The organism is Lonsdalea quercina (genome assembly GCF_900107885.1).
Lineage (GTDB): Bacteria > Pseudomonadota > Gammaproteobacteria > Enterobacterales > Enterobacteriaceae > Lonsdalea > Lonsdalea quercina.
In genome coordinates this window covers 57,672-114,169 of the sequence record NZ_FNQS01000004.1, presented here as the reverse complement: position 1 = coordinate 114,169, position 56,498 = coordinate 57,672, and the positions used below count along the sequence as shown (strand labels likewise).

Sequence of the window (56,498 nt, the reverse complement as noted above, 5' to 3'; positions counted from 1 at the left end):
TCGGGCATCATGAAGGAGCCGGTATCCTGGCTAGCGGTGGCTTGTTTCAACTGCCGATCGTTAATTCGCTCGCCTAACGGTTCTTTATTTTGGTAGTGATAAATAATATTGCCTTCATTATCAATGATATAAACCATTGATCGGTCATTATTCAGCGGCGTAAATTCATCCATGATACGTAATTTGGTTAGGTGAATAGCGCTGCGAATATCCCCCAGGTGTACACCTTGTTCATTGGTTATCGGCGCTGACAATGCAATCGCATAGTCGTTTTCATCGGTTTTATAGGGAAGGCTGGCGGCGACGTTGTCGGGCGACTGGGGGGTGTGACCGGTATCGGCGACCAGCTTATTGACTTCCACCACGTTACTTTCTGGAGAGAACGCAACCAGATTGTTATTATCGTCGACAATAATAACGGAATTGAAATTCTGGCTTAATTGATAAATACGATCGGTCTCGGCCTGAATCTGACTGGTATCAGGAAAGTATTTAGAAATGAAGCTAGCACTGTAAGTCATCTGTTTTTTAGAGGCAGATAATGTGTTTTCGATGCTAGCGGCCAAGCGTGAAGAATAATCTATATTGATTTTGGATAACTGATTAGCGAACAACTCTTTATAAACGTTATAGATAGAGAGGTAACCATTTGTCAGAGTGACCAGCATGCTTGCTATTGAGATAGATAGAATGAGTCCCCGCAAATTGATCTGAAATATCTTCTTTATTTTCATCCAGTTCCAACCAGTTTTTAAAGCTATATCGTGGTGGAGGTAGTCACAGTGTTATTGCGTTAGCGTGCGAATTATTTTTATAGTATTTAAATTTTTTGTTGTTACTTTTCATTAAAACTTATTGCGTAAAAATAGCAAAAAAATATCAAAAAGGTTAGTGGTAACAATACTTTTTATTATTTATGTATAGGTGGACTCATTAATTATTATAGGAGTGAAAGAAGTATCTCTTCTTTTATTATAAAGAAAATCATTAAATGAAGTTCATTACCTAACTGGTAATCGGTTTCTCTTTTGTTCGCAATCCAGAATAGTGGCGGCGCAACGGTATGATGAGATGCGAGTCGTTTTTATACTCATTATTGGGTGTATTTGTGTAATATCAATTTGTATAAATAGTAGTCTTTTCAGGGGTTGTAATCACTGTAATGTGTAAAGATATGATTAATATGTAAAGTTGTGGCATTTATGGCCGATGAAGAGCACGCACGACCGTGTTGTTGGCAGAGCGCTTCAAAGGTCATTGGGATAATAAAGGCGACGATAATGGTTGTCATTTATCCCAAATTTCCTCTGGCATTTTCCACTCTGTTTTAGATTTAGCACGGTTAATTCGGCTCTCTCCCGTTTTGTCGGTAGCGCGATATTGGGGGAATTATCCCATTGCTGGGTGGAGGCCATGAAAATTTAGCATGAAGATGCTGTCGGCGCTGCGTTGTCGCGGCGCGCTGTGTTAAATGGCGTCACTGCTGAATAAATGTCTGGTCATCAACCGCTGGGCTTAGAGCCTATCCTCTAAGATCGAATTAATTGGCTGTTTGGGCTTGAAGAAACGTTCGACATTCCTGGTGTTTCTCCCATGTGCCGGTTGAATATTTGTGCTCGCGCATAGTGACCGGATGTCGTCGGTATAAAGCGCCTGACGTTTTGCTCTGCACTGGCCGTGTCAGAGATCGCCTCGTTAATAACGTCTACTGGGATAGGCTCTTTGTTTTTCCCCGTTCTGTCATCTCGCCTGCATACCCGTCATTCGTGTGAAGCGCTGATTTTGCGCCTTGAAAATGGACATCTCCCAATGTCTTCAATGCTGTCATTGCGCAATATGATTTATGTTGGTGATTATTTGATTGAATGATATTCACTCTGATTTTTACCGTTATGGTTTTTTTATTTTTGTATAAAAAAGGGAACAAGATTATGCGTTTATCTGATTGGAAAATAGGCTATCGGCTAGCCGCCGGGTTTGCCGTTTTAGTACTGATGATTTGTATCGTCAGCTTCGTTTCTATTTCCAGATTGTCGGATTTTCACGAAGATGCGCGCGGCATCGTGACGGATGTTTATCCGCAGACGGTACAGTCGAATAACTTGATTGATAACGTCAATGCCGTCGTCCTCGCCTATCAGAAACTGCTTTTGGTACAGGATGCAGAGAAAACTCGTGTCATCATGAATGAGATTGCGGAACAGGCGAAGAAAATCACCGCGTTGATGCAGGAAATCGACAAAAGCGCCGAACAGCTGAACGATGAGAAATCAATGCGCATTATGGATAATATCCATTCGATCCGCGGCGAATTCCTGATCTCGGGAAGAAATATTATCGACCGCGTCAAAGCGGGGGATATTGATGGCGCAACCACTGAATTCAACACGCATTTGGATGTTGTTCAAGGGAAATACCGTGCTGCCGTGGCCTCGCTCATCGACCATCAGGACGATGCAATGGGCGACACGATGCACAAAATGGAAAGCACCTATAACTTTACCCGCTGGCTGCTGCTGGGTATTTTGGCCGCCTGTGTGGTGATGGTGGTGGTGATCGCTCGCGTACTGACGGGCAGTATTACTTCGCCGATCCGTCAGGCGCTGGGCTTGGCCGAAAGCGTGGCCAAAGGCGACCTCACCGCGGAAGTTCCATCTTCGGGTAAAGATGAAATGGGTCAGCTGCTGCGTTCGTTGGAATATATGAACGTTAGCCTAAGCCAGATCGTCGGCCAGGTGCGCGACGGCGCGGAGAGCATTTCTTCTGCTGCGTCGCAGATCGCGGCTGGAAACCAGGATCTTTCCGCTCGTACGGAAGAGCAGGCCAGCTCTCTGGAACAGACGGCTTCTTCGATGGAAGAGCTGACCTCGACCATCACTAACACCGCAGAAAATACACGCCATGCAACTAGCATTGCCGATCAGGCGTCGGTAGCGGCGAAGCAGAGCAGTGACGTCATGCTGTCAGTGACGCACAAAATGCGTGGTATTCGCGATTCATCCCAGCGTATGGCAGAAATCATCGGGGTGATTGACGGCATCGCGTTCCAGACTAACATTCTGGCGCTGAATGCCGCGGTGGAAGCGGCCCGGGCCGGTGAGCAGGGCAGAGGTTTTGCCGTGGTTGCAGGTGAAGTTCGCTCTCTGGCGCAACGTAGTGCTACGGCGGCGAAAGAGATCAAAGAACTGATTGACGACTCGGTCAGTAAGATCCAGGAAGGAATGCAGCTCGTTGATTCTGCTGAAGACAACATGTCCAACCTGACTACACATGTGCAGGACGTGAACGAGATTATCAGCGAGATCTCTCAGGCCAGCGGCGAACAGAGTGACGGCATCAACCAGATCAACATCGCGGTCGGCCAGATTGACTCTACGACGCAGCAGAACGCCGCGCTGGTGGAAGAGTCCGCGTCTGCGGCGCTGTCTTTACAGTCTCAGGCAACCATGCTGACCGATGCGGTGAGCACCTTCAAGTTGAGTCACAGCTTCGTTGCAACGAGCGGCCGTCAGCAGCCGCAGTCGTCCGCAGAGAGCGCATTGCCAGCAGCGAAGGCTGTTAAGCAGGAAAAAACGCAGCCGGCAGCGGCTTCTGCAAGTTCTGAGGATTGGACGTCCTTCTAAAACGCAATGGCTGGCGGCAATTTCCTCTATTGAGGCGAACTCCTGCCTGCTCTTGATCTCCGCCGCGGCGGAGATCAGCGTATCACTCAGGCGGTCGCAAAGTTAGCGACCGCTTTCCCGCCGGAAAAAATTCAAAAAAAAAAGCCTGCCGCTTGATGCTGGCAGGCAGTATGAGCAAAACGATGCTATTGCACGGCTGCGAACGCCGCGGCAACCTTTTGTACGTTACTGTGATTAAGTCCGGCTATGCAGACTCGCCCGCTGGCGATGAGGTATACGCCAAACTCCTCGCGCAGCCGATCAACTTGTTCAGGGCTAAAACCAGTGTAGCTGAACATTCCGCGTTGCGTCAGCAGGTAGCCGAAATTGCGATCGGGCAAGGCTTGCTTCAGCGCATCCACCAGCGTTTGACGCATCTCAGAGATGCGTTGACGCATCGCCGCCACTTCCGCATGCCACTCAGCGTTGAGCGCTTCGTCGTTGAGCACGTGAGAAACCAGCTGTCCGCCAAAGTTCGGCGGGCTGGAGTAGTTACGGCGGACCGCTGCCTTTAACTGACCCAGGACGCGCTCTGCCGCGTGGCTGTCTTCGCAAATGACGGAAAGCCCGCCCACGCGTTCGCTGTACAGCGAGAAGATTTTCGAAAACGAATTGCTGACCAGCGCAGGCAGACCGGAGCCTGCGATGGCGCGGAGGGCATAGGCGTCATCGTCCATGCCTGCGCCAAATCCCTGATAGGCGATATCGAGAAAAGGGATCAGATTGCGTGACAGCAGCACTTCAATAACCTGATCCCATTGCGCGTGGGTCAGATCCGCGCCGGTCGGATTATGGCAGCAGGGGTGCAACAGGACGATGCTCTTGGCCGGCAACTGCTTCAGCGCGTTGAGCATGCCCTGGAAATTCACACCGCGGCTGGCGTCGTCGAAATAGGGGTAGGTATGCACCTTGAAACCGGCGCCGGCGAAGATGGCGATATGGTTTTCCCAAGTGGGATCGCTGACCCAGACTTCCGAGTCGGGAAAATAGCGTTTGAGGAAATCCGCGCCGACTTTCAGCGCGCCTGAGCCGCCCACGGTCTGGATCGTGGCGATACGCCCGGCACTCAGCGCGGGGTGGTGCTCGCCAAACAGCAGCCGTTGAATGGCGCTGCGGTAAGACGCCAATCCTTCCATCGGCAGGTAGCTGCTCGCCTGTTTGAACTGGTTCGTCAGTTGAGCCTGTGCGGTGCTGACCGCTTTCAACTGGGGGATCACCGCGTGCTCGTCGTAGTATAGCCCGATGCTGAGGTTAACTTTGTCGGCTCGGGGGTCCTGTTTAAATTGCTCCATCAACGACAGGATGGGATCGCCCGCATAGGCGTCAACATGTTGAAACACGGTCAATTACTCCAGGGTTAATCGATATCTTGCGTAGTGATCTTGCGCATGGTCATACGACTTTACACCGCGTATCGTCCCGGACGGTGATTCATGGCAATAATCAGATTCAGGATGGTTGCCCCGACAACAGAGGCAACCAGCATGGGTATGCTTACCACGAACAGCGATGCCAGCACAATAATCACATCCACTACCATTTGAAATTTTCCCGCCCGGATGACGTTTTTATCCTGCAGATAAAGCGCGAGGATATTGATGCCTCCCAGACTGGCTTTGTGGCGAAACAAGACAATAAATCCCAGCCCCATGATCACATTGCCGAAGAGTGTCGCGTAAAAAGGATCGAGCCGGTCGATGTGGATGAAGTGCCCGTGAAGGTCGGAAAACACGGATACCAGCGCAACGGCGCAGAAGGTTTTGAGTGTAAAACGCCATCCCATACGGCGGATAGCCAGATAATAAAACGGCAGATTAATCAGGAAGAACGCGACGCCGAACGAGATGTGAAGGACATAGTGCAGCAAAAAGGCCATCCCCGCCGTCCCGCCGGTCAGGGCGCCGGACTGGCGCAGCAAAACTATGCCGAAAGACACCATTAGCGTACCGATGAGGAGCGCGATGGTATCTTCGATGGGGGTATGCGACAGATCGTCGTGGCTGATGACATTATCCATAAGAACAGTACGTTAGTTGATGGAAGGATAAGGGATAGCAAGCAAAAAACGCACCAGACCATGCCGACCCAGATCGGTTTGGGTGATCTTCGAACAGTTTTAAGGCTAACGTATTGATATCCCGAAGGGATGATTTTGCACGGAATGTGCGTAATGAGGGGGTTTTTAGGCTGTGATGTGCAACATATTTTCGTTTTATGCGAGATTTAACCGCATGGTGTGCACCATCATAAAGCCTTATGCCCCGAATTGGGGCAATCAGGCCGTCGCCGCTATCAGTCCATTTTCCTTGAGACGGTTGAGAACCACCGAAGTTTTCAGGTGCGCTACGCTCTTGTTCTGCGACAGTATATGGCTGATCAGTTCGCTGAGTCCGGGTAGGTCCGCCACCGCGACCTTCAGCAAATAGTCGGCGTCGCCGGTGGTTTTGTAAGCGTCGATAATGGCGTCCACTTCGCCCAGCATCTGGTGGAAGCTGTCCACGCATTCCGGGGTGTGATTGATAAGACGTACTTCAATCAACCCCAGCGTTTCCAGCCCGATCGCGTCCGGCGCCAACCGGGCGTGATATCCCAAAATCAGCTGTGCGTGTTCAAGGGCAATGCGGCGACGTGAGCACTGCGATGCGGACAGCCCGACGAGCTCGCTTAGCTCCTGATTGGTCAGTCGGCCGTTAGATTGCAGCAGCGTCAGGATTTTCAGGTCAAAGTCATCAATGTTGTACATAGTGATGTTCACCGGGCAAAAAACGAGCTTACAGACTAACAGGTTTTTGCCGCACGGAAACCCTGCCCGTGGTCCCGGCAAAACGGCGCTGGATGGCGACGAGTTCTAGGCGCTGCGGAAAACGGCATAAGAATAGGAATGCCGCGAGCGGATTTCGGGCGAAAATCTGGAGCATTATGCCAAAGACGATGAGTTTGGAAGCGCAGAATAGCGGATGGCTCGCTGAGGGTTGGTGTGCATGTCGGGATGTGTCATAAAGAGTGAAAAATCATCATGTCGGCGCAAGCACGACGTCGTTCAACGACAATGCTAAGGGTTAAATGAAATGAAGAAATGGTTCCCGCTGACTCTGTTGCTGGCTTCCGGCGCCGCAAGCGCGGCATCGCACCTGGATAGCGTGCAGCAGCAGGGCGTGCTGAGAGTCTGTACTACCGGAGATTACAAGCCTTACAGCCTGCTGCGGGGAGATGGCGAATACGAAGGCATCGATATCGACATGGCGCACTCGCTGGCCGCCAGCCTGGGCGTGAAGGTCGCCTGGGTGAAAACGACCTGGAAAACGCTGATGCCCGACTTTCTGGCTGGGCGTTGCGATATTGCCGTCGGCGGAATTTCCGTGACGTTGGAGCGACAGAAAAAAGCATTCTTTACGAACAGAATCGATGTGGATGGAAAAATCCCGTTGGTGCGTTGTGAAGACCAAGAGAAGTATCAGACGATCGACCAGATCAATCGCTCGTCCGTGCGTTTGATTGAACCCGCCGGCGGCACGAATGAAGCATTTGCGCACGCCCATTTGCCCAATGCGCAGCTGATGCTGCATGACAACGCGGCGATCTTCCAGCAGCTCGCGGACGGCAAAGCGGACGTCATGATCACCGAGGCGTCGGAGGCGTTGTACCAACAGAAACATTATCCGTCGCTGTGCGCGGTCAATCCGGCGCATCCGTTGCAGTATGGCGAAAAAGCGTTTTTGTTGCCGCGGGACGACGCGAGCTGGAAGCAGTACGTTGACCAATGGCTGCACTTGACAAAAGCCACAGGAGAATACCAGAGGATTATGGGGAAATGGCTTTCGATAACAAAATGATAAGCTGAATATGGTTGGGTGTCAGGTTTATTGGACTAATGTAAGGCTGTTACACCATATTTAATGCGATCGCATCGATAGCTAAATAGAATAATTTTTTATCTATCGGTGCTTTTTTTGTTCATATTTTTTGAATGTGGTCAGCAAATTAACCCAATTTTAACAGCGTTGTAACTGGACTATCATTATTCACATCGAAGACAGACATCGTCTTCCCAACAATCATGTGAAGGATATCGTTTATGAAAACCCTTAGTACTGTTATTGCCGCTGTCGTACTTTCTACCGCTTCATTCGCAACGCTTGCCGCGACCGAAGTCAACAAAACTCAGGGCACGTCCATTGGTAGCGTTTCCGCCAGTGCGAAAAACCTGGGCGACCTACAGTCCAATCTCTCTTCTGCGGCAGATGCATCGGGTGCGAAGTCATTCCGCATTATTTCCACGATGGACACCACCAATCATGTCCGTGGCGTCGCTGAACTCTATAACTAATTTTTCGGTAGGATATCTTCATAAGGTGGGTAAATCATGAAACCTATCGATGACAAGACTCCAGATAAGCAGGCCCGCGATTAAACTGCGGGCCTCTTTTTACGTCTGTGTCGAGACGGTGGCGATTCAGAACGGCTCGTCCGTATAAATGATTTGGGTACGGGACGTCAGGCGCGTCAACAGTTCATAGGCGCTGACGTTATTCATGGCCGCCACGCTTTCGACCGGCAAATGTTTGCCCCACAGCTCGACTTCATCGCCGACCCGATCCTGCGACTCCGGCCCCAGATCCACCGTGATCATATCCATTGATACCCGACCCGCCAGTGGGACTGTGCGTCCATTGACCCACACCGGCGTACCGCTTTTCGCACAACGAGGATAGCCATCCCCATAGCCCATAGCGACCACGCCAAGTCGTGTGTCGCGCGGGCTGGTCCAGCTGCTGCCATAGCCGACGGGTTCGCCGCACTGATGTTCGCGTACGGCAATCAGATGGGACGTCAACCGCATCGCGGGCTGTAACCCCCAGCGGGCGGCGTTGTCGCCGTCGAGCGGCGAGACGCCGTAGAGCACGATGCCGGGACGAATCTGGTCGCGGTGCGACTGCGGCCACAGCAGAATACCGCCGGACGCGGCGATGGACTGCGCTCCCGGCTTGCCTGCGGCAACGGCGTCGAACGTCGCCAGCTGGTGCTGGGTGACATCCACTTCCGGCTCATCCGCACGGCAGAAATGACTCATGATGTTCACCGGTTGCACCACATTGGGGCAACGGGACAGGCGTTGCCAGAACGCGTCGGCCTGATCCGGCCGCACGCCGAGGCGATGCATGCCCGTGTCCAGCTTCATCCAGACCGTGAGCGGTTGGGATAGCGTTGCCTGTTCCAGCGCTTCCAGTTGCTCGAGGCTATGGACCGCGGTTTCCAGTCCATTGGCCGCCAGCAGCGGCAGTTCCTCCGCAGAGAAAAAACCTTCCAGTAGCAGGATAGGGTGGGTGATGCCCCCGGCGCGCAGGGCCAGGGCTTCGCTGAGGCGGGCGACGCCGAAGGCATCGGCGTCGCTTAAGGTACGGGCGGTTTCCAACGCGCCGTGCCCGTACGCGTTGGCTTTGACTATCGCGACCAGACGGCTGTTGGGCGCACGCTGGCGGATGACTTGCAGATTGTGTCGCAGAGCGCGGCGATTAATGACGGCGGTTGCCGTTTGCATGCTCGTTCCCTTATCACATTATTCATCATCGTACTGCGGCCCGGCGTAGTTATCGAACCGCGACCACTGTCCGTTAAAGGTCAGGCGTACCGAGCCAATGGGGCCATTACGCTGTTTCCCTATAATAATTTCAGCGATGCCTTTCAGGTCGCTGTTCTCGTGATAAACCTCGTCACGATAGATAAACATGATCAAGTCGGCATCCTGTTCGATGGAGCCGGACTCACGCAGGTCGGAGTTGACCGGACGTTTATCGGCGCGCTGTTCCAGACTACGGTTAAGCTGAGACAGCGCGATAACGGGCACTTGCAATTCTTTCGCCAATGCTTTGAGCGAGCGGGAAATTTCTGCGATTTCCAGCGTACGGTTTTCCGACAGCGACGGCACCCGCATCAGCTGCAGGTAGTCGATCATAATCAGGCTGAGGCCGTCATGTTCGCGGAACACGCGACGCGCGCGGGAGCGGACTTCCGTCGGCGTCAGGCCGGAGGAGTCATCGATGTACATGTTGCGCTTTTCAAGCAGCAGCCCCATGGTGCTGGAGATGCGAGCCCAGTCCTCGTCGTCTAGCTGACCGGTACGGATTCGCGTCTGGTCGACGCGCGATAGCGACGCCAGCATACGCATCATGATCTGCTCGCCGGGCATTTCCAAACTGAAAATCAGCACCGGTTTTTCCTGCGTCATGGCGGCGTTTTCGCACAGGTTCATGGCGAAGGTGGTTTTCCCCATGGACGGTCGGGCGGCCACGATAATCAGGTCGGATTTCTGCAACCCGGCCGTTTTCTTATCCAGATCCTGATAACCGCTGGACACCCCGGTGACCCCGTCGTGCGGGCGCTGATAAAGCTGCTCGATACGGGAGACGGTGTCTTCCAGAATACGGTCGATGCTTTTCGGGCCTTCATCCTTGCTGGCGCGATTCTCCGCGATCTGAAAGACGCGGGACTCCGCCAGATCCAGCAGATCTTCACTGCTGCGCCCCTGCGGATCGTAACCGGCATCGGCGATCTCGTTGGCGACGGCGATCATCTCACGCACGACGGCGCGTTCACGCACGATATCGGCGTACGCGCCGATGTTCGCGGCGCTGGGGGTATTCTTGGCCAGCTCGGCCAGATAGGCGAAGCCGCCGGCGGATTCCAGCTCGCCTTTCTGCTCCAGCGACTCTGACAGGGTAATCAGGTCGATGGGTTTGCTCATCTCCAGCAAACGCTGCATTTCGCTGAAAATCAGCCGATGAGCGCGATTGAAGAAGTCATTGGTGACAACGCGTTCTGCTACGTTGTCCCAGCGCTCGTTGTCGAGCATCAGTCCACCCAACACAGACTGTTCCGCTTCCAATGAATGTGGGGGGAGCTTTAGCCCTTCGACCTGACGGTCGCGAGGTTCTGCGGATTTATTGGTGGATCTTTTCTTCTCAGCCATGAAGCGCGTTCTTACGGGTTGATTTACAAGAATGGAAGGGGGCATTGTATCTCTGAAAAGCGGGAATGGCACCCGCTGTCACCGTAAACCCTTAAATTGAGAAAGAACCTGGAGAGCCTATGGCTAAGCGCATTCAATTCAGCCGGCCCGGCGGACCGGAAGTGCTGGAGCTGGTGGATGACCTTCCCGCCGAACCGGACCGGGATGAGGTACAGATCGAGAACCGCGCCATCGGCGTCAACTTCATCGATACCTATTTCCGCTCGGGGCTGTATCCTGCCCCCTCTTTGCCTTCCGGGCTAGGGAGCGAAGCGGCGGGCGTGGTGGTCAATGTCGGCGCCGACGTCTCGGCATTACAGGTGGGCGACCGCGTGGTCTATGCGCAGGGCGGGCTGGGTGCTTACAGTCAGGTGCACAATGTGTCGGCGGACAAGGTGGCGAAGCTGCCGGACGCCATCAGTTTCGAGCAGGCGGCGGCCAGTTTCCTGAAAGGGCTGACGGTTTACTATCTGCTGCGTAAAACCTACGACGTGCAGCCGGGGGAAACCATTCTGTTTCATGCGGCGGCGGGCGGCGTTGGACTGATCGCCTGTCAGTGGGCGAAAGCGCTGGGCGCCCGCCTGATTGGGACGGTGGGTTCCGCGCAGAAAGCCGAGCTGGCGCAACAGGCCGGCGCATGGGCGACCATTAACTATCAGCAGGAAGACATCGCGCAGCGCGTATTGGCGTTGACTGAGGGTAAGAAGGTCGGCGTGGTGTACGACTCCGTCGGGAAAGCCACCTGGGAAGCGTCGTTGGACTGCCTGCAACGTCGGGGACTGATGGTGAGTTTCGGCAATGCGTCCGGACCGGTAACGGGCATAGATCTCGGCATCCTCAACCAAAAAGGCTCGCTGTACGTCACGCGGCCGTCGCTGTTCGGCTACATCACCCATCGCGAAGAGCTGGAGGAAGCCAGCAACGCGCTGTTCTCCCTGCTTGCCAGCGGTGCGATTTCAGTAGACGTACCGGAGGCACAAAAATTCGCGTTGGCCGATGCCCGTCAGGCGCATCTGGCTTTGGAAGGTCGTCGCACTCAAGGTTCCTGCCTGCTGATCCCGTGATACTCAGCGGGATGTGAGCCGGAGTCGTCAGCCACGCCCGCTTTGCGGGCGTTTTTGTGGGTGCAATGGGATGGTTCCCCCGGCTTGCGCCGGGGGAGGCGGCGAGGAACTCACCTGCGGTTTGGCGTGGATGGACGCGCTCTACCGCCGGTAACGGGCGAGAGAAGCGCTGCGGTTTTTCATCGCGCTGTCTTGTAGGGTACAGCGGTCCGTCGGGGGAAGTGCCTCTACGGCGTTGTTGTTTTCTGTCCGACGTTGATGAAAACGGAGGGCCTGAGCGCGGCGTGCAGGCGGTGCTCAGACTGACGAGTCAGAAGCGTATCAGCCTGACGATGAAAAAACGCATCGCCGACGCACAATTTTGACGATGGGTTTTACTCTCCTCCTCACGCAGGGCGACGGCTACCGGTAATAGCGTTGACGCTGTTTCTGCTGATAGCAGCGCCACATCCAGACTGCGGCGACGGCCAGCAGCAGCCACGGCAGCATTTTGAATGCCATGACGAACAAACCGCCGAGCAGCATAAAGACCGTGGCCGCCAGCAGCGCGGCGAGCACGCCCAGCAGCGATATTCCCGTCAATAACAGCATGACGAAGAAACCGACGACGAAGAAAATTTCAAACATGGCGTACTCCTGTCAGGGTGAGGCCGGGCGTCACCCGGCGAGCGTGGCGTACAACGCCTGACAAGAGCTATTACAAGAAGCATGCCAACGCGATATTTAGCTAACCCGTTGACTTTATTAGCTGGGAGAGAGAGGGCAGGCCCCGCGCCCCGGCGAAAACCGCTAACTGTTAGCGAATCCCGCCGCATCACGCGGCACCAGCGAGAGCGCCCTCTCGACGACGGACACATCCGCGCCGGGACGATGAGCATTTTCGCTCAGGTAGCGACGCCAGCGTCTGGCGCCCGGCACGCCCTGGAACAGCCCCAGAATATGACGCGTGATATGGCCGAGATAAGCGCCCTGCGACAGCTCGCGTTCAATATAGGGATAGAGCGACTCCACCACGCTAAACGGATCGGGCGCACGGTCCGCGCCGAACAGCTCGCGGTCGACCTGCGCCAGCAGGCCGGGGTTCTGATACGCCTCGCGGCCTACCATCACGCCATCCAGATGTGTCAGATGTTCGCGGGCTTCCGCCAGCGTTTTAATCCCGCCGTTGAGGGCGAGGGTCAGCGCGGGAAAGTCCTGCTTGAGCTGATAGACGCGCGGGTAATCCAGCGGCGGGATTTCGCGGTTTTCCTTCGGGCTGAGGCCCGACAGCCACGCTTTACGGGCATGGACGATAAAGTTGTCGCAGCCGCCGCGCGTCGCCACCGTGTCGATAAAATCGCACAGAAACGGATAGCTGTCCTGCTCATCAATGCCGATGCGGGTTTTCACCGTGACGGGAATGCTCACCACGTCGCGCATCGCCTTGACGCAGTCGGCCACCAGCGCCGCGTCCGCCATCAGGCACGCGCCGAAGCGGCCGTTTTGCACGCGGTCGGACGGACAGCCGACATTCAGGTTGATCTCGTCATAGCCGCGGGCCTCGGCCAGCTTCGCGCACTGCGCCAGCGCGGCGGGATCGCTGCCGCCGAGTTGCAAGGCCACCGGATGCTCTTCCTCGTTATACGCCAGATAGTCCCCTTTGCCGTGAATGATGGCGCCGGTCGTCACCATTTCCGTATACAACAATGCCTGACGGCTTAGCAGCCGGTGAAAGTAGCGGCAGTGGCGATCCGTCCAGTCCAGCATCGGCGCGACGGAAAAACGGCACAGCGGATAGGCGGTCTGCGCGTTGGAGGAAGTACGGGGATCTAACGTGTTTTCAGCTTTATTGTCTGGGTGCATGTCTAAACTTTCTGGCGTATGGAGGCGGACTCAGCGCGTCGGTAAACGGCGTCCGACCGGGGTCGAACGTGTGTTGCATTAATATAACATAAGGTCGCATAAACTCGCGGATGCCGTGCATCGAGAACCTGTAGGATGGCGGGAAGTCTCGGCGCGATATCACATAAACGCGACGCGGCGGAGCGCGAAACGCTCTGTGCGTTGCTACACTTGCTGCGCCGGAGTCATGCAGGCAATAAGCGTTTTCTGAACGGTTTTTCATGCACTTGGGGGAGTTATGCAGTGTGATTTAATCCTGGACGACGGGTTCTACCGCCCGCTCTCGACCTACGTCGACGGCCTGTCTTTTCATCTGTTGCAACAGAATTTCACTTACGGCGTCTTTTCACGTCGGCAGGACGAGGCGTCTGTCGCCGCTGGCTACGAAGTCTATCCCTATAAAGATCTGTCTCAGGAACGCGCGGCGCTGCATCGTCAGCTGACGGCCATCCTCGGGGACGAAGCGATTTCCACGCTCGTTTTGTGGGTCAATCTGGGCGTCGCCCGACAGGAAATTCTGCTGTATGAAATGCTGGTCTGGCTTGCCGAGACGCGCTGGGGCGATAAGGTCGCGGTGCGCTGTGTGGATCTCGTCGAGCTGCCTCAGCCCGCTTTTCAGGAAGGGACGGAGCTCTACTATCAGCGGATTTACCATGATTTATCGCTGCCGCAAAATAACAATCCTATTACTCCCGAGTTGACCGCAGGTGCGCGAAATACGTTGTCGTCGCTCTATCACGCCGGTCACCTGATCGTCAGGCACCACGATGTGCTGGCGGCGCTGCCGACCAATTTCTTCGACGAGGTGATCGTCTCCGTGGTGAGCGCGCACTATCAGCCGGTCAAGGTCCTGACCGCGAAGGTGATGCTGTCGCTGTGGGCGAAAGGTTACGCCGAGGTGGAGGATGTCGTGATTATGTCGCGCATTTTGTTCCTGGCCAGCCACGATACACGGTTACAGGTACGCAAAAACATCTTCGACCAGAACCTCGTTTCCACCGTCTATATCAAGCGAACGTGACGGCCGCGACCGGCGGACTTAACGCGAAAGCCGGACGCATCGCGCATTAATTTCCCGCATTATCCGTCATCTTGCCGTCGATGAGTTGCTGCAAGCGCGCCGGAAATGCCTGCGCGAACCGTTGCAGATGTTCAGTCACGACATCGACCAGCGCGGAGGCGGGGCGGTGCAGCGGGCGTATCAGGCTGACGGTGAAGGGCACGTCGATGCTGAAATGGCGGACGACTACGCCGTGGCGAGAGGCGGCATAGTCCGCGGCGGTCAGCGGATTGACGATGGACAGCCCCACGCCGGCGCGCACCATCGCGCAGACCGAGGCGGCGCTGTGCGTTTCCATCACCATACTGCGCTCTACGCCCGCTTCCTGAAACAGATGATCGAGCCACTGTCGGTAGCTGTCCGCGCTGGACAGGCTGATGAACGGCTGATGGCGAAAATCTTGCGGCGTCAGCACCGGCTTGCTCGCGAGCGGGTGGCGGGACGGCAGCACGCAGACTTCGCTGAGCTGCATCAGCGTCTGACGCTCGGTGCCCGCGGGCGTCGTATTGTTTTCGGTCAGCCCCAGGTCGTGGCGCTGCGCGGAGAGCCACTCTTCGAGCAGCGGCGACTCCTGAGGAATGATGTGCAGATTAAGCGTCGGGTAGTCGGCCAGCAGCGGCTGACACACCTCCGGCAGCAGCGACTGGGAAAACACCGGCAGGCAGGCGATGGACAGCTGCGCCTGTTGAAAGCGCCGGATATCGTCGGCCGCGCTGACGATCCGTTCCAGCCCGTAGTAAGAGCGCTGAACCTCTTCAAACAGCCGTAGCCCCTGCGCGGTCGGATGCAGGCGGCCGCGCACCCGTTCGAACAACGCCATCTGCATCAGACGCTCGAAGCGCGCCAGCTCCCGGCTCACCGTCGGCTGCGACGTATTGAGCAGACTGGCGGCTTCCGTCAGGTTGCCGGTGGTCATCACGGCATGAAAAATCTCGATATGTCGCAGGGAAATAGCCGCCACGGGAGACACCTTGAGTGTGGGATAAAGCCATATCATAAATGAATAGACTCTGCGTAAAAGGATATTTGTCTGCCGAAAGGAAGATTACGCACAATGAGGATATGTTTTCATTTATCAGGTTTTGACCGCATGCCGCACGATCTAAATACCCTGTCCCACGCGTTGAACGCAGACAGCCTGCGGGCGCTGCCGTCCCGTTTCGGCTGCCCGGTCTGGGCCTACGATGCCGACACTATTATCAGCCGCGTTGCCCAGCTGCGGGACTTCGACACCATTCGGTTCGCCCAGAAGGCGTGCTCCAACATCCACATTCTGGCGTTGATGCGCCAGCGCGGCGTCAAGGTCGACTCCGTCTCGCTGGGCGAGATCGAGCGTGCGCTGGCCGCCGGATTCCAGCCGGGAACGCCGGATCATGAGATCGTCTTCACCGCCGATCTGCTGGATCACGCCACGCTGGAACGGGTGGCCGCGCTGAACATTCCCGTCAACGCCGGGTCCGTGGATATGCTCAATCAGCTGGGCGTCGTGTCGCCGGGGCATCCGGTGTGGCTGCGCGTCAATCCGGGCTTCGGTCACGGACACAGTCAAAAAACCAATACGGGCGGCGAAAACAGCAAGCACGGTATTTGGTACGGCGATCTGCCGTTGGCGCTGGCGGCGATTGAGCATTATCAGCTCAAATTAGTCGGTTTGCATATGCACATCGGTTCCGGCGTGGACTACGGCCATCTGGAACAGGTGTGTGACGCGATGGTGCGGCAGGTGATCGACTTTGGTCAGGATCTGGAGGCCATTTCCGCTGGCGGCGGTCTGTCCATTCCTTACCGTTACGGCGAAGAGTCGATCGACACGCAACACTATTACGGGCTGTGGAACGGCGCGCGTGAGCGCATCGCCGCGCATCTCGGTCATCCAATCACGCTGGAGATCGAACCCGGCCGTTTCCTGATGGCGGAAGCGGGCGTGCTGGTGGCGGAAGTGCGGGCCGTGAAGGCGATGGGCAGCCGTCACTTTGTGTTGGTCGACGCCGGTTTTAACGATTTGATGCGCCCGGCGATGTACGGCAGCTACCATCATATTTCCTTGCTGCCGGGGGATGGTCGCGATCTCGATGGCGCTGCACTGCGCGATACGGTAGTAGCGGGGCCGCTGTGCGAGTCCGGCGATGTCTTTACCCAGCAGGCGGGCGGTGGTGTCGAAACCATCGCCCTGCCGGACGCCAAAGTCGGAGACTACCTGGTCTTCCACGATACCGGCGCTTACGGCGCCTCCATGTCCTCCAACTACAACAGCCGTCCGCTGCTGCCGGAAGTCTTGTTCGAAGGGGGGGCGCCGCGTCTGATCCGCCGTCGGCAGACGGTGGAAGAGCTGCTGGCGCTGGAACAGCTGTAATTGTCTTCTCGCCTCTCCCTGCGTCGGGGAGAGGCGCATCTCGTCGTTCCCGTCGTCTGTGACCGGTCTCTCCCCGCATTGTCTTTCCACACGGTTTTCATCGTGATTTCACCCGTTGATTTTGTGTTTGCGCACATAGGTGAACGCCGCCATCAGCCCTAAAATAAGGGCTATCAAATCGTGGCTTAATGTTATCGACGTCCGTCGTCGCAACCCCGTTTCTCTATCCTACGTAACAGATATAACAATAACGAGGTCATATTATGAACGGCATGGAACCCCTTGGTTGGTATGGGGCATTGATAGGTCTATTCATTGCCATCTTACTGATTCTTAGAAAGATCAATCCGGTCTATTCGCTATTTTTCGGTGCGATAGCCGGCGCAGTGATCGGCGGCGCGAGTCTCGACCAGACGCTGGCTCTGCTGACCACGGGTACGCAGAGCGTGATGGGCACGGTGATCCGCGTTCTGGCCGCCGGCGTACTGGCTGGCGTGATGATGGAGTCCGGCGCGGCGGAAACCATCGCGCAGGCGGTGGTGAGAAAAATGGGCGAGGGCAAGGCGATCATGGCGCTGGCGTTGGCCACCATGATCATCACCGCCGTCGGCGTTTTTATCCCGGTCGCGGTGCTGATCGTCGCGCCGATCGCGCTGTCGGTCGGCAACAAAATGGGGATCTCCAAGCTGGCGCTGCTGTTGGCGCTGTCCGGCGGCGGCAAGGCGGGCAACATCATCTCGCCTAACCCGAATGCCATCGCGGCGGCCAACGGTTTCCACATCACCCTGAGCGATGTGATGATCGCCGGTTTCATTCCCGCCATAGGCGGTTTGTTGATGACGATCTTGATCGCGGGTGTGTTGAAAAACAGAGGTGCCAAGGTCACTGAAGAAGAAGTCGTTGCGCTGTCCGCTCATCAGCCTGCTGGCGACAAGCGCTACCCGCCACTGCACCAGGCGATCGTCGCGCCGCTGGTGGCGGTGATCCTGCTGATGATCAATCCTATCGGCTCGATCCTGCATATTCCGTTGCTCTCCGAGTGTAAGCTGGATGCGCTGTACGTCCTGCCCATCGCCGGGATCGTCGGCCTGCTGGCGATGGGGCAGCATAGGAAACTGATCGCCTACACCGCCTCCGGGCTGGAAAAAATGACGGCGACGGTGCTGATCCTGATCGGCGCCGGGGCGATAGCGGGCCTGATTGCGGCGTCGAACCTGTCGACGCAGGTGGTGGCGCTCATTAACCTGATGGGGATCTCCGGCACGTTTCTGGCGCCGATTTCCGGGATCCTGATGGCGGCGGCCACGGCCTCGACGTCCACGGGCGTCATTCTGGCGACGGGGACGTTCGGCAGCGCCATCGCCAACGTCGGCGGCAGCCCGATCGCCTCCGCGGTCATGGTGCACACCGGGGCGACCGTGATCGACTCTTTGCCGCAGGGCAACTACTTTCACGTGACTGCCGGCAGCATGAACATGGCATTGCGTCAGCGGATGTCGCTGATTCCTTATGAAGCGATGGTTGGCGGCACCATGACCCTCATCGCCACCGTGCTGTACGGTCTCCTTTAACCCGTGACGAGAAGATTCCTATGAAACATGAAACCTTTGTATTGGCGCCGGATTCGTTCAAAGAGAGCATGACCGCCAAAGAGGTCTGCGTGGCGATGGAGAAAGGGCTGCGCAAGGTCTTTCCCGAGGCTGACTACCTTCATGTCCCGATGGCGGACGGCGGCGAAGGCACCGTGCAGTCGCTGGTCGACGCCACCCACGGCGAGCTGTTTCCGCTTCAGGTGACCGGACCGCTGGGCACGACGGTGGACGCCGTCTACGGCATCATGGGCGACGGCCAGGTGGGGGTGATCGAAATGGCTTCGGCCAGCGGCATCCACCACGTCAACGCACAGACCCGTAATCCGCTGGTGACGACGACCTACGGCACCGGCGAACTGATCCGCGCCTGTCTGGATCAGGGAATAGCGAAAATCATCCTCGGCATCGGCGGCAGCGCGACGAACGACGGCGGCGCGGGGATGGCCGAAGCGCTCGGCGCGCGTTTCTTCGACGGCGACGACAAGCCGCTGCCGCGCGGCGGCGGGGCGCTCGGCCAGTTGCAGCGTATCGACGTCAGCGGGATGGACCCGCGCCTGGCGCAGGTGGAGATCATCGTCGCCTGCGACGTCACCAATCCTCTGTGCGGCGAACACGGCGCTTCTCACGTCTTCGGGCCGCAGAAAGGCGCGACCCCGGAGATGGTGGCGCAGCTGGACGCCAACCTGTCTCACTATGCCGACGTGGTGTTGCAGCAGTTGGGCAAATCCGTGGCGACGGCGCCGGGGGCGGGTGCTGCGGGCGGATTGGGGGCGGGGCTGATGGCCTTCACCCGCTGTGTGATGCAGAAAGGCATCGATATCGTCATCGAGCACAGTGGCCTGCGGGATAAGTTGCAGGGGGCGGACTACTGCTTGACGGGCGAAGGCCGCATCGACAGCCAGACCCGCTTCGGCAAAACGCCATACGGCGTGGCGAAGACCGCGCAGGCGCTACAGGTGCCGGTGATCGCCGTGTCCGGCTGTGTCGGCGAAGGCATCGAGTCGCTGTATCAGGAAGGGATCGACGTCATTTTCGGGATCATCCCGCGGGCCGATCCGTTGGCGTCGTTGCTGCAAGAAGGGCCTGCGAATATGGAACGGGCCTGTGAAAATATCGGTCGCTTAATCCGTATCTCCCACGCGCGCGGCGCGTCGACGTCGAAAGGTTAACCCCGGGGTTGCGTCGGCGGGATCATGCTAGGCTGTGTGAGCAGGCGAGCACGGCGTAGCCGCGCTCCTGCGTCACCGCCTGGAGAGAAGACATGTCGGATTACCATTTTGACGCCACGCTGGCCGGTGCCATTGTCGCGCGCACGATGCAGATTATCGAATGCAATGTGAACGTGATGGATGCGACGGGGAGAATCATCGGCAGCGGCGACAAGGAGCGTATCGGCGAAATTCATGAGGGCGCGTTGCTGGCGCTCACTCAGGAACGCATCGTCACGATCGACGACGCGTCCATGCACATCCTGCAGGGCGTGAAGCCCGGCATTAATCTTCCCCTGCGGCAAGACGGCGTGATTGTCGGGGTGGTCGGCCTGACGGGTCAGCCGGACGGACTACGCCAGTATGGCGAACTGGTCTGTATGACGGCGGAAATGATGCTGGAGCAGGCGCGGCTCATGCAGTTGCTGGCGCGCAACAGCCGTCAGCGTGAAGAGCTGGTGTTGAACCTGATCCGCAGCGACAGCTATTCCGATACGGTCAGCGAATGGGCGAGACGGTTGGGGATAGACTTACAGAAGCCGCGCGTAGCGCTGGTGGTGGAGTTGGACAGCGGTCAGCTCGGCGTCAGCACGGCGATGACCGAGCTGCAACAGTTTCAGAACCTGCTGACGGAGCCGGGCATGGCGCCGGAGCGGGAAGAGGGACTGATGGCGATTGTCTCTTTGACCGAGATGGTCGTGCTGCAACCATTGTCTGAGCACGGACGTTGGGACCCGGAAGCGCATCTCCGGCGGATCCAGCTGCTGTATCAGCGTCTGCATGATGAAAGCCCCTTGCGGGTGCGGCTGGCGTTGGGCAACTTCTTCCCCGGAGAAGGCGGCCTGCAACGTTCCTATCAGACGGCGAAAACCACCATGAAAGTGGGCAGGCAGCGTCAGCCCGACACGCAGTGCTACAGCTATCAGGATATGGCGCTGCCAGTGCTGCTGGATAGTCTGCGCGGCGGCTGGCAGGCCAATGAGCTGATGCGGCCGCTAAGACGGCTGCGGGCGATGGACGGCAACGGGATCTTTCGCAAAACGCTCTACAGCTGGTTCTGCTACAACCTGCAAAATACGGTCACGGCGAACGCGCTGTACATCCATAAAAATACGCTGGAATACCGCCTGCGCCGCATCTCGGACATCACCGGACTGAATCTCTCCCGCGTCGACGATCGCCTGTTGCTCTACATCGCACTCCAGCTGGAAGAGGGCTGAGCCGCCGCATTGTTTAGGAATGTGAGGCATAAGGTCCGGGTCGCACCGAATCGCGAATTTTCAGCACGCCGGTGAACGGCGTCAGCGGTGAGGCGTCCTCGCCCGAAATCAGTCGCAGCGCCTGCTGAATGGCGGCGCTCATCATCTCTTCGATCGGCAGATACACGGTCGACAGGGAAGGACTCAGATAGGCGGCGTTAGGTTCGTCGTCAAAGCCGAACAGGGAGAGATCCTCCGGCAGCGTTTTTCCCGCTTCGCTGAATGCCTTCATTGCCCCAATACACATATCGTCATTGCTGGAGAACAAGGCGCTGAACACAGTTTCCCGGGCCATCAGCGCGTGCGCGGCGTGATAACCGCTCTCCACGCTATTGTCGCCGTGGACGATCCGCAGGGGATCGACCGCCAGACCGTGATGGCGCAACGCCGCTTTATAGCCGGACAACCGCGCCTGGGACGTCGGCGTCGTCATTGGGCCGGTAATACAGGCGATCTCCCGGTGGCCTTGGGTAATCAGATAATCGACGACCTGAAAAGCCGCACTCTGCTGTTCGAAGACGACGCTGCGATCGCGCCGCTGCGGCAGGTCGCGGTTGATCACCACTATCGGGACGCTGGACTCCGCCAGCAGCGACATCAGCTCCTGCTCGGACATGTGGCGGGTGTAGAGAATGATGGCGTCGCAGCGGCGGTCGGCCAGCAGTTGGATCGACTGGCGTTCGTCTTCCGGCGTGTCGTGTCCGTCAGTGACGATCAGGTGTTTGCCGTTGCGCTCGGTCAGTTCGGCGGCCTGGCGCAGCAGTCGGCCGAAGTAGGGGCCGTCGAAGTGGGACACGACGAGGCCGATGCTGTTGGAGCTGCGGTTGGCCAGCGAGCGCGCCAGAAAGTTGGGCCGGTAGCCTAATTCGGTCATGGCCTTGAAAACGCTTTCCCGGGTGCTGGCTTTGACCTGGCCGGTGCCGTTCAGGACGCGTGATACCGTCGCTTTCGAAACGCCGGCGCGGCGAGCCACATCAAGCATGGTTTTCATGGCGGTATACCCGTATTCAGTTGATCGGTCTGAGTTTGCATACTATCACAAGGCCGAAAAAGCGCGCACAGAGCGCGGGCGCACGAAGGCGTTCCAGGGCGCGTGACGGCACCCGTTTGACGCTGTAATAGCACTAATCACAAGGCGTGATTACATGGTGGGTCAGAATTTTACAGATGGTTGCACTTCGTGCAGTTATCTTGCGATTAGCGACTAGAGAATAAATGCCTGACTCTCTAGAGTAAAAGTCCCAGAGGTATTAATGGGTGACAAGTGGATGTGATGTTCACCATGAACCATATTTATTTCACCAACCTACGCGGATGCGTAGGTTTTTTTTTGTCTGTCATTTATCCCTCGAGGACTCTGCGCCAGATATCTCGCTCGATTCAATCACTGCGGAATCCCTGCCTAAACCTACGGCGTCGTCCTGAAGCCGCATTTGCCTCGTCGCGGGTCGCTTTCACTTTGCATTCCTCGCCCGACGCATCGTGCTGGTTCAGGTCATCAGGACGCTTATTCTGGTGGCAATGGGTTGGCTATAGTATTTTGTGCAATCAAATTCGTTTAAAACTCCGCGAAGCACGGCGGCCGAATATTTCGCCGAAACGTGCCAGCGAGGGTTTTACCTAGGGAGATGGGATGATTTACAACGCACTACGCTGGCTGTTACGTCGCCTGTACCGTATCGACATCACCGGGGACGAACGCGTCTTCCGGCAGTCAAAACTCCTGATAACGCCGAACCACGCTTCGTTTATCGATGGCGTGCTGCTGGCCTTATTCCTGCCTCTGCAAGAAAAACCGATCTTTGCCGTCTACACCTCCATCGCCGACCGCTGGTTTATGCAGTGGACGAAGCGATTTGTGGACTTTGTGGCGCTGGATCCGACGCAGCCGATGGCGATCAAACATCTGATCCGTGTGGTGGAGCAGGGACGGCCGGTCGTCGTGTTCCCGGAAGGACGCATCACGGTGACCGGCTCCCTGATGAAGATCTACAGCGGCGCGGCGTTTGTGGCGGCGCGCTCTGGGGCGACCGTTGTCCCGGTCCGACTGGAAGGCCCGGAGTTCACGTTCTTCGGCCGTCTGGGCGGCGTTGTGCGTCGTCGTCTCTTTCCGAAGATCTCCCTGCACTGGCTGCCTGCGGTGCAATTACCCATGCCTAAGGCCGATGGCGCGCGTGAGCGTCGTGAACTGGCCGGCGAGCATCTGCATCGCATCATGATGGAAGCTCGTATGGCGGTGCGCCCTCGTCATACGCTGTATCAGGCATTTTTGGCCGCTTGCGGCCGCTATGGCTACGGCTCCGCAAGCATTGAAGACGTCGCTATGCGGGAAGATAGCTACCACGGCCTGCTGAAAAAATCGCTGGGGGTGTCGCGGATCCTGCAACGCTTCACTGCGGATAAGGAGCACGTCGGCCTGCTGCTGCCGAACGCGACCGTCACCGCCGCCGCCATTCTGGGCTGTTCCCTGAGTGGTCGTGTCCCGGCCATGCTCAATTACACGGCGGGCGTCAAAGGGCTGCAAAGCGCCATTTTGGCGGCCAGCCTTAAAACGATTGTAACCTCGCGCCAGTTTCTCGAAAAAGGCAAGCTGACGCATCTGCCGCAGCAGGTGAAGGACGCCAATTGGGTTTATCTGGAAGACCTGAAAGGGACGGTGACGATCGCCGATAAGCTGTGGATCCTGTTCCATCTGCTGTTCCCCTCGCAGGCGATGGTGGCGCAGCAGCCTGACGATGCCGCGATGATCCTGTTTACTTCCGGATCGGAAGGCCATCCTAAAGGCGTGGTGCATTCCCATAACAGTCTGCTGGCCAACGTAGAGCAGATCCGCACCGTGGCCGACTTCACTCCTCAAGACCGCTTCATGTCCGCGCTGCCGCTGTTCCATTCCTTCGGAGTGACGGTGGGATTGCTGACGCCGTTGATGACTGGCGCGAAAGTGTTTTTGTACCCGAGTCCGCTGCACTACCGCATCGTGCCGGAGCTGGTCTACGACCGGAATTGCACCGTATTGTTCGGCACCTCGACATTCCTTGGCAACTACGCACGCTACGCGCACCCCTACGATTTCACCCGGTTGCGTTACGTGGTGGCCGGGGCGGAAAAACTGTCGGAGACCACGCGTGAGTTATGGCAGGAACGCTTCGGTATCCGCATCCTTGAGGGCTATGGCGTCACCGAGTGCGCGCCGGTCGTGTCGATCAACGTACCGATGGCGGCCAAGCCGCACACCGTCGGACAACTGCTGCCGGAGATGGAAGGACGACTCATCCCGGTGCCGGGCATCACCGCCGGCGCTCGTCTCCAACTGCGTGGACCGAACGTGATGAAAGGGTATCTCCGCGTAGAGCGGCCCGGAGTACTGGAAACGCCTGCCGCCGAAAACGCGCAGGGCGAGCGGGAAGAGGGCTGGTACGACACCGGCGATATCGTCACGCTGGACGAACGAGGCTTCTGCGCCATCGTCGGGCGTGTGAAACGCTTCGCCAAACTGGCGGGCGAAATGGTGTCATTGGAGAGCGTGGAACAACTGGCTTTGCAGGCATCCCCTCATGCGCAGCATGCGGCCAGCGCTCGTAGCGACAGCAGCAAAGGGGAAGCGCTGGTGCTGTTCACCACCGACGCCGACCTCACCCGCGACCAATTGCAGACTCAGGCGCGCCAACACGGCGTACCGGAGCTGGTGGTGCCGCGCGATATTCGTTACATGAAGGCGCTGCCGATGTTGGGCAGCGGGAAGCCGGATTTCGTTACGCTACGTGAGATGGCGGAAGATCAGGAGCACACCGCATGAATCCTGTCTCAACGTCAGCGACGCCGCTGCTTTCTCGGGGCATGATCGCTGTGATGGCGGCGCAGTTTTTCTCCGCCTTTGGCGACAATGCGCTGCTGTTCGCGACGTTGGCGCTGGTGAAATCGCTGCTGTATCCCGACTGGAGCCAACCATTTTTGCAGATGGGATTCGTCGTGGCCTATATCTTGCTGGCGCCGTTTGTCGGTCAGTTTGCGGACAGCTTCTCCAAAGGCCGCGTCATGATGCTGGCGAACGCTCTGAAGCTGGCGGGCGCGCTGCTCATTTGCGTGGGCGGGAACCCCTTTCTCGGCTATACGTTGGTCGGCGTCGGGGCTGCGGCGTATTCGCCTGCCAAGTACGGCATTCTGGGCGAGATCAGTCACGGCGATCAGTTGGTGAAGGCCAACGGCCTGATGGAAGCCTCCACTATCGCCGCCATTCTGATCGGTTCGGTCGCGGGCGGCCTGCTGGCGGACTGGCATCTGGGCGCGGCGCTCGGCGTCTGTGCGCTGGCGTACGGCATCGCGCTGGCCGCCAACCTGCTCATTCCACGACTAAAAGCGGCTAAAAGCGGCAGCTCGTGGCATCCCCGACGGATGGTCGGGGCTTTCGTCCATGCCTGCCGGGTGCTGTGGGGCAACGGCGAAACGCGGCTGTCTCTGCTGGGCACCAGCCTGTTCTGGGGCGCGGGGGTGACGCTGCGCTTTCTGCTGGTGCTTTGGGTGCCGCTGGCGCTGGGCATCAGCGACAACTCCACGCCCACGCTGCTGAATGCCATGGTCGCGGTGGGGATCGTCTTCGGCGCGGCGGCGGCGGGGCGTCTGGTGACGTTGAAAACCGTGCGTCGCTGCCTGCCTGCCGGGGTGATGATCGGCGTGATGGTGGTGTTCTTCACGTTACAGCACTCGCTGTTCGGCGCCTATACCTGCCTGTTGATCTTGGGGGCGCTGGGCGGTTTCTTCATTGTGCCGCTGAACGCATTGTTGCAGGAGATCGGTAAGGCCAGCGTCGGCGCGGGCAATGCCGTCGCGGTGCAAAACCTGATGGAAAATGGCGCGATGCTGCTGATGCTGGCGCTCTATTCGCTGGCGGTGAAGCTGGGCGTGCCGGTCATGGGGATCGGGATTGGCTTCGGTGCGCTGTTCGCGCTGGCGATTGCGGTGCTGTGGGCATGGGGACGTGTTAAGCGTTGATGACGAGCGTGAGGAGAGTGGCGACGTGACGGAGGCGATGGCGTGGCACGACTGGGGCGTCGACGATCTGACGGTGAAGCGCGTGTATGAGCTTTTGCGGCTGCGCAATCAGGTCTTTATCGTTGAGCAATCTTGCCCGTATCAGGACATCGATGGGCAAGACCTGACGCCGGGCCATCGTCATATCGTCGCCTGCCGACACGGGCAGCTGCTGGCCTACGCTCGCCTGTTGGCGCCCACGCCGGAGCGTGAGGCGGTTATGATCGGCCGTGTGATCGTCTCCGCTGAAGCGCGTGGACAGAAGCTGGGTTATCAGCTGATGGCGCAGGCCCTGTCGGCCTGCTCCCTTCACTGGCCGCAGAGCCTGTGCCGTCTGTCCGCACAGGCGTATCTGCAAGACTTCTACCGTCAGCTGGGTTTCGTCGCCGTTGGCGAGGCCTATGACGAAGACGGAATTCCGCATATTGATATGTTGCTCTCCCCCACGCCTGCCGCAGGCTGACTCTCCTCTCGTTCAGCGCGTTCGTCGCTCGACGGGACGCCCTCTTTTTGCCTTCTTTTGTCGAGCGGCGATCTCGCATCGGCCAGCCTTCATTTCGCGGCTGGCGAGGGCAGGGCGTGAGAAAACGAACGTCGGTGTGCGGGAGAAACAGACAGAAAAACGCCCCAAGCGTGGGATAACGCTTGGGGCGGGGAGTGATGCTCAGCGCTTAAACGGCTTAGCTGGCGGTACGGGAGATAGAGCTGCCTAGCTTCTGCACGTCCTGACCAAACCCGCGCGTGGTATTGCAACCGCTCAGGGTGGCGGTAATCAACAGTACAGCCGTCAGTAATGTGATGTTTTTCATCGTGGTTTACCTGCTACCTCAGTGTCAGTCCTGTCTTCACTTTGTCATATTCCCACCTGCCAGTTCAATGCGCTTGATTGCGGCGTCAGCGAATTTTATTCAGGCCCGTGCCGCATGAACGACACGCGGCGAACTCAGTCGGCGAGAAAGCCTTCCAGCAACGTATTCAGGAATAGTTTGCCGTGCTCGGTGATCTGCCAGTGGCGGTTGGTTTCCGTCAGAAAACCTTGCGCCAGCGCAGCGTCGATCTGCGGGCGGATCGCCTGCTCCGTGAGTCCAGTATAGTCCGTGAAATCGGCGCGCGGCGCTGGCTCCAGCAGACGAAAGCGGTTCATAAAGAACTCGAACGGACGGTCGTGAAGCGGGACCTCCGTGGTGGTATGCCGATATTCGCCCCGCATGTAGCCGCGCGGATGACGCGTTTTGGCGGTGCGCACAATGCGTCCGTCGGCGAACGTCAGCTTGCCGTGTGCGCCGCAGCCAATGCCCAGATAGTCGCCGAAGCGCCAGTAGTTCAGGTTATGTTGGCACTGGTAGCCCGGCCGGGCGTAGGCCGAGGTTTCATACTGCTGATAGCCCGCGGCGCTCAGCAGTTCGTGTCCGGCGCTGAAAATGTCCCAGAGCGCATCGTCGTCCGGCAGCGTCGGCGGCCGTGAGCCGAAGAGCGTATTGGGCTCGATGGTCAGCTGATACCACGACAGATGCGGCGGGTTCAGCGCGATAGCCTGACGCAAATCGTCCAGCGCTTCTTCCAGAGACTGCTGCGGCAAGCCATGCATCAGGTCGAGATTGAAGCTGCGCAGGCCCAGCTGTTCGGCCAGCCGCGCGGCGCGCTTCGCCTCTTCCGGACCGTGAATGCGGCCCAGCCGCTTGAGTTTGTCCGGGCTGAAGCTTTGCACGCCGATGGAAATGCGGTTGATGCCCGCTTGTTGGTAGCCGCTGAAGCGGTCGGCCTCGACGGTGCCGGGGTTGGCCTCCATCGTCACTTCGGCTTCAGGCGCCAGATCCAGCCTGGCGCGCACGCCGTCCATCAACTGCTGCATCGCTTCGGCGCTCAGCAGGCTCGGCGTACCGCCGCCGATGAAGATCGAGTGCAGCGGACGCCCTTGCGCCATCGTCAGATCCGCATCCAGATCGGCCAGCAGGTGATCCACATATTCCCCGTGCGGCACGTCGCCTTTAAGCGCGTGCGAGTTGAAGTCGCAGTACGGGCATTTCTGCACGCACCAGGGAATATGGATATAGAGGCTGAGCGGAGGCAGCTTAAGCATTGCGCAGGGCATCCAGTAGCTGGCGTAGCGCTTTACCGCGGTGGGAGCGGCTCAGCTTTTCGCTGCGGGTCAGCTCTGCGGCGGTGACGCCGGCGTCCGGCACGAAGAAAATCGGGTCATAGCCGAAACCGCCGCTGCCGGCTGGCTCACGGGCCAGAGTGCCCTGCCAGCTGCCGTGGCAGACCAACGGCGTCGGGTCGTCAGCATGCATCAGGAAGACCAGCACGCAGTGAAAACGGGCGGTGCGCTGGTCGTCCGGCACGTCTTGCATGGCTTCCAGCAGCTTGTTCAGATTTTGCCGGTCATCGGCGTCCTCGCCCGCATAGCGCGCGGAGTAGATCCCCGGCGCGCCAGCCAGCGCATCCACCGACAGACCGGAGTCGTCGGCGATGGCGGGCAGCCCCGTGACCCGAGCGGCGTGACGGGCCTTGAGGATGGCGTTCTCGATGAACGTCAGGCCGGTCTCCTCGGCGGAGTCTACGCCCAGTTCGGTCTGCGCCACGATATCCAGCCCGAAGTCCGCCAGCAGATCGGCGAGTTCACGCACTTTACCGGCGTTGCCGGTGGCTAATACGACTTTTTGCATCAATTAATTAGTCCTGAGAAGGTGAGGCGATGAGTTCCGCCACGTTGGCGGGAATCGTCTGCGGATCGACGATTTTGATCTGTTTATGCCGACCCAGTTCGCCTTTTTCAATGATCACTTTGCTTTTGGCGACGCGAAACTGCTTGGAGAGAAATTTGACCAGATGCGCGTTGGCCTGACCGTCGACCGGCGGCGCGGTGATCGCCACCTTCAGCTCTTCGCCATGCAGGCCGACAATCTGGTCGCGGCTGGCTTTCGGCTGTATATACAGCCGAATGACCAGCGCGTCCCGATCGTAGCTGACTGCGCTCACAGCAGGAACCACAGTCCGGGGAACAGATCCATGCCGAGGTAGTTCAGCAGATACAGGATCAAGATCACTACCATCGCGGAGAAGTCGAGGCCGCCCATCGCAGGCAGTATGCGGCGGATTGGCGCCATCAGCGGCTCGGTCAGCTGATACAGCAGGTAATCGACCGGGCTGCGGCCCTGGCTGATCCAGCTCATCAACGAACGGATGATGACCATCCAGAACACCAGATAACCCGCGGATTTGAGCAGCGACAGCAGTCCGACCAGCAGATTCATCGGGCTCAGCGACAGCGCGCCGACCTGAATGAGCAGCAGCAGCGGGTATTTCAGCGTTGTCAGCAAAAACGCCAGCAGCAGCGAGGCGCTATCGATGGGGCCGAGCGAGGGGATGATGCGGCGCAGCGGTCCGACGATCGGCTGAGTCAGCTTCACCACGAACTGTGACAACGGATTATAAAAATCGCTGCGCGACCACTGCATCCAGATGCGCAACAGCAGCACCATTACATACAGGTCGATTAGCGTTTTGACTAGAAACGTCAGAGTAAGCATAAATGCAACGGTTCCTTTCGGGTCAGAGGGAGATGTCGTGGAGGCATAAGGCCACGATTAAAACAGCTTTTCCATTTCTTTGGCGCGAGAAACAGCGGCCTGCATGGCATTCGACACGGTTTCAGCCAGGTGCTGTTCGTTGAAGACTCGAAGCGCTTCGGCCGTGGTGCCGCCCTTGGAGGTCACATTTTCACGCAGGGTAGACAAATCTTTGTCCGGGCTGGCGGCCACCAGCGCGGCGGCGCCGGTGGCGGCCTGCTGAACCAGCTGTCGCGCCGTTGAGGCATCGAATCCCTGGCGTTCGGCTTCCCGCTGCATCGCTTCCATAAACAGGAAGAAGTAAGCAGGCGCGCTGCCCGCGGCGGCGATGATGCCGTTGATCTGCGCTTCCTCATCGACCCAGCAGACTTCGCCGACGCTGGCCATCAAGCGGGTGGTGAAATCGCGGTCGGCTTTGCCGACGTTGTCCGGCGCATACAGTCCGCTCATGCCTTTGCCGACCAGAGACGGCGTGTTGGGCATGATACGCACGATATTCAACGGCTTGCCTAACAGCGCCTGAAAACGGGCGACGCTGACCCCAGCGGCGATGGACAGCACCAGTTTGCCGCTGAAGTCGACGTCCGACGCCAGTGATGAGCACACGTCCGCCATCAGCTGAGGTTTCACCGCCAGCACGACGACGTCGGCCTGTTGTACGCAGTCGACGTTATCGCCGGAGCTGATGATGCCATACTCCCGGGCTAACGCATCGCGACGCGTCGCCGTCGGGGCGCTGACGGCAATGTGCGTGGCGGGATAGCCGCCGTCGATTAAGCCGGCAATAATGGCCTGCGCCATGTTACCTGCGCCGATAAAGGCAATTTTACGGTGTTCCATCGGATTCTCGCTGTAGTCGGGTGTCTGTTAAGCGTCAGGCGGCGGAGTAATCTCTCGCGCCAAAAATCGCCGTGCCAATGCGCACCAGCGTGCTGCCAGCGGCGATGGCCGCCGGCATGTCGTCCGTCATCCCCATAGAAAGGGTATCCGCCTCTGGATAACGGCTCCTGAGCTGCTGAAAAAGATCGGACAGCTGGCGAAAAACCGCGAGCTGCCGCTGATAGTCGCTTTCCGGCGCCGGGATCGCCATCAGGCCGCGCAAGCGCAAGCGGGGCATGGCGGCAACGCTGGCGGCCAGCGCGGGCAAGGCCTCCGCCATCATGCCGGACTTGCTGGCTTCCTGACTGATGTTGATCTGTAACAGGACATTGAGCGGCGGCAACTCGTTCGGACGCTGATCGTTCAGGCGCTGCGCGATGCGCAGGCGGTCGATAGTGTGGCACCAGTCGAAGTGCTCCGCCACCAGTCGGCTTTTGTTGGACTGCAAAGGACCGATGAAGTGCCATTCCAACGGCGTATCGGGCCTCGCGGCGCGGAAATGCAGGATTTTGTCGACGCCTTCCTGGACGTAGTTCTCGCCGAAGGCGCGCTGTCCGGCGTCAATCGCCGCCGCGATCGCGCTGACGGGTTTGGTTTTGCTGACGGCCAGCAGCGTGACGTCTTCGGGAAGGCGTCCGCAGCGTTCGGCCGCCGCAGAAATTTGTTGCCTGACACCCTGTAGATTCTGCTGCACAGTCTGTGTCGTAAGGTTCGTGCTCATAGTCATTCAGGAGGCTTATGTGTGATTTGAAATATCGGTCCGGCAGATAGTGTAAAACAGAATGCCCCGGATCTGCACCCTGAAGGGTAACCTGTCCGGCGGACTAAGCTTCCTGACGCATGAAAAAAGGCGTATTCGGAAGAGTTTGGTCTAAGCTAACACCCAGCAAGCTGAATGGGTTCGGCCTCAACCTGCCGGTTTGCTTCGTTCGACAGTTTAAAAGGTGACCGCTATTTACATGGAATTTTCAATGAACAAAAAGAAAACAATCGCGACCGTCGGTGTCGTCTTGCTCCTTCCCCTAATGGCTGATTCAGCTCGCGCCGCCGCTCCCTCGTCCCCCCCTATCGGCAAGATTTGCAAAGCGACCACCTCGTTAATTTTCGGACGCAGTACCCAGATCATGAAGCTCGACGCCGTTGAAAATGGCATTGCCTATGTGCATTACTTCCGGCCTGGCGACCGCTCCCGCTGGGCTATCAAATGCAAGCTGGCTGGCAATCGCGTGCTATGGGCCAGCAACAATCCCGACAGTATTGGCCGGTGGCGCGACGATCCCGCGGATGAAACCATTACCTACCGTATTCACGGCGATGCGCTCGACATCAGCGAAATCTACTCCGATGGCTCCCAGGAGCGGCAGTCTTATTCGTTAAGCGCATTGTAACGTCGAAAACCGTTCGCCCTTTCCGGACGGGGCAAGCCCGCCCGGAACGATCGCCTAAGCATAGTCGATGCGCTCAGGTGTGCGACGCATAATCACCTTGCCGTGGCGCACGGACAGCAGCGCTTTGGCCTGACGACGTACGGCCTCATAGTCATTTTCCGCATCCATAATCAGCAGGTTGGCGGGTCGACCAACGACCAGACCGTAGTTTTCGCCCAGATGCATCGCTTTGGCGCCGTTATCGGTCACAAAGTCCAGGCAGCGCTGTAGATCCTCGTAGCCCATCATGTGACAGATATGCAGCCCGGCGTCCAGCACCCGCAGCAGGTTGCCGTTCCCCAGTGGATACCACGGATCTTTGATGGAGTCCTGACCGAAACAGACATTCATACCCGCGCGGTCCAGCTCGGCGACGCGGGTAATGCCGCGCCGTTTCGGAAAGGTGTCGAAACGGCCTTGCAGGTGGATGCTTTCGGTCGGGCAGGAGACGAAGCTGATGCCGGAACGCGTGAGCAGGCGAAACAGCTTGGAGCAGTAGGCGTTATCGTAGGATCCCATCGCCACCGTGTGGCTGGCGGTCACGCGCTCGCCCATGCCGCGCACGCGCGCTTCTTCGGCCAGCACTTCCAGAAAACGTGACTGGGGATCGTCGGTTTCATCGCAGTGGACATCCACCAGACAGCCCCGACGTTCCGCCAGATCCATCAGAAACTTCACCGAACTCACGCCTTGATCGCGGGTATTTTCGAAGTGCGGGATCCCGCCCACCACGTCGGCGCCCATGTCGATCGCCTGTTCCATCAGCCTGCGGCCATCGGGGAAAGATTCGATCCCTTCCTGCGGAAAAGCGACGATCTGCAGGTCGATCAGATTGCGCGCTTCCTCTTTGACTTCCAGCATGGATTTTAGCGCGCCCAGCGTGGGGTCGGTCACGTCGATGTGGGTGCGCACGTACTGAATGCCATGATCCCGCAGCAGGCCGATGGTGCTGTGCGCTCGGCGCTTGGTGTCTTGGTGGGTGATAGTGGCTTTGCGCTGACTCCAGCGCTCGATGCCTTCGAACAGCGTACCGCTCATGTTCCACGCCGGTTCGCCGGCGGTCAGCGTTGCATCAAGGTGAATATGCGGCTCGACCAACGGCGGGATCACGAGCCGCTTTCCCGCATCGACATCCTCTGGCGCGGCCGTCAGCGGACCCGTCTGCGGCTCGATGGCGGCGATCAGGCCGTCGTGCAGACTCAGAGTGTACAGGCCCGGCTGATGGCGAAGGGCGGCATTGATAATCTTCATAACAACTCCTGCTGTTGTGCGTTGGACATACGCCAGATCAGCAAAGCGACCGACGCATTCAAGCGAAATTGGGGGTCGCTCAACGCGTGCCCCGACTGTTGTTCGATGCGCTGCAAGCGCTGGTGCAGCGTATTGCGATGGATATGCAGCCGCTCGGCGGCTTTGATCAGATTGCCGTTTTCCTGCAAGACGGCGTCGAGTGTTTCCACCAGCTGATGCGGATGTTTGCGGTGCGGCTCGAACAGCATCCCCAGCGTCTCCTTCATGAACTGCGCGACCAGCTCAGGCTCTTTAACGGCTGTCAGCAATTTAATCACGCCCAGCTCACTATAGTCGCACTGACCTTTGTCCGGCAGCATGCTCTCTGCGACATCCAGCGCGCGCCGCGCTTCGGTCACCCCCTGTCGGTAGTGCGCCGCCGAGAACACCGTTGATGAGATGCCGCACAATAGGCGCAGCGGGCGGATAGTGTCATCGATCGTTCGCTGTACTTGTTGCAACCGCCGTTGGCTGCGCCGGAATATCCGATCGTCGTCGGGCAGCAGCAAAATAAACAGTTCGCCCAGGACGATCAGCGGCAGCCCGTGTTCGCGGCTGGCCAGAGCCGCTTCCAACTGCTGCTGACTCTGTTGGCGGGCCGACTGCAAGTGCGCTTCGGCCAGGATAGGATCCTGCGTACTGAACAGCGTTTGCGTGCCGCTCAGACGCAGCGCGGCGATCCGACGCGGCTGCTCCAATGTTAAATGGAGATGGCTGGCGCGTTGGTGGGCGATCGCCAGACTCGGATACTCGCCGGTCAGCAGTTGGAGCAGAATGTCTCGTTGGGACCGCAGCGTCGCTTCTCGCTGGACCAGCGCTGTGCCGATTATCTGAGTGACGATCTCTATTTCGAGCGAGTTGGGCAGTTCTATTAACGGGATACCCAGCGTGTCCGCAAGCGCGACAACGGTGTAAGGGATCGCATGAATAAACGCCTCTCCGCTGAGCATCACTATGCCCGCGATGCCGCGCCGTTGCCCTTCGCGCAAGAGCAGCAGCAGGTTTTCCTCATCGCGCGCGGGGTTGCTCTCGGTGACAAACACCAGCTCGCCGCCCATGAACCACTCGGCGATCCTTTCATTTTTAGCCACGCAGCAACAGCGTACCGCGCGATGAATATGCTGCGCGCCGCCGCGTAGCGTCAGCGGCTCCAGCCCCGGTAACGACAAAATTTCGCTGATGGTCAAACTCATGGCTGCTCCTTGCTTTCCGTCAGGACCGCACGGCGTCCGGCCAATCGTGTGAAGAGCCTATACAGACTGGCGGAGGCTGCGATGCCGACCAGCGGAAAAGCGACACCGAGCCTGCCGCCCGCGAACATCGTTCTCGTAAAAAAGATACAGCTGAACAATACCATTGAGATCGAGAGTAACCCTTTGCGCTGATTTTTGGGCGTTTCACTTAAGGGAAACTCATTCCGTTCTGACATGGCGATAACCTCTGTTTAACGTAAGGAGGGGAGTGACCTGAGTTAACAGAGCAATTAACGTGCCCATTTTTTTCATTCGGAGAAAGCAGGCAGCGGATACGCCAAGTGTTGTGCACTTTGCCCGGTTTTTTCGTCACTATCTCCTGTCACCGCTCTATGATTGTGCGTTTTGCCCGTTATATGCACTGATGTCGACAGGAATGTCGTGCGGGGGAACGAAGGAAAAAAGGGAAGAGGGGACGAAAAAAGGCCGTCGCCGCGGTGACTGCGACGACGGTCAGGCATTAAGGCAGTAGCGGAAGCTTATCGCCGATGCGGAACATCGCCATGGCTTCCACCAACTGGCGGGATTGCGCTTCCAGCGATTCGGTCGTGCTGGCGGAGGCTTTCACCAGCGCGGCGTTCTGCTGGGCGACTTTGTCTATCTGGGTAAAGGCGATATTGACCTGTTCAATGCCGCGATGCTGCTCCTGAGACGCATAGGAGATCTCTTTCATCAGGCTGGTGATGCGGTCGATCTCGCCGGACACCTCATCCATGGTTTCGCCTGCCTGTGAGGCCAACGTCAGCCCCTCGGCCACGTGGGTCTGTGAGTCCATGATGAGCGTTCGAATCTCCCGGGCGGCCTGTCCGCTATGCTGGGCCAGATTGCGGACTTCGCTCGCCACCACCGCGAAGCCTTTGCCCTGTTCTCCGGCGCGGGCCGCTTCCACCGCCGCGTTCAGCGCCAGAATGTTGGTCTGAAAAGCGATGCCGTCGATAACGCCGAGGATATCGCTGATGCGTTTGGCGCTGGTGGCGATTTCCTGCATTTTCTCGATGACGTAGCACACCGATTCGTTGCCCCGGTCGGTGGTGTCCGAGACTTTGTCCGCCAACTGGTGTGCCAGCGTGGCGTTGTCGGCGTTGTGTTTGACCGTGGCGCTGAGCTGCTCCAGGCTGGCTGCCGTCTGCTCGAGTGCGGCTACCGAGGCTTCGGTGCGCTCCTCCAGATGGCGGTTGCCGGAGGTCAGTTCGTGACTGCCGCGATCAATTTGGGTACTGGCGTCGCGCACCTGTCCGACCGAGGCAAGCAGCGCCAGCTGCATACGCTCAATAGCGTCGCTCAGGCGGCCCAGTTCGTTATCGCTGCTAGCCGGGATGCGCTGAGTCAGATCGCCCGCCGCCACCTGCTCCAACTGGTCAATCGCCCGGTCGAGCGGTTTGAGCAGCATATGCCGCAGCGCCATCCATCCAAGAAAGACCAGCAGCAGCGACAGCAGGCACGCAACGCTAATCAGCAGCAGCATGACGCGTTCGTTATATTCGGCGTCCTGAATGCGTTCACTGGCCTGCTGCTGCGCATAGGCCCGAAATGCTTGAATAGCGTCGTCGAATGCCGTCGACAGCGGCGTCAAATCGTTTTCCAACAGCTGGTAGTATTCGTCCGTGTACTGTTTTTGCAGCGACGACACCATCGGGTTCAGGCCCTGTTCCAGATAGCGCTGATAGGATGTAGCGACGCTCTTCGCCAGCGTCAGGCCTTCCTCTGACGAATGTTCGGTCTGAGAGAACTGCTGGATCGTGCGCGTTGCGCTCTGGACATTGTGGGCCAGACGCTCGGTTTCCTGTGCGCCGATTTCGAGCAAACCCATCTCGATTTTGCGGACGGCCAGCGTGGCCGACGCTCTGGCCTGTAGCGTGAGGTTATAACCGTTCGTCAGCCCGCCCAGCTGTATGCCCTGAATATGGTTAAGCGCGCCGAGCGATTGTCGACTTTGATTAATGGAGTGTATGCCCATGCCGCTGACGATAAGTAGTAGCAGGGTGATAAGCGTTAACAATGATAAAAGACCGGCACGAATGGAGAGGTTCTTCAAACGCATGATGTCTATTCCCTGTGTGTAGAAAAAATCACGGGCGGCATCACTGCAACGCCGCCGGACGCTGCCTGCTATAGAATAAGAATCTCCCCTGACTGGCCCGGTTAAATCTGGGCGGCGCTCGAAATCGCGACGCACTGTCTGTACGCTGCGTTTCTGTGTGCTGCCCGTGTCCAATCGGGGTGTAGGGGATAAGGCCACGAAGCGTGGATTTTGAACATATCAGAAGAGCGGCGAGGGCAGGAAACAGGATTCCCTTATCTTATGTCGAAGGCCAAAAGAGCGAAAAATGAAGTGAAATTGTCGTTAAACGTTAAATAATTGGCCCTGATGTTTGCCGCTGGTTTATTATCTGCTGATAAAAAATGAGCATGCAGTGTGAGATGCCGTTTACGAATGTTGAGTTGCGTAGCACGGCGGGGAATCTGAAAGCGCGAGGGCGGCTTCCTTAGCGACACCCGAAAATATCCCCAGAGGTGAATGTGCAGTCAACACGTTTTACGGATTACGGCCTGCGAGCGCTGATCTTCCTGGCGTCGTTGCCGGAAGGAAAAACGGCCAGTATTACCGAAATGACCGACGTTTACGGCGTCTCATGCAACGATAGGGTCAACGTTATCAATCAACTGAGCCGTGCCGGGCTAATTAACGCGGTCCGTGGCAAAAACGGCGGCATCCGACGGGGTTGTGACCCGGCGACTATCCGCATCAGCTGTGTTGCGAGAACCGGAACCGCTGACCTTGTTCAACTGCGACCGCGATATATGTCACATAACTTCCGCCTGCCGTCTGAAGCAGGCCCTTCGTCAGGCAGTGCAGAGTTCCTGCAAGAGCCGGACAGTTACACGCTGGCTGATAGGGTGAAAGAAAATCCGCCGCTACACCAATTACTTCTGGCTGAAAAAGCAAGCCTTTCAGCCACCTGCCGATGACAACGGAGGAAACTTAATGTCACAAGATCCATTCCTGGAACGAGAAGCAGAAAAATACGAATCACCGATTCCTAGCCGAGAATACATTCTGGCGCACCTCGCCAAGCGAGATACCCCTATCAGTCGTGAAGAACTGGCCAAAGATCTGGAACTGACGTCTGACGAACAACAAGAAGCGCTGCGTCGCCGCCTGAGAGCGATGGAGCGTGACGGCCAACTCGTCTTCACCCGCCGTAAATGCTACGCCCTGCCTGAAAAACTGGATTTGCTTCGCGGTACGGTCATGGGCCATCGCGACGGCTTCGGCTTCCTGCGCGTCGAGGGCCGCAAGGACGACCTGTACCTGTCCGCCGAACAGATGAAAACAACGATACACGGCGACGTTGTACTGGCCCAGCCCCTCGGAGAAGACCGTAAAGGCCGCAGAGAAGGGCGCATCGTCCGCGTTCTTGAGCCGCGGACCAGCCAGATCGTCGGCCGTTACTTTACCGAGGCCGGTACCGGCTTTGTGGTGCCGGACGACAGCCGTCTGAGCTTCGATATCCTGATCCCGCCCGAGTCGGTATCCGGTGCCCGCATGGGGTCGGTGGTGGTGGTCGAGCTGACGCAGCGCGCTACCCGTCGCTCCAAGGCGGTCGGTCAGATCGTGGAAGTACTGGGCGAAAATATGGGAACCGGGCTGGCGGTGGATATCGCGTTGCGCACCCATGATATCCCTCACGTCTGGCCGCCAGAGGTCGAAGAGCAGGTCGGCGAATATAGCAGCGAGGTGCCGGAAAGCGCCAAACAGGGACGCATTGATTTGCGTCAGCTGCCGTTGGTGACGATTGATGGCGAGGACGCCCGCGACTTCGATGATGCCGTCTTCTGTCAGAAGAAACGTGGCGGCGGCTGGCGTCTTTGGGTGGCGATTGCGGACGTAAGCTACTACGTGCGCCCGAATACGCCGCTCGACACTGAAGCGCGCGCCCGTGGCACGTCGGTCTACTTCCCGTCTCAGGTGGTGCCGATGCTGCCGGAAGCGCTTTCCAACGGCCTGTGCTCGCTGAACCCGCAGGTAGACCGTCTGTGTATGGTGTGTGAAATGACCATCTCCGCGCAGGGACGGCTCTCCTCCTATAAATTCTACGAAGCGGTGATGAGCTCTCATGCGCGACTCACCTATACCAAGGTGTGGAATATTCTACAGGGCGACGAAGCGCTGCGTGCGCATTACCAGCCGCTGGTCGGCGCGCTGGAAGAGTTGCACGAGATGTACAAAGTACTGGATAAAGCTCGTGAACAGCGGGGCGGCATCGCGTTTGAAACGGAAGAGGCGAAGTTTATTTTCAACGCCGATCGCCGTATCGATCGCGTGGAATCCGTGGTGCGCAACGATGCGCACAAGCTGATTGAAGAGTGCATGATCCTGGCGAATATCGCGGCGGCCAAGTTTGTCGAGAAACATGAAGAGCCTGCGCTGTTCCGCGTGCACGATCGCCCTACCGAAGACCACGTACTGGCGTTGCGCAGCGTGCTGGGCGAGCTGGGCCTGACGCTGAAAGGCGGCATGAAGCCTCAGCCTCAGGACTATGCGGAACTGATGACGCAACTGGCCGATCGTCCTGACCGCGACATGTTGCAGACCATGCTGCTGCGTTCGATGAAGCAGGCGGTTTACGATCCGGAAAACCGCGGTCACTTCGGTCTGGCGCTGACCTCCTATGCGCACTTCACCTCGCCGATCCGCCGCTACCCCGATCTCTCCTTACATCGGGCCATCAAGTACCTGCTGAGCGATCGCAAAGCGCGTTCCACCTCGACCGGCGGCTGGCACAGTGATATGGCGGAATGCCTGCAGTTGGGCCAACACTGCTCCATGACGGAACGTCGTGCGGATGAAGCGACGCGTGACGTGGCGGACTGGCTGAAATGCGATTTCATGCAGGATCATGTGGGCGAGGTCTTCACCGGCGTGATCTCCAGCGTCACCGGATTCGGCTTCTTCGTGCGGCTCAACGATCTGTTTATCGATGGGCTGGTCCACGTCTCGTCGCTGGATAATGACTACTACCGCTATGATAATATCGGCCAGCGTCTGATTGGCGAATCGCGCGGTCAGGTCTACCGGTTGGGCGATGTCGTGGAAATTCGCGTCGAAGCGGTGCATATGGACGAGCGGAATATCGATTTCGCGCTGGTTTCTTCCACGCGTAAAGTGCGCGGCGAAGGTAAAACCGCGCGTGACCGGATGAAGCAGGGCGACGGAAAAGACACGAAATCTCCCCGCCGCCGTAAGCCTGCCAATCAGCACGTTAACTTCGAGCCGGACAGTGCGTTCCGCAAGGATAACGACGGCGCGAAAAAAGGGAAGGCGGCTGACGGCGGGAAAAAAACGCCGTCCAGAGCCAAGAAGAACGCGCAGAAAACGCGTAAGATCGCCGCCGCCACCAAGGCCAAGCGAGCAGGCAAAAAAACCGCCGGAGAATAGGGCCAGGCGAAAAGCGTAGCGTCGGCGCGGGAGGAACATCCCCGGCTAAAACTGCCTATCATCAGGCGTAGCGAAGCGTCTCCATTATCAACATCACGGGCGGTTTACCGCCCGTGTTATCAGTCAAAAGAGTATCAATGAGCGAAATTATCTACGGTATCCACGCGGTGAAAGCCTTGCTGGAGCGCGACCCGCAGCGTTTTCTTGAAGTGTTCATCTTGAAAGGTCGAGAAGACCGTCGTCTGCAGCCGGTCATCGCCGAGCTGGAATCTAACGGCATCGCCGTGCAGGTCGCCAACCGCCAATGGCTCGACAGCAAAGTCGAGGGTGCCGTACATCAGGGGATCATCGCTAACGTCAAACCGGGCCGCCAGTTTCAGGAAAACGATTTGCCTGAACTGCTGACCGCTCTCGATGCACCATTCCTGCTGGTGCTGGACGGCGTGACCGACCCTCATAATCTGGGCGCATGCCTGCGCAGCGCGGATGCAGCGGGCGTGAACGCGGTGATTGTGCCGCGGGATCGTTCCGCTCAGTTGAACGCCACGGCGAAAAAAGTCGCCTGCGGCGCAGCGGAAAGCGTGCCGCTTATTCGCGTCACCAATCTGGCGCGCACGCTACGTTTGCTGCAAGAGCACAACGTGTGGATCGTGGGCACGGCGGGCGAGGCCGACCATACTCTGTACCAAAGCAAACTGACCGGGCCAATGGCGCTGGTGATGGGAGCGGAAGGAGAAGGGATGCGTCGATTGACGCGCGAGCATTGCGATGAGCTGATCAGCATTCCTATGGCGGGCAGCGTCTCTTCGCTGAATGTGTCGGTCGCGACCGGCGTGTGTCTGTTCGAGGCGGTGCGCCAGCGAAGCTGAGTCGGATTATTGTTATGGCGGGAGCGAGCGCTCCCGCTGACCTTTCTTATTTCGTGGTGGTGGTGGACGACGACGATTTGGCCGCAATGCGCTGCTCAACTGCGTTACACCAAAGTACTGACGTCTTATTCGGCCAGGATCTCGCCGCCAGTTTACTCTCTACCGCCTGCTGCCAGGTCGTCGAACCAATCTGCACATTGATTTGCGATTGGCCGAGAATATTCAGTTCGGACTCCACCCATAAATTCCATTCCAGACTGCGGCAGGGCGCGGTGGCTGCGGTGGCGGAACCCGCACTGAACAGCAGAACGGCGATGACCAGTATTTTGTTCATTATATCCTCTCATTCGGGTAGTTTCAGGGTCTCTGGGCCGCCGGTTGCCTGTACAGAACGGCAAAGGCTCTCCAGACGCCGGGGGGCAGCTTTTCGCTCTCCGTCCTGCTGACAATCCGGTAATACTGCGCGCCGCGCTGATTGGCCAGGCGCAGTACTTCTCGGTCCGCGTCATCAGGACTCCCGCGCACGATAACAGAAAGGGTGTCGATTCTATCCAGCGATAAACTCTGCTGCCGTGTGATTTCAATCGCCTGCCGACCGGGTGGGGGCGCTGGCTCCGGCGTGTTTAAACCGCAGGCGGAGAGTAACAGAGAACATGAAAATATCGCCAGTCGTTGACGTGTTGGCCGCCGCCAAAGCGACCGTCGTAATGTGCTGCACGCCAAAAATAGAAGGGCTGAAAACGTTCGCTGCAAAAGCGGACTTCCGGTAAGCAGGACGTTGCACGCTCGTCGATGAGTAGCTATAACTGCTGACTTTATGCCATTTTTGTGGTGGTTTGCGCTGGTTTTTTGGCGGGTTATTGCCATTTTTCGCTTGCCATGTGTCTTATTGCAGTCGTAATATTCTGGCGTTTTCATTTCCACTCACCTATCGCATTGCAAAGGAGGTTCAGTATGACGTATTCACATTCAACCCTTTGCAGGCAATGTCAGGATTAATCACCGCAGTTCTCTTTTTTTCGCGTATTGTCCCAGCTTTGCCTGCCCACGAATTCTTTTTTTAATTGATCAACAGGATTGATCTATGGGCAATACGATTCGCTTTATCTCTGCGCGCGTGAACGTGATCGCGTCGCAAAACACCTGGATTGATGATACCGCCATTCAGCAACTAACCGCTACCGCGGGTCTGCCGGATATGGCGCGGGTGTCCGGCATGCCGGACCTGCATCCGGGACGCGGCTACCCCATCGGGGCCGCTTTCTTCTCTCTCCGCCGTTTTTACCCTGCGCTGGTCGGCAACGATATCGGCTGTGGCATGGCGCTTTGGCGCACCGGCTTGCAGGCTGGCAAAGTTTCTCTGGATAAGCTGGAGAAACGGCTGGGCAATATTGATGGTCCGTTGGACGACGTACCGGATGTTCCCGACGATTTGCTGCCCCACCGATTTTCTCTCGGGACTATTGGGGGCGGTAATCATTTCGCGGAGCTGCAACAGGTGGATCAGGTCTATCAGCCGTCGCTCTTTGATGAACTGATGCCGGAGGATCGACGACTGCTACTGCTGGTTCATAGCGGGTCGCGCGGGCTAGGTCAGGCGATTCTGGAACGGCACCTGCGCAAGCACGGCCATCAAGGCGTGTTGGAAGGCACGCCCGAAGCCGATGATTACTGGCGGCAGCATCAGCAAGCGCTGCGTTTTGCCGCGCTTAACCGGCAGTGCATTGCTCGCCGCATGTTGCAGCGTTGGCATGCAGACGGTGAAGCCCTGCTGGATGTGACACACAACCTGGTGACGCCGACGACTATCGACGGCCAGTCCGGCTGGCTGCACCGTAAAGGCGCCACGCCGTCCGACGCTGGACCGGTCGTCATACCCGGCTCCCGCGGTGATTACAGCTATCTGGTACAGCCGAAGCCGGACGCGGCGAGCTTGTTCTCTTTGGCGCATGGCGCAGGCCGTAAATGGATGCGCGCCGAATGCAAAGCGCGGCTTGAACAGCGCTACAGCGTGCAGGATCTGGCGCGCACCGCGCTGGGCGGTCGTGTCATCTGTCAGGATAAACAGCTGATGTTTCAGGAGGCGCCCCAGGCGTACAAATCCATTGATACGGTGATCGCGTCTCTGGAAGGGGCGGGGCTCATCACACCGATCGCGCGTTTGAAGCCATTGTTGACGTACAAAACACGGGGAGGCGCCGCATGATTTTTTTGCAGCTATCCGCCGCGCAAGGGCCTGATGAGTGCATGTTGGCGACCGCCAAGGCTTTACACACCCTAACACGTGAGGCGCACGCTTTATCCGTCACGCTGGAGGTGGTGGAAAGCGAACCAGGAGACCGGCCGGGAACATTGCGATCCGCGCTGGTCTTACTTCAAGGCGACGGCGAGGCCGTGCTGGCGAATGCATGGTGTGGAACTTTGCAGTGGATTTGTCCCAGCCCTTGGCGTAAAGGACCAGGACGTAAAAATTGGTTTATCGGCGTGCAGCGTTTCACCCCGCAGCACACGTTCACTGATGGGGAGATCCGTATCGAGACGCTCCGTGCTTCCGGTCCCGGCGGTCAGCACGTCAACAAAACTGAGTCTGCCGTCCGCGCGACGCATGTCGCCAGCGGTATCAGCGTACGGGTGCAAAGCGAGCGCAGTCAGCATGCCAATCGCCGTTTGGCGCTTCAGCTGATCGAGTGGCGGCTACGGCAGCAGCACCAGCAGCAGACGGCGGCCTTGCGGGAGCAGCGACATCGTGGTCACCAAGAGGTCGAGCGTGGCAACCCCGTTCGGATTTTCAAAGGGGAGCGCTTCGACCCCTTCGGGTAGCCAGCGTGGCGACTGTGCGGCATCGCACCATCACGCTTTGCCGTTTTTTAACTATGGTAGGGGGAATTTATTTTTATCCCACCGGTGAGTTTGGCGCTATGGTAATGAGAGCTAGCGTGCCGCCGATGGCGCTGGCGGGCGGATGAGCGATAAAGGGAGGGGGCATTGATGGTCGAGATCTCAGTAACCACGATAAACGGCATTGAGGCGTTACACGCCACGCCGTCAGGAAAGCAGGCGGCGTCTCTGCCCACCGTTTTCTTCTTTCACGGCTTTACCTCCTCGAAAGAGGTCTACGCCTATTTCGCCTACGCGCTGGCGCATGCCGGCTTTCGGGTGGTCGCCCCGGATGCTCCAATGCACGGCGCGCGATTTGATGGCGATGAGGCGCGGCGTCTGCGTCATTTCTGGGATATTTTTCAGCAGAATGTTCGAGAGCTGCCGGAGTACGTGGTGCATTTTCGTCAGTTGGGATTGATTGAAGAGGGCCGAATTGGCGTCTGCGGAGCCTCGCTGGGCGGGATGACGGCGCTGGCGTCGATGACGCAGTATCCGTGGATCAACGTGGTGGCGGCTTTTATGGGGTCGGGCTATGTTTCGTCGTTGTCTCGATCCCTGTTCCCGCCGGTCGCGCCGGATGAACCGCAGAACGCGCCGCGGTTGGCGGCGCTGGCGGAACAGCTGGCGCCTTTCGACGTAGGTCATCAGCTGGATAAGGTGTCTGACAGACCGCTGCTACTGTGGCATGGGCTGGCGGATACGCTGGTGCCGGCCGGCGAGACCGAACGCTTGTATCAGGCGCTGGCAGGATGTCAGCGGGACGCGAACGTGACTTATCTGACGGAGGCCGATATCGGCCATAAAATCACCCCCACCGCGCTGCGGGCGGGCGCCCGCTTTTTCCGCCAGCACCTCTGAGCCGCCGCTTCCGGCTTGTCGCCGATTGTAACGTTTAACCCAGGCCGCCTATTTTATGTGCGGCCTTTCTGCTCCTTCGCCATATTGCCGCTTGTGTTACCTGTTCGTGGCACTTATAATTGCGCGTCATTTTTTCGGCCGCACACAACTACGTTCCTTGCTTCCATGGGCCGCGGCTGACCCTGACAGGAGGCTGAATAATCCGTAAGGAGCAATTCGATGCGTCATTACGAAATCGTTTTTATGGTTCATCCTGACCAAAGCGAACAGGTTCCAGGTATGATCGAACGTTACACCGGTGCTATCACTGGTGCTGAAGGTACGATCCACCGTCTGGAAGACTGGGGCCGCCGTCAGCTGGCTTACCCGATCAACAAACTGCACAAAGCTCACTACGTTCTGATGAACGTGGAAGCGCCGCAGGAAGTGATCGATGAGCTGGAAACAAACTTCCGCTTCAACGACGCCGTTATCCGCAGCATGGTTATGCGCGTTAAACACGCGGTAACTGAAGCTTCTCCGATGGTAAAAGCGAAAGACGAGCGCCGCGAGCGTCGTGAAGATTTCGCAGAAACCAGCGATGATGCTGAAGCTGGGGATTCTGCAGAGTAATTTGCCGTGACGAAGACGAATCGACTGGTACTGTCCGGCACCGTGTGCAAGACGCCCATTCGAAAAGTCAGTCCTTCAGGTATTCCTCACTGCCAGTTCGTGCTTGAGCACCGTTCTTTGCAAGAGGAAGCCGGATTAAACCGGCAAGCATGGTGTCGTATGCCCGTGGTTGTCAGTGGACACCCGTCACAAGCATTGACTCACAGTATAACGGTCGGCATGCAACTCACTGTTCATGGTTTCATTAGTTGCCACCAAGGGCGCAATGGTCTGAACAAAGTTGTTTTACATGCCGAGCAGATTGAATTGATAGATTCTGGAGACTAGCCAAATGGCACGTTATTTCCGTCGTCGCAAGTTCTGCCGTTTCACCGCGGAAGGCGTTCAAGAGATTGACTATAAAGACATCGCTACGCTGAAAAACTACATCACTGAAAGTGGTAAAATTGTACCGAGCCGTATCACCGGTACGCGTGCAAAATATCAGCGTCAACTGGCCCGTGCTATCAAGCGCGCGCGCTACCTGTCTTTGCTGCCGTACACCGATCGTCATCAGTAATCGGCCGCTGTCTAATAACAAGACTTTGAGAGGATAAGGTAATGCAAGTTATTCTGCTTGATAAAGTAGCAAACCTGGGCAGCCTGGGCGACCAGGTAAACGTTAAAGCGGGCTACGCTCGTAACTTCCTGGTTCCGCAGGGCAAAGCTGTGCCGGCAACCAAGAAAAACGTTGAGTTCTTCGAAGCTCGTCGCGCTGAACTGGAAGCCAAACTGGCTGACGTTCTGGCCGCAGCTGAAGCTCGCGCCGCTAAACTGAACGAACTGGCTAACGTCACCATCGCTTCCAAAGCGGGTGATGAAGGTAAACTGTTCGGTTCTATCGGTACTCGTGACATCGCTGATGCGGTTACCGCAGCAGGCGTTGAAGTTGCGAAAAGCGAAGTCCGTCTGCCGGAAGGCGTTCTGCGTACTCTGGGCGAACACGAAGTGAGCTTCCAGGTTCACAGCGACGTTTTCGCTAAGCTGAACGTGGTTATCGTTGCTGAAGCGTAATTTACGCTGACGTTAACGTCGTAAAACGCTGGCCTTGCGCCAGCGTTTTGCATTTCTGGGGGAGGGGAATCGAGTCTGGATCTGTAGTGACAACAGGCACTCTCCGCTGACAGAAAGCGCCCGCTTTCTTAGTATTTATGATTTTTATTCCGTCATCACGCGACGTCTAGCGTGTACGAACAAATGCGCCGTCCGGCTGACGGACGAACTGCACCGTCTGGTTATCCGTCGTATCGATCTCTAATTCCGACACGACGTCCTGCGCATTCAGTCGCAGTCTGACCTTTTGTCCCGCATGAAGGCTGCTCAGAGGTTTGTCGTTGCCTTCGACCTGCGCCATCGCAAACACATCGTTGACCGGCAGATTGTGAGCGCGGAAGAGCTGCGCCAATGTTTGTCCCGCGGCTATCTGATAGTTTTGCCACGGTTTTTCGGCAGCGGCAGGGGGCGCTTCGGGTTGATCCGGCGCGGGGACTGAGTCAGCGCGCGGCGCCGGATCCGCCAACCTGGCCTGCACCGGTGCCGGTTCAGAGGTTAGCGGAACGTTCGTTGGGTTGGCGACGCGAGTGGGCTGCGGGGTTGGAGAATAGGGCCAGAGCAGCACGAGCAGGAGCAACGCCGCCGCAATAAGCAGCCAGCGGCGATGCGGATAGGGCAGCGGTTCCATCCACTGAAACCCGTCCGGCAGATGCCACAGCTGACGCAACAGCAGCGAGATTCGGCCATAAGGATTGCGCCGCGCGGCGGAAGATGCGGACGATCTCCGTGCTGGCGTCTCATCAGCGATGCTGAACGGCCAAGGCCGTCGGCGCCACCAACGTTGGCAGGATTGCCACAGCATACGGGAATCCCAGCGGTTTTTACTTCTCCTGGGCGCGATTCTGCCCATGATGACCTCTCTTGCTACCGTGTAAGGTAAAAACGCCTTGAGTATATCGGTAATCCTTCAAGGATAGCCAGTAAGTCAGCGCGCTTTTGGGGCGGAGTCCACGCTATCGGTCACTAGGTGTGTCAGTGCGCGTCCGGCGGGGCCGGACAGAGAAAATTTTACCCATAAACCTCACGCTGTTATGCTGCACGCTCGCAATTTTTACAGAAAAAGGAACATCAATGACAACGCCTTCTTATGACAGCGTAGAAGCCCAGGCAAGCTACGGCATCGGCCTGCAGATCGGTCAACAGTTACAGGAGTCGGGTCTGGAAGGTCTGCTTCCTGAAGCGCTGGTCGCCGGCCTGCGTGATGCTCTTGACGGACAGGCGCCCGCCGTACCGGTCGACGTCGTTCACCGTGCGCTGCGTGAAGTCCATGAACGTGCGGACGCGGTGCGCCGCGAACGTCAGCGTGAACTGGCGGTAGAAGGTCAGCGTTTCCTGGAAGAGAATGCGCAGAAAGAAGGCGTGAGCAGCACCGAGTCCGGTCTTCAGTTCCGTGTTCTGACTCAGGGCGAAGGCGGCATTCCCGCCCGTCAGGATCGCGTGCGTGTGCACTACACCGGTCGTCTGATCGACGGTACGGTCTTCGACAGCTCCGTACAGCGCGGCCAGCCGGCGGAATTCCCGGTGAGCGGCGTTATCCCCGGTTGGGTGGAAGCACTGACTCTGATGCCGGTCGGTTCCAAGTGGGAGCTGTATATCCCGCAGGAACTGGCGTATGGCGAACGTGGCGCTGGCGCGTCCATCCCGCCGTTCAGCGCGCTGATTTTCGAAGTCGAGCTGCTGGAAATCCTGTAATTCAGGAAGAGGTCAGACAGTCGACGGGCTGTCTGACATCAAGTTTTATTGCGATGACGCCGAACGTCGACGCGCACTGTTAGAAGTGATACCCCACCATGACGTAATACCCCCATCCTGTTGATTTGACTGGCCCCTGCGGCGTTCCAATTTCTGCGCCATCCTGCCACTGTCCGCCGTGATGGAAATAGCGCGCAACGAGAGCGTAGTGCCAGTGGTCGTAGCCGCGCGCATTGCTAAGCTCATTGCCGTCGATGGATCCCGGCGCGCGAACTCAGCAAGCGCCGCTGAGCGGCGATCCGCCCAGCCCGCTCCGGCCGCCGTCTCATACCCGCTGTCCGCATGCTGAAGCGGTGTGCGCGTAGCGAAAACCTATCATGTCCTCCTGCGGCGACGGAACATCAGGTGTTTTGTCACCACTGGCAGGCGTGATGAACGAATTTTGCTCGACTCTGTATGGCCTGACGACCTTTTTGTGGCAGGAAATGCTGGTGTAAGCTTAATAACAGGAAATTAGCCTTTTTCCGATAGAGCGCTGGGGGGAATCCCCGTATACCGTTGGCATACGCCGCATCGCGGCTATGCAGAGGGTATAACGATGATTAAACCGCTGTGGTTCGCTGCCGTTTTGGCAAGCGTGATGTATACGGCGCCCGCCGCGCAAGCCGACAGCCTGAGCCTGTCTCTGCCGGGGGTGCAACTGCACATTGGCGATCGCGACAGACGAGGTTACTACTGGGATGGCCGCTACTGGCGCGATCCTGATTATTGGCGTGAGCGTCACCACTACCACAGGCCACCACCGCCACCGCGTCATTACTATGAGCCGCCGCCGAGAGTGATTGTCGTGCAGCCGCCGCCGCGGGTTTATCGGGAGGATCGCCACCACCGTGGCCCTGACTGGGACCGTGGACGTCGTCACCATCGGGACGATGACCGTCGCCGGTGATCACTATTCAAGCGGAGGGCGAACACATCCCGCCATGCCGTCCGGCCTGACCAGCCATTAACGAACCTCAAGGGATGCCAGCAGTTGCGGTATCCCTTGTCATTTCCGGCCTTAAAGCCTACCCCAGACACTGGCGGAGCGAGTCTTGAATATCACTGAAATAGCGATGACCCACAACGTTGTCTAAATCTCGGCGTGTACTTTGCTGTCATTCTGATGGTGAGCACGGCAATGTCTTCGAGAGTTCTCTTGTATGACGTCGCCAGACGTGAATGTCTTCCTCACCCCCGTCCTCGCCGGTGTCTTATGATGAGGTGTCTTTGCGAGGTGGTAGTGAAGGGCATATCCCATATAATCATGATGAACAGATGAAGTATCATCCCTGAAGATGATGGGCGTGTGGAAGCGGCCCTGGCCTGTAGGATCATGGCCGGTCCATCCCTTTTCAGCGTTATCCTACGGGGCGTCAGGCGGCCTCGACAACCGGTAGAGAGGAGACATCATGCTAGAACATATTTGCCAGCTAGCGCGTGAGGCGGGTGATGCCATCATGCAAATCTATGAGGGACAGGAACCGGTTGAGGTCAGACATAAGCAGGATGACTCGCCGGTAACCGCCGCCGATATCGCCGCGCACAAAGTCATTGCCCACGGGCTGACGGCGGCCTATCCGATGATCCCTTTGTTGTCTGAAGAGGACCCGCCGCCGTGGTCCGAACGCCAGCACTGGCAGCGTTATTGGCTGGTGGATCCGCTGGACGGGACGAAAGAGTTTATTGGTCGCAACGGTGAATTCACCGTCAATATCGCGTTGATCGAAGACGGTAAACCGGTGCTGGGTGTGGTCTATGTGCCGGTGACCGGCGTGATGTACGCCGCAGCGGAGGGCAAAGCCTGGAAAGAGGAGTGTGGCGTCCGTCTGCCGATCCAGGTGCAGGACGCTCGTCCGCCGCTGGTTGTGGTCAGCCGTTCCCATGCGGACGCGGAACTGCAGGACTACCTCGCCCAGTTAGGCGATCATCAAACTGTCGCTATCGGTTCATCGTTGAAATTCTGCCTGGTGGCGGAAGGAAAAGCGCAGCTTTATCCGCGTTTCGGGCCTACCAGCGTATGGGATACGGCCGCAGGGCATGCTGTAGCGCTGGCGGCGGGCGCGCAGGTCAATGACTGGAAAGGGCAGCCGCTGTCTTATTTTCCAAGCGAATCGTTCCTGAATCCCGGATTTCGCGTTTCCCTATATTAATCCCGCCTAAGGGTTCTCCGGGCCGGTGTGCCGGGTCCGGAGCCTTTCAAAGGCTGTTCACGCCATCTCTCACATTACGAACGTTAAAGTTTTATGAGGATTGTCCGAAACCTCTATGTGCTGTCGTTATTCTGTCATAGAAAGACGGTATAACACCGCACAGGAAAATGAACAGGCTGAAGTGGCGAAAGACGTCTCTCGTCAATACTGTTCTGTATCACCCTGGTATTTGAAGGTTTATTCTGATTTATCAAATTTTGCGTTTTTCTGTTCCGTAAACTAATGTAAAAGCGATAAATAATGCTGGCTTATAGGGAACTTCCCATTAAATATCGACCCTAAATGTAGGATAAAGCTTGGTGTGTCATACACCCTGTGCCGGGTTGGTGGCAGGAGACGCACTTTTGGAACAACGTAAGGAGAGGATGTATGAGGATCTTCGAACGCTATAATCCCTTTAAAGTCGCTAAATACGTTAAGACCTTGTTTCGCGGACGGTTGTACATCAAAGGGGTTGGTGCTTTTGAGTTTGACTACGGCAAGATTTTACTGCCGAAAAAGAAAGACAAGCAGCATCTTGAAGTCATGTCTGAAGTCAACCGTCAGGTTATGAAACTGCAGTCAGAGCTGGCTTAACGCCGACTGCCGCCCTCGCGATAGGATGTTGGAAACGACGGACCGGACTGTTGCGACACATGCAAAAAATTGATGTGTAATGTGTGAAAAGAACAGATTCGGATCCGCGCCGGTATGAGGGGCATCGATAAGTTATGCGGTTATCCAACGTCAAAAAAGGCCCATAAACGGGCCTTTTTTAATGAGTGAAAGGCAGCCTTACGGCTACACGATGCTGACATCCGGGCCAGCGCTTCCCGCCGGTTTGTCCTCCAGTCGGGTTACCAGGAGCTGGTCTATCTTGTAGCTGTCGATATCCACCACTTCGAACTTGTAGCCAGCGAAACGCACGAAATCGGTCCGCTTGGGAATTTTACGCAGGGTGTACATCATGAAACCGCCGATGGTTTCGTAGTTGCCGGAGTGGGGGAAGTCGTCGATATTCAGCACACGCATCACGTCGTCGATCGGCGTACCGCCCTCAATCAGCCAGGAGTTGGCGTCACGAGCGACGATCTGCTCTTCCAGTCCCTGTCCCACCAAGTCGCCCATCAGCGTTGTCATTACGTCGTTGAGGGTGATGATGCCGACCACCAGCGCATATTCATTCAGAATCACCGCGAAGTCTTCGCCCGCCGTCTTGAAGCTTTCCAGCGCTTCGGACAGCGTCAGCGTATCCGGTACGATCAGCGCTGGGCGAATTTGTACGCCGCTGGTCAGTTCCAGGCTCTGATTGCCCAGAACTCGGTTCAGCAGGTCTTTGGAGTCGACGTAGCCTACGATCTGATCGATATGGCCGTCGCAAACCAGGAATTTGGAATGCGGTTGCTGGGCGATTTTCTGCTTGATGCTTTCTTCGTCCGCATGCAGGTCGAAGAACACCACGCTCTCACGAGAGGTCATGGAGGACGGGACGGTGCGGGATTCCAGCTCGAACACGTTTTCGATCAGCTCATGTTCCTGCTTGCGCAACACACCAGCCAACGCGCCTGCTTCCACCACCGCGTAGATGTCGTCCGACGTAATGTCGTCCTTACGCACCATCGGCAGCTTGAGCATCCGGAAAATCATGTTCGCCAGACCATTAAACAGCCATACCAGCGGCCGGAATATCAACAAGCAGAAGCGCATGGGGTTGATGATCCGAACGGCAACCGTTTCGGGGGCGATCATGCCTATGCGTTTCGGCGTCAAATCGCCAAGCAGAATAAACAGGCTGGTAACCAGCACAAAGGAGCAAATAAAGCTGACGCGCTCGGCCATTTCCGGCGACATCACATTATCGAAAAGCATAGTAAAGTAGGGGGAGAAGGCGGCGTCGCCGACGACACCGGCGAGAATGGCTACGGCGTTGACGCCGATCTGAATGACGGTAAAGAAAATACCGGGCGTCTCCTGGAGCTTCATCACGCGTTCGGCGTTCTGGTTGCCCTCGTCCGCCATGAGTTTGAGCTTTATTTTGCGCGATGCAGCCAGGGAAATTTCAGATACGGAGAAAAATGCGCTAACGGCGATAAGAAAAATAATTAATAACAAACTGTTTAACATAGTTTTTTCGCTTTGCCTCAATAGACAGGGCGATCCTCAGGAAGGAAAATAATCATGAACCAACGGCAGGGAGCCGTGGACAAGGCCGATTATCAGCCTCATGCCGGCGGCATTATAGCAGGAGCGGTCAAAGAACCGCCAGCACTGGCGTGAGGCGATCTGCAGGCCGTTAAAATGGCGTTTCAAAAAGGAAAAAACGCCGTCGTTTTTAACGCGACGGCGTTCAGTAAAATTAGCGCTGCGGCGGTAAACAAACGCCGATGCCGCCTAGCCCGCAATACCCTTCCGGATTTTTGTACAGATACTGCTGATGCTCTTCTTCCGCATAGTAAAACGGACCGGCCTCTGCGATTTCGGTGGAGACCGTTCGCTTATCGCCCGCGGCTGCCATTGCCTGCTGGAAGCGCTGTCGGCTCTCTATCGCCGCATGTTCATGCTGTGCCGTCAGTGTGTAGATCGCTGAACGGTATTGCGTGCCGACATCACCCCCTTGTCGCATCCCCTGAGCCGGATCATGATTTTCCCAGAAGATTTGCAGCAGCTTCTCGTAGCTGATGACCGCCGGGTCGAACACCACCCGTACTACTTCTGCATGACCGGTTTTACCGGTACAGACTTCCCGATAGGTGGGGTTCGGCGTATAGCCGCCGCTGTAGCCAGCTGCCGTACTGTAGACGCCCGCTTGTTCCCAGAACAGGCGTTCTACGCCCCAGAAACAGCCCATCGCGAAAATGGCGACGTGCATTCCCTCCGGGACATGCGTCATCGAGTGCTGATTGACCACATGGAGCCGGGCGACAGGCATCGGCGTTGACCGACCAGGCAGCGCGTCGGACTGGCTTATCGACTGCGTTTTATCAAAAAGTAAGACCACGTTTAGCTCCCATTGACGGTTTGAATCATCGTTATCGGTTACGGTTCCGGGAATTTCCGGGCGGGATAAAAGGGTGTGCGAGTCAGTTTCCCCTTGTATACACTATATTTTAGGCTTTACCGGCTAATATCTATGGCTAAAGAGAAACAATTTAATTCTATAGGGTGATCAGGGAGCGCAGTGGCGATTTTTACATTGAAGAGGAATTTTTATCGTACCGGCGGCATCCGCTTATGCCGTGCGATAGGGGTGTGCGGATTACTGCTGGCGAGTGCGTCTGTTGGCGCCGCTTCCAATGTCCGTTTGCAGGTGACAGGGCTGACGGGCGAACTGCAAAAGAACGTCCGGGCGCAGCTGTCTACCATTACCGCCGACGAAGTCAGCGCCGATGGACGTTTCCGGTCCCGCGTCAACAATGCCATCCGGCAAGGTTTGCGGGCGCTTGGCTACTACGATCCTGACATCGACTTTCAGTTCTTACCGGCGGTCAACGGAGGCCGACCGGTGCTGAGGGTCAACGTGTCGCCGGGAGAACCCGTAAAAATCGCCGGTGTCGATGTCGCCATTGAAGGGTATGCTCGCAATGATGAGGATTTCCTGAAGCTGCGGAAAGAAAAAGCGCCGGCGCTGGGTACGGTTCTCAATCACGGCGACTATGACGATTTTAAAAGCGAGCTGAATACACTCGCCGTCAGCAAAGGCTACTTCGACGCACATTTTCTCAAAAGCCAACTGGGGGTGATGGACTCGACTCATCAAGCCTTCTGGGACATCGACTACGACAGCGGCGATCGCTACCGCTTCGGCGCGTTGAGCATTGAAGGATCGCAGATCCGCGAAGAGTATGTTCGCGCGCTGCTGCCTTTCCATGAAGGTGATTATTATACCTCTGAACAGCTGGGCGAATTCAACCGCCGACTGTCATCCACCGGATGGTTCAATTCCGTGGTGGTTTCCCCCGATCTGCAACGGGGAAGAGAAAACAAAAATAAAGAGCTGCCGATGGAGGCGGTGCTGTCTCCACGTACCCATAACACGGTGGAAACCGGGGTCGGCTACGCCACAGACGTCGGTCCGCGCCTAAAAACAACCTGGAATAAACCCTGGGTTAACTCCAGCGGCCACAGCCTGCAAAGCAGCTTCAGCGTTTCGGCGCCGGAGCAGCAACTGGATCTAAGCTATAAAATCCCGCTACTCGCCAACCCGCTGGAGCAGTATTACTTGCTGCAAGGCGGTTTCAAGCGTGAAGACCTCAATGATACCAAGGCGGATTCCACCACCCTGAACGTGGCCCGCTACTGGAACTACTCAAGCGGCTGGCAGCGCTCGGTCAACCTGCGCTGGAGTCTGGATCACTTTACTCAGGGGTCGGTGACTGATACGACGATGCTGCTCTACCCCGGTTTCAACGTGAACCGCACCCGTCAGCGGGGCGGGTTGATGCCGACTTGGGGAGATTCGCAAAGCTACTCCATCGACGTTTCCAATACCGCCTGGGGATCCGATATCGACTTCTCCGTCTTCCAGGCGCAGAACGTCTGGATCCGTACATGGGAAGAGAAACACCGATTCGTCGTGCGCGGCAACTTGGGTTGGATTGAAACCGGCAGTTTCTCACGCGTGCCGCCGTCCCTGCGCTTCTTTGCCGGCGGCGATCGCAGCATTCGCGGCTACAAATACAAATCCATTTCTCCCCGAGACGGCGACGATAAGCTGACCGGGGCCTCCCGACTGGCGACTGGCTCGCTTGAATATCAATATAACATTACCGGCAAGTGGTGGGGCGCGGCGTTCATCGACAGCGGCGAGGCGGTTAATGACTTTAAGCAGAGCGACATTAAAACCGGGGCGGGGGTCGGCGTCCGTTGGGCGTCCCCTGTCGGGCCAATCAAGCTGGATATCGCACGACCTGTCGGCGATCCGGAAAAACACGGTTTACAGTTCTACATTGGTTTGGGGCCTGAACTATGAGTATGTTGAAAAAAATCGGGATCGGCCTCATTGCCGTATTATTAGCGCTGCTCGTGGCGCTGACGCTCCTGGTGACGACAACGCCAGGGCTGCATTTTATGCTGAACTCGGCCACACGCTGGGTGCCGGGATTAGCCATCGGGAAAGTGGACGGCGGCTGGCGCGACCTGACGTTGCAGGACTTCAGCTATCAGATGCCGGGCGTGACGGTGAAGGCGACCCGCCTGCATCTGGCTCTGACTCCGAGCTGTCTGTGGCACAGTAAGCTGTGTATCAACGACCTGTCGTTGCAGGGGCTAGACGTGGTGGTGGACACAAAAGCCATGCCGCCTGCCTCTCAGGAGACGACGACCGCCAGCGAGCCGATCACGGAGATCTCCACGCCGCTGACGCTCGACCTGCAACATTTCAGCCTGCAAAACACCCGTGTGACGGTGGACGACACCGCCCTGTCGCTGGCGGAGTTTCAAACCGGTATGTTTTGGCAGGGGCGGTCGCTGACGCTCCAGCCTACTCGTATCATCTCTTTGCTGGTCGCGTTGCCTAAAACCCCGGTGGGGCTGGCCGTTAAAGATGACGTGACGGCGGGCGACGTCGCGCAGACGCTGCCGCAGGTGGCTAAAGCCTCTCAGGATAAGGACGTGAAGGACGCGGCGAAGGAGAAAGCGCCCGCCGAACCGCCGTTAGGCGAACGGCTGCAGGCGATGTTCGCCAAACCGCTGCTGAATGATATGCCGGCCATCACCCTGCCGCTCGACGTTACCATCACGGATATCACCGGCGAGCAGCTGCGTGTCACCGGCGATCAGGACGTGACCGTCAACCGTCTGCAACTCCAGGCCTCGACGCTGAAACAGGCGGTGACGCTACAGCGGTTCAGCGTGCAGTCTCCGCAGGGATCGCTGTTCGCCAACGGCGCGGCGACGCTCAACGGCGACTGGCCGGTGACCTTTAACGCCAACGGCGCGCTCAATATCGACCCGTTGAAGGGAGAGCGCCTGAAGCTCACGATTGACGGCGCTTTGCGACAGCAGCTGAAACTGGCGATGAATCTCTCCGGCCCGCAGCGCGCGCAGCTGAATATCGATACGGCGCTGGCCGAGCAGGGGCTGCCGTTGACGCTGAAGCTGCAAAGTTCCCAACTGCGCTGGCCGATGACGGGCACCGCGCAGTATCAGATGAACAATTTGCAGGTGAATTTCGGCGGTAAAGCGACGGACTATGCGCTTAACGTGAAGGGGGATATCCGCGGCAGCGCCGTTCCGCCCGCTTCGCTGCGGGTAGAAGGGAAGGGCGACTTGCAGCAGTTCGAGCTGGCGCACCT

54 protein-coding genes and 3 pseudogenes (2 of these 57 cut by a window edge) are annotated in these 56,498 nt (G+C 57.6%); 30 read left to right on the top strand and 27 right to left on the bottom strand.

Annotated elements, in window-relative coordinates:
* Positions 1-521, bottom strand: the 5' portion of a protein-coding gene (locus tag BLU64_RS07415) for a sensor domain-containing diguanylate cyclase (protein ID WP_410409974.1). Its footprint begins 856 nt before the window's first position; 521 of the gene's 1,377 nt are visible here — the first part of the coding sequence; its start codon is at positions 519-521; the stop codon falls past the left edge of the window.
* A 1,410-nt stretch (positions 522-1,931) separates the two neighbouring features.
* Here BLU64_RS07415 and BLU64_RS07410 point away from each other — a divergent pair.
* Positions 1,932-3,623, top strand: a complete 1,692-nt coding sequence (locus BLU64_RS07410; RefSeq protein ID WP_026741746.1) for a methyl-accepting chemotaxis protein — start codon at positions 1,932-1,934, stop codon at positions 3,621-3,623.
* A gap of 185 nt (positions 3,624-3,808) precedes the next feature.
* Here BLU64_RS07410 and BLU64_RS07405 read toward each other — a convergent pair whose 3' ends face one another.
* The 3 genes from BLU64_RS07405 to BLU64_RS07395 form a co-directional block, all read right to left on the bottom strand.
* Entirely contained in the window at positions 3,809-5,002 is a 1,194-nt protein-coding gene (locus BLU64_RS07405) for an amino acid aminotransferase (RefSeq protein ID WP_026741747.1), read from the bottom strand.
* Between the two features lie 62 nt (positions 5,003-5,064).
* Positions 5,065-5,679 carry a YitT family protein gene (locus tag BLU64_RS07400; RefSeq protein WP_074728271.1) on the bottom strand — a complete coding sequence of 205 codons (615 nt, stop codon included), beginning with the start codon at positions 5,677-5,679 and terminating at the stop codon, positions 5,065-5,067.
* A gap of 258 nt (positions 5,680-5,937) precedes the next feature.
* The gene (locus tag BLU64_RS07395) at positions 5,938-6,405 is read right to left on the bottom strand and encodes an Lrp/AsnC family transcriptional regulator (protein ID WP_026741749.1); all 468 of its coding nucleotides are present in this window, start codon (positions 6,403-6,405) and stop codon (positions 5,938-5,940) included.
* Positions 6,406-6,730: 325 nt separating this feature from the next.
* Between BLU64_RS07395 and BLU64_RS07390 the strand changes: the two genes are divergently transcribed.
* Both BLU64_RS07390 and BLU64_RS07385 read left to right on the top strand, forming a co-directional pair.
* Complete coding sequence (locus BLU64_RS07390) at positions 6,731-7,495, top strand: transporter substrate-binding domain-containing protein (protein WP_026741750.1); 765 nt, start codon at positions 6,731-6,733, stop codon at positions 7,493-7,495.
* 242 nt (positions 7,496-7,737) lie between these two features.
* Entirely contained in the window at positions 7,738-7,989 is a 252-nt protein-coding gene (locus BLU64_RS07385; protein WP_026741751.1) for a YdgH/BhsA/McbA family protein, read from the top strand.
* A gap of 126 nt (positions 7,990-8,115) precedes the next feature.
* Here BLU64_RS07385 and alr read toward each other — a convergent pair whose 3' ends face one another.
* Positions 8,116-9,201: an alanine racemase gene (gene alr, locus BLU64_RS07380; protein WP_074728269.1), complete on the bottom strand. Its 1,086-nt coding sequence runs from the start codon at positions 9,199-9,201 to the stop codon at positions 8,116-8,118.
* 18 nt (positions 9,202-9,219) lie between these two features.
* A complete protein-coding gene (gene dnaB, locus BLU64_RS07375) occupies positions 9,220-10,629 on the bottom strand; it encodes a replicative DNA helicase (protein WP_026739166.1) in 1,410 nt (469 codons plus the stop codon).
* A 119-nt stretch (positions 10,630-10,748) separates the two neighbouring features.
* On the opposite strand from dnaB, the gene BLU64_RS07370 reads away from it, so the two are divergent.
* Positions 10,749-11,732, top strand: coding sequence for a quinone oxidoreductase (locus BLU64_RS07370; protein ID WP_026741753.1), 984 nt, complete (start codon positions 10,749-10,751; stop codon positions 11,730-11,732).
* Positions 11,733-12,134: 402 nt separating this feature from the next.
* On the opposite strand, the gene pspG is transcribed toward BLU64_RS07370, so the two are convergent.
* Positions 12,135-12,359, bottom strand: coding sequence for an envelope stress response protein PspG (gene pspG, locus BLU64_RS07365; protein ID WP_026741754.1), 225 nt, complete (start codon positions 12,357-12,359; stop codon positions 12,135-12,137).
* A 162-nt stretch (positions 12,360-12,521) separates the two neighbouring features.
* Complete coding sequence (gene dusA / locus BLU64_RS07360) at positions 12,522-13,574, bottom strand: tRNA dihydrouridine(20/20a) synthase DusA (RefSeq protein WP_074728267.1); 1,053 nt, start codon at positions 13,572-13,574, stop codon at positions 12,522-12,524.
* Between the two features lie 277 nt (positions 13,575-13,851).
* Between dusA and BLU64_RS07355 the strand changes: the two genes are divergently transcribed.
* Positions 13,852-14,634 (top strand): hypothetical protein, encoded by a 783-nt coding sequence (locus tag BLU64_RS07355; RefSeq protein WP_026741756.1) that lies wholly within the window; start codon positions 13,852-13,854, stop codon positions 14,632-14,634.
* A 46-nt stretch (positions 14,635-14,680) separates the two neighbouring features.
* Here the strand turns inward: BLU64_RS07355 and BLU64_RS07350 are convergent, their stop codons facing one another.
* Complete coding sequence (locus BLU64_RS07350; RefSeq protein ID WP_026741757.1) at positions 14,681-15,634, bottom strand: LysR family transcriptional regulator; 954 nt, start codon at positions 15,632-15,634, stop codon at positions 14,681-14,683.
* 129 nt (positions 15,635-15,763) lie between these two features.
* Between BLU64_RS07350 and lysA the strand changes: the two genes are divergently transcribed.
* The 4 genes from lysA (at position 15,764) to BLU64_RS07330 (ending at position 21,046) form a co-directional block, all read left to right on the top strand.
* Positions 15,764-17,026, top strand: coding sequence for a diaminopimelate decarboxylase (gene lysA, locus BLU64_RS07345; protein ID WP_074728265.1), 1,263 nt, complete (start codon positions 15,764-15,766; stop codon positions 17,024-17,026).
* A 272-nt stretch (positions 17,027-17,298) separates the two neighbouring features.
* Complete coding sequence (locus BLU64_RS07340; protein WP_235195065.1) at positions 17,299-18,597, top strand: GntP family permease; 1,299 nt, start codon at positions 17,299-17,301, stop codon at positions 18,595-18,597.
* 20 nt (positions 18,598-18,617) lie between these two features.
* Positions 18,618-19,787, top strand: a complete 1,170-nt coding sequence (locus tag BLU64_RS07335; RefSeq protein ID WP_074728263.1) for a glycerate kinase family protein — start codon at positions 18,618-18,620, stop codon at positions 19,785-19,787.
* 92 nt (positions 19,788-19,879) lie between these two features.
* Positions 19,880-21,046: a CdaR family transcriptional regulator gene (locus BLU64_RS07330; protein ID WP_074728261.1), complete on the top strand. Its 1,167-nt coding sequence runs from the start codon at positions 19,880-19,882 to the stop codon at positions 21,044-21,046.
* A gap of 13 nt (positions 21,047-21,059) precedes the next feature.
* On the opposite strand, the gene BLU64_RS07325 is transcribed toward BLU64_RS07330, so the two are convergent.
* Positions 21,060-22,076 carry a LacI family DNA-binding transcriptional regulator gene (locus BLU64_RS07325; protein ID WP_074728259.1) on the bottom strand — a complete coding sequence of 339 codons (1,017 nt, stop codon included), beginning with the start codon at positions 22,074-22,076 and terminating at the stop codon, positions 21,060-21,062.
* A gap of 642 nt (positions 22,077-22,718) precedes the next feature.
* Here BLU64_RS07325 and aas point away from each other — a divergent pair.
* The 3 genes from aas to BLU64_RS07310 are packed head-to-tail and all read left to right on the top strand — an operon-like array spanning position 22,719 to position 26,576.
* Positions 22,719-24,881 (top strand): bifunctional acyl-ACP--phospholipid O-acyltransferase/long-chain-fatty-acid--ACP ligase, encoded by a 2,163-nt coding sequence (aas, locus tag BLU64_RS07320; protein WP_074728257.1) that lies wholly within the window; start codon positions 22,719-22,721, stop codon positions 24,879-24,881.
* Positions 24,878-26,074: a lysophospholipid transporter LplT gene (lplT, locus tag BLU64_RS07315; RefSeq protein WP_074728255.1), complete on the top strand. Its 1,197-nt coding sequence runs from the start codon at positions 24,878-24,880 to the stop codon at positions 26,072-26,074. The genes aas and lplT overlap by 4 nt, the downstream gene beginning before the upstream one ends.
* A gap of 37 nt (positions 26,075-26,111) precedes the next feature.
* Positions 26,112-26,576, top strand: a complete 465-nt coding sequence (locus BLU64_RS07310) for a GNAT family N-acetyltransferase (protein WP_026741765.1) — start codon at positions 26,112-26,114, stop codon at positions 26,574-26,576.
* A gap of 217 nt (positions 26,577-26,793) precedes the next feature.
* Here the strand turns inward: BLU64_RS07310 and BLU64_RS07305 are convergent, their stop codons facing one another.
* The 7 genes from BLU64_RS07305 to BLU64_RS07275 form a co-directional block, all read right to left on the bottom strand.
* Positions 26,794-26,922, bottom strand: coding sequence for an entericidin A/B family lipoprotein (locus BLU64_RS07305; protein WP_026739180.1), 129 nt, complete (start codon positions 26,920-26,922; stop codon positions 26,794-26,796).
* A gap of 134 nt (positions 26,923-27,056) precedes the next feature.
* On the bottom strand, positions 27,057-28,193 hold the full coding sequence (gene hemW, locus BLU64_RS07300; protein WP_026741767.1) for a radical SAM family heme chaperone HemW: 1,137 nt from the start codon (positions 28,191-28,193) through the stop codon (positions 27,057-27,059).
* Positions 28,186-28,779, bottom strand: a complete 594-nt coding sequence (locus BLU64_RS07295; RefSeq protein ID WP_026741768.1) for an XTP/dITP diphosphatase — start codon at positions 28,777-28,779, stop codon at positions 28,186-28,188. The genes hemW and BLU64_RS07295 overlap by 8 nt, the downstream gene beginning before the upstream one ends.
* A gap of 7 nt (positions 28,780-28,786) precedes the next feature.
* Positions 28,787-29,092 (bottom strand): DUF167 family protein YggU, encoded by a 306-nt coding sequence (gene yggU / locus BLU64_RS07290; RefSeq protein ID WP_026739183.1) that lies wholly within the window; start codon positions 29,090-29,092, stop codon positions 28,787-28,789.
* Positions 29,089-29,643: a YggT family protein gene (locus BLU64_RS07285; protein WP_026739184.1), complete on the bottom strand. Its 555-nt coding sequence runs from the start codon at positions 29,641-29,643 to the stop codon at positions 29,089-29,091. The genes yggU and BLU64_RS07285 overlap by 4 nt, the downstream gene beginning before the upstream one ends.
* 57 nt (positions 29,644-29,700) lie before the next feature.
* Positions 29,701-30,522 (bottom strand): pyrroline-5-carboxylate reductase, encoded by an 822-nt coding sequence (gene proC / locus BLU64_RS07280; protein ID WP_026741770.1) that lies wholly within the window; start codon positions 30,520-30,522, stop codon positions 29,701-29,703.
* Positions 30,523-30,556: 34 nt separating this feature from the next.
* Complete coding sequence (locus BLU64_RS07275) at positions 30,557-31,288, bottom strand: YggS family pyridoxal phosphate-dependent enzyme (RefSeq protein WP_026741771.1); 732 nt, start codon at positions 31,286-31,288, stop codon at positions 30,557-30,559.
* Between the two features lie 244 nt (positions 31,289-31,532).
* Here BLU64_RS07275 and BLU64_RS07270 point away from each other — a divergent pair, with 244 nt between their 5' ends.
* The gene (locus BLU64_RS07270; RefSeq protein WP_071999732.1) at positions 31,533-31,949 is read left to right on the top strand and encodes a hypothetical protein; all 417 of its coding nucleotides are present in this window, start codon (positions 31,533-31,535) and stop codon (positions 31,947-31,949) included.
* Positions 31,950-32,003: 54 nt separating this feature from the next.
* Here the strand turns inward: BLU64_RS07270 and codA are convergent, their stop codons facing one another.
* The 4 genes and pseudogenes from codA to BLU64_RS07250 all read right to left on the bottom strand — a co-directional run bounded on the left by codA (position 32,004) and on the right by BLU64_RS07250 (position 36,572).
* Positions 32,004-33,239 carry a cytosine deaminase gene (gene codA, locus BLU64_RS07265; protein ID WP_074728253.1) on the bottom strand — a complete coding sequence of 412 codons (1,236 nt, stop codon included), beginning with the start codon at positions 33,237-33,239 and terminating at the stop codon, positions 32,004-32,006.
* On the bottom strand, positions 33,236-34,471 hold the full coding sequence (locus BLU64_RS07260; RefSeq protein ID WP_026741773.1) for a PucR family transcriptional regulator: 1,236 nt from the start codon (positions 34,469-34,471) through the stop codon (positions 33,236-33,238). The genes codA and BLU64_RS07260 overlap by 4 nt, the downstream gene beginning before the upstream one ends.
* A gap of 80 nt (positions 34,472-34,551) precedes the next feature.
* Positions 34,552-34,707, bottom strand: a pseudogene (locus BLU64_RS17605) (cytosine permease); the annotation flags it as partial.
* A gap of 284 nt (positions 34,708-34,991) precedes the next feature.
* Positions 34,992-36,572 (bottom strand): methyl-accepting chemotaxis protein, encoded by a 1,581-nt coding sequence (locus tag BLU64_RS07250; RefSeq protein ID WP_074728250.1) that lies wholly within the window; start codon positions 36,570-36,572, stop codon positions 34,992-34,994.
* A gap of 479 nt (positions 36,573-37,051) precedes the next feature.
* On the opposite strand from BLU64_RS07250, the gene BLU64_RS07245 reads away from it, so the two are divergent.
* The 3 genes from BLU64_RS07245 to rlmB all read left to right on the top strand — a co-directional run bounded on the left by BLU64_RS07245 (position 37,052) and on the right by rlmB (position 40,840).
* Entirely contained in the window at positions 37,052-37,501 is a 450-nt protein-coding gene (locus BLU64_RS07245; RefSeq protein ID WP_268748607.1) for an Rrf2 family transcriptional regulator, read from the top strand.
* Positions 37,502-37,517: 16 nt separating this feature from the next.
* Positions 37,518-39,971 carry a ribonuclease R gene (rnr, locus tag BLU64_RS07240; protein WP_026741776.1) on the top strand — a complete coding sequence of 818 codons (2,454 nt, stop codon included), beginning with the start codon at positions 37,518-37,520 and terminating at the stop codon, positions 39,969-39,971.
* Positions 39,972-40,108: 137 nt separating this feature from the next.
* Positions 40,109-40,840, top strand: coding sequence for a 23S rRNA (guanosine(2251)-2'-O)-methyltransferase RlmB (gene rlmB, locus BLU64_RS07235; RefSeq protein ID WP_026741777.1), 732 nt, complete (start codon positions 40,109-40,111; stop codon positions 40,838-40,840).
* 46 nt (positions 40,841-40,886) lie between these two features.
* On the opposite strand, the gene BLU64_RS07230 is transcribed toward rlmB, so the two are convergent.
* Positions 40,887-41,174, bottom strand: coding sequence for a hypothetical protein (locus BLU64_RS07230; RefSeq protein ID WP_026741778.1), 288 nt, complete (start codon positions 41,172-41,174; stop codon positions 40,887-40,889).
* Between the two features lie 23 nt (positions 41,175-41,197).
* A complete protein-coding gene (locus tag BLU64_RS17600) occupies positions 41,198-41,386 on the bottom strand; it encodes a YdgH/BhsA/McbA-like domain containing protein (RefSeq protein WP_280513590.1) in 189 nt (62 codons plus the stop codon).
* Between the two features lie 538 nt (positions 41,387-41,924).
* Here BLU64_RS17600 and BLU64_RS07220 point away from each other — a divergent pair.
* The 7 genes from BLU64_RS07220 to rplI all read left to right on the top strand — a co-directional run bounded on the left by BLU64_RS07220 (position 41,925) and on the right by rplI (position 46,243).
* The gene (locus BLU64_RS07220; protein ID WP_026741779.1) at positions 41,925-43,046 is read left to right on the top strand and encodes an RNA ligase RtcB family protein; all 1,122 of its coding nucleotides are present in this window, start codon (positions 41,925-41,927) and stop codon (positions 43,044-43,046) included.
* The gene (gene prfH, locus BLU64_RS07215; RefSeq protein ID WP_026741780.1) at positions 43,043-43,660 is read left to right on the top strand and encodes a peptide chain release factor H; all 618 of its coding nucleotides are present in this window, start codon (positions 43,043-43,045) and stop codon (positions 43,658-43,660) included. Before BLU64_RS07220 ends, prfH begins: the two co-directional genes overlap by 4 nt.
* 168 nt (positions 43,661-43,828) lie before the next feature.
* Positions 43,829-44,578 (top strand): esterase, encoded by a 750-nt coding sequence (gene yjfP / locus BLU64_RS07210; protein ID WP_026741781.1) that lies wholly within the window; start codon positions 43,829-43,831, stop codon positions 44,576-44,578.
* Positions 44,579-44,797: 219 nt separating this feature from the next.
* Positions 44,798-45,190 carry a 30S ribosomal protein S6 gene (gene rpsF, locus BLU64_RS07205; RefSeq protein WP_026739199.1) on the top strand — a complete coding sequence of 131 codons (393 nt, stop codon included), beginning with the start codon at positions 44,798-44,800 and terminating at the stop codon, positions 45,188-45,190.
* A 6-nt stretch (positions 45,191-45,196) separates the two neighbouring features.
* Entirely contained in the window at positions 45,197-45,517 is a 321-nt protein-coding gene (priB, locus tag BLU64_RS07200) for a primosomal replication protein N (RefSeq protein ID WP_071999733.1), read from the top strand.
* 4 nt (positions 45,518-45,521) lie between these two features.
* Complete coding sequence (gene rpsR / locus BLU64_RS07195; RefSeq protein WP_000135199.1) at positions 45,522-45,749, top strand: 30S ribosomal protein S18; 228 nt, start codon at positions 45,522-45,524, stop codon at positions 45,747-45,749.
* Positions 45,750-45,790: 41 nt separating this feature from the next.
* Positions 45,791-46,243, top strand: coding sequence for a 50S ribosomal protein L9 (gene rplI / locus BLU64_RS07190; protein WP_026739200.1), 453 nt, complete (start codon positions 45,791-45,793; stop codon positions 46,241-46,243).
* 166 nt (positions 46,244-46,409) lie between these two features.
* On the opposite strand, the gene BLU64_RS07185 is transcribed toward rplI, so the two are convergent.
* Positions 46,410-47,132: a LysM-like peptidoglycan-binding domain-containing protein gene (locus tag BLU64_RS07185; protein WP_026741782.1), complete on the bottom strand. Its 723-nt coding sequence runs from the start codon at positions 47,130-47,132 to the stop codon at positions 46,410-46,412.
* A gap of 221 nt (positions 47,133-47,353) precedes the next feature.
* Between BLU64_RS07185 and bamJ the strand changes: the two genes are divergently transcribed.
* Positions 47,354-47,974, top strand: coding sequence for a BamJ family beta-barrel-assembly machinery protein (gene bamJ, locus BLU64_RS07180; protein ID WP_074728248.1), 621 nt, complete (start codon positions 47,354-47,356; stop codon positions 47,972-47,974).
* A 79-nt stretch (positions 47,975-48,053) separates the two neighbouring features.
* On the opposite strand, the pseudogene BLU64_RS07175 reads toward bamJ, so the two are convergent.
* Positions 48,054-48,206: pseudogene (locus BLU64_RS07175) on the bottom strand (outer membrane protein OmpK); the annotation flags it as partial.
* Here BLU64_RS07175 and BLU64_RS17595 point away from each other — a divergent pair.
* The 4 genes and pseudogenes from BLU64_RS17595 to BLU64_RS07160 all read left to right on the top strand — a co-directional run.
* A pseudogene (locus tag BLU64_RS17595) lies at positions 48,202-48,336 on the top strand (dipeptide/oligopeptide/nickel ABC transporter ATP-binding protein); the annotation flags it as partial. The pseudogenes BLU64_RS07175 and BLU64_RS17595 overlap by 5 nt on opposite strands.
* 236 nt (positions 48,337-48,572) lie before the next feature.
* Positions 48,573-48,923 (top strand): DUF2502 domain-containing protein, encoded by a 351-nt coding sequence (locus tag BLU64_RS07170; protein WP_036152408.1) that lies wholly within the window; start codon positions 48,573-48,575, stop codon positions 48,921-48,923.
* 502 nt (positions 48,924-49,425) lie between these two features.
* Entirely contained in the window at positions 49,426-50,166 is a 741-nt protein-coding gene (gene cysQ / locus BLU64_RS07165) for a 3'(2'),5'-bisphosphate nucleotidase CysQ (RefSeq protein ID WP_026741784.1), read from the top strand.
* Between the two features lie 429 nt (positions 50,167-50,595).
* Positions 50,596-50,802 carry a DUF1107 domain-containing protein gene (locus BLU64_RS07160; RefSeq protein WP_026739210.1) on the top strand — a complete coding sequence of 69 codons (207 nt, stop codon included), beginning with the start codon at positions 50,596-50,598 and terminating at the stop codon, positions 50,800-50,802.
* Between the two features lie 204 nt (positions 50,803-51,006).
* Here the strand turns inward: BLU64_RS07160 and paeA are convergent, their stop codons facing one another.
* Positions 51,007-52,329 (bottom strand): polyamine export protein PaeA, encoded by a 1,323-nt coding sequence (gene paeA / locus BLU64_RS07155; protein WP_026741785.1) that lies wholly within the window; start codon positions 52,327-52,329, stop codon positions 51,007-51,009.
* Between the two features lie 232 nt (positions 52,330-52,561).
* Positions 52,562-53,203, bottom strand: coding sequence for a peptide-methionine (S)-S-oxide reductase MsrA (gene msrA / locus BLU64_RS07150; protein ID WP_026741786.1), 642 nt, complete (start codon positions 53,201-53,203; stop codon positions 52,562-52,564).
* Between the two features lie 225 nt (positions 53,204-53,428).
* Here msrA and tamA point away from each other — a divergent pair, with 225 nt between their 5' ends.
* Positions 53,429-55,174, top strand: coding sequence for an autotransporter assembly complex protein TamA (tamA, locus tag BLU64_RS07145; protein ID WP_410410015.1), 1,746 nt, complete (start codon positions 53,429-53,431; stop codon positions 55,172-55,174).
* Positions 55,171-56,498 carry the 5' end (the start) of an autotransporter assembly complex protein TamB gene (gene tamB / locus BLU64_RS07140; protein ID WP_074728246.1) on the top strand. Its footprint extends 2,515 nt past the window's final position, so only the first 1,328 of its 3,843 coding nucleotides appear in the window; the start codon lies at positions 55,171-55,173; the stop codon falls past the right edge of the window. The genes tamA and tamB overlap by 4 nt, the downstream gene beginning before the upstream one ends.

What these genes read in the sequence shown, in the direction of transcription:
- BLU64_RS07410 (WP_026741746.1), top strand. Translation starts at nt 1,932, where the DNA reads ATGCGTTTATCTGATTGGAAAATAGGCTATCGGCTAGCCGCCGGGTTT.
- BLU64_RS07400 (WP_074728271.1), bottom strand. Translation starts at nt 5,679, where the DNA reads ATGGATAATGTCATCAGCCACGACGATCTGTCGCATACCCCCATCGAA.
- BLU64_RS07395 (WP_026741749.1), bottom strand. Translation starts at nt 6,405, where the DNA reads ATGTACAACATTGATGACTTTGACCTGAAAATCCTGACGCTGCTGCAA.
- BLU64_RS07390 (WP_026741750.1), top strand. Translation starts at nt 6,731, where the DNA reads ATGAAGAAATGGTTCCCGCTGACTCTGTTGCTGGCTTCCGGCGCCGCA.
- BLU64_RS07385 (WP_026741751.1), top strand. Translation starts at nt 7,738, where the DNA reads ATGAAAACCCTTAGTACTGTTATTGCCGCTGTCGTACTTTCTACCGCT.
- alr (WP_074728269.1), bottom strand. Translation starts at nt 9,201, where the DNA reads ATGCAAACGGCAACCGCCGTCATTAATCGCCGCGCTCTGCGACACAAT.
- dnaB (WP_026739166.1), bottom strand. Translation starts at nt 10,629, where the DNA reads ATGGCTGAGAAGAAAAGATCCACCAATAAATCCGCAGAACCTCGCGAC.
- BLU64_RS07370 (WP_026741753.1), top strand. Translation starts at nt 10,749, where the DNA reads ATGGCTAAGCGCATTCAATTCAGCCGGCCCGGCGGACCGGAAGTGCTG.
- pspG (WP_026741754.1), bottom strand. Translation starts at nt 12,359, where the DNA reads ATGTTTGAAATTTTCTTCGTCGTCGGTTTCTTCGTCATGCTGTTATTG.
- dusA (WP_074728267.1), bottom strand. Translation starts at nt 13,574, where the DNA reads ATGCACCCAGACAATAAAGCTGAAAACACGTTAGATCCCCGTACTTCC.
- BLU64_RS07355 (WP_026741756.1), top strand. Translation starts at nt 13,852, where the DNA reads ATGCAGTGTGATTTAATCCTGGACGACGGGTTCTACCGCCCGCTCTCG.
- lysA (WP_074728265.1), top strand. Translation starts at nt 15,764, where the DNA reads ATGCCGCACGATCTAAATACCCTGTCCCACGCGTTGAACGCAGACAGC.
- BLU64_RS07340 (WP_235195065.1), top strand. Translation starts at nt 17,299, where the DNA reads ATGGAACCCCTTGGTTGGTATGGGGCATTGATAGGTCTATTCATTGCC.
- BLU64_RS07335 (WP_074728263.1), top strand. Translation starts at nt 18,618, where the DNA reads ATGAAACATGAAACCTTTGTATTGGCGCCGGATTCGTTCAAAGAGAGC.
- BLU64_RS07330 (WP_074728261.1), top strand. Translation starts at nt 19,880, where the DNA reads ATGTCGGATTACCATTTTGACGCCACGCTGGCCGGTGCCATTGTCGCG.
- BLU64_RS07325 (WP_074728259.1), bottom strand. Translation starts at nt 22,076, where the DNA reads ATGAAAACCATGCTTGATGTGGCTCGCCGCGCCGGCGTTTCGAAAGCG.
- aas (WP_074728257.1), top strand. Translation starts at nt 22,719, where the DNA reads ATGATTTACAACGCACTACGCTGGCTGTTACGTCGCCTGTACCGTATC.
- lplT (WP_074728255.1), top strand. Translation starts at nt 24,878, where the DNA reads ATGAATCCTGTCTCAACGTCAGCGACGCCGCTGCTTTCTCGGGGCATG.
- BLU64_RS07310 (WP_026741765.1), top strand. Translation starts at nt 26,112, where the DNA reads ATGGCGTGGCACGACTGGGGCGTCGACGATCTGACGGTGAAGCGCGTG.
- BLU64_RS07305 (WP_026739180.1), bottom strand. Translation starts at nt 26,922, where the DNA reads ATGAAAAACATCACATTACTGACGGCTGTACTGTTGATTACCGCCACC.
- hemW (WP_026741767.1), bottom strand. Translation starts at nt 28,193, where the DNA reads ATGCTTAAGCTGCCTCCGCTCAGCCTCTATATCCATATTCCCTGGTGC.
- BLU64_RS07295 (WP_026741768.1), bottom strand. Translation starts at nt 28,779, where the DNA reads ATGCAAAAAGTCGTATTAGCCACCGGCAACGCCGGTAAAGTGCGTGAA.
- BLU64_RS07285 (WP_026739184.1), bottom strand. Translation starts at nt 29,643, where the DNA reads ATGCTTACTCTGACGTTTCTAGTCAAAACGCTAATCGACCTGTATGTA.
- proC (WP_026741770.1), bottom strand. Translation starts at nt 30,522, where the DNA reads ATGGAACACCGTAAAATTGCCTTTATCGGCGCAGGTAACATGGCGCAG.
- BLU64_RS07275 (WP_026741771.1), bottom strand. Translation starts at nt 31,288, where the DNA reads ATGACTATGAGCACGAACCTTACGACACAGACTGTGCAGCAGAATCTA.
- BLU64_RS07270 (WP_071999732.1), top strand. Translation starts at nt 31,533, where the DNA reads ATGAACAAAAAGAAAACAATCGCGACCGTCGGTGTCGTCTTGCTCCTT.
- codA (WP_074728253.1), bottom strand. Translation starts at nt 33,239, where the DNA reads ATGAAGATTATCAATGCCGCCCTTCGCCATCAGCCGGGCCTGTACACT.
- BLU64_RS07260 (WP_026741773.1), bottom strand. Translation starts at nt 34,471, where the DNA reads ATGAGTTTGACCATCAGCGAAATTTTGTCGTTACCGGGGCTGGAGCCG.
- BLU64_RS07250 (WP_074728250.1), bottom strand. Translation starts at nt 36,572, where the DNA reads ATGCGTTTGAAGAACCTCTCCATTCGTGCCGGTCTTTTATCATTGTTA.
- rnr (WP_026741776.1), top strand. Translation starts at nt 37,518, where the DNA reads ATGTCACAAGATCCATTCCTGGAACGAGAAGCAGAAAAATACGAATCA.
- rlmB (WP_026741777.1), top strand. Translation starts at nt 40,109, where the DNA reads ATGAGCGAAATTATCTACGGTATCCACGCGGTGAAAGCCTTGCTGGAG.
- BLU64_RS07230 (WP_026741778.1), bottom strand. Translation starts at nt 41,174, where the DNA reads ATGAACAAAATACTGGTCATCGCCGTTCTGCTGTTCAGTGCGGGTTCC.
- BLU64_RS07220 (WP_026741779.1), top strand. Translation starts at nt 41,925, where the DNA reads ATGGGCAATACGATTCGCTTTATCTCTGCGCGCGTGAACGTGATCGCG.
- prfH (WP_026741780.1), top strand. Translation starts at nt 43,043, where the DNA reads ATGATTTTTTTGCAGCTATCCGCCGCGCAAGGGCCTGATGAGTGCATG.
- yjfP (WP_026741781.1), top strand. Translation starts at nt 43,829, where the DNA reads ATGGTCGAGATCTCAGTAACCACGATAAACGGCATTGAGGCGTTACAC.
- rpsF (WP_026739199.1), top strand. Translation starts at nt 44,798, where the DNA reads ATGCGTCATTACGAAATCGTTTTTATGGTTCATCCTGACCAAAGCGAA.
- rpsR (WP_000135199.1), top strand. Translation starts at nt 45,522, where the DNA reads ATGGCACGTTATTTCCGTCGTCGCAAGTTCTGCCGTTTCACCGCGGAA.
- rplI (WP_026739200.1), top strand. Translation starts at nt 45,791, where the DNA reads ATGCAAGTTATTCTGCTTGATAAAGTAGCAAACCTGGGCAGCCTGGGC.
- BLU64_RS07185 (WP_026741782.1), bottom strand. Translation starts at nt 47,132, where the DNA reads ATGGGCAGAATCGCGCCCAGGAGAAGTAAAAACCGCTGGGATTCCCGT.
- bamJ (WP_074728248.1), top strand. Translation starts at nt 47,354, where the DNA reads ATGACAACGCCTTCTTATGACAGCGTAGAAGCCCAGGCAAGCTACGGC.
- BLU64_RS07170 (WP_036152408.1), top strand. Translation starts at nt 48,573, where the DNA reads ATGATTAAACCGCTGTGGTTCGCTGCCGTTTTGGCAAGCGTGATGTAT.
- cysQ (WP_026741784.1), top strand. Translation starts at nt 49,426, where the DNA reads ATGCTAGAACATATTTGCCAGCTAGCGCGTGAGGCGGGTGATGCCATC.
- BLU64_RS07160 (WP_026739210.1), top strand. Translation starts at nt 50,596, where the DNA reads ATGAGGATCTTCGAACGCTATAATCCCTTTAAAGTCGCTAAATACGTT.
- paeA (WP_026741785.1), bottom strand. Translation starts at nt 52,329, where the DNA reads ATGTTAAACAGTTTGTTATTAATTATTTTTCTTATCGCCGTTAGCGCA.